Source organism: Metallococcus carri, assembly GCF_011440275.1.
Classification (GTDB): Bacteria; Actinomycetota; Actinomycetes; order Actinomycetales; family Dermatophilaceae; genus Metallococcus; species Metallococcus carri.
This window is the reverse complement of record NZ_JAAOIV010000012.1, coordinates 55,893-110,924: the sequence shown is the minus strand read 5'-3', so window position 1 is coordinate 110,924 and position 55,032 is coordinate 55,893. Positions and strand designations below refer to the sequence as shown.

Genomic DNA, 55,032 nt, shown 5'->3' with positions numbered 1-55,032 from the left:
GCGGGGTCGGCACGCCGTGGCGGTGGCGATGCGCCGACCCGCTCGTGCCGGACGAGGTGAGCTCTGGGCCCTGCGGCAGGCGGGGCAGCTGCAACGGCCCGGCGCGCAGCTCGTCGTCGAGCACCACCGCACCCGGTTCGACGGGTGATCCGCGCTGTCCGACGAGGACCGGACGCGAACCGGCATACATCGTGGCGAGCACCGCGGTCAGGGTGCCGCGCACGCTCGAGGTCGCGACGAAAACCTTTGTGCCCGAGGGGATTTCCGCGGCACAGTGCGCGGCGTGGGCGAGGAGTTCCCGGCGTGAGACCCCACCCGCGGCGTCGAGCAGGAAGGTCATCGCCGGCGGCGCAGCGACAGCCTCCCGACCCACGCGGGCCCGGTGCTCGGCGCCACTGCGGTGAGGATCGCGCCGGCTCGCGCCCACCCCGGCGACTGCAGCCGCCGGCCGGTCTCGATCGCGCGCACCACCTTGGCGGCGGCCCGCTCGGGCGACATGGCGCCGGCCGGGTTGTCCCCGTAGGTCGGCTCGCTCATCGCGGTGCGCACCAGCGCCAGCTCCACGATCGACACACCGATGCCGTGCGGCGCCAGCTCGGGCCGGATCGAGCGCAGCCAGATGTCGAAGGCCCCCTTGGAGGCGGCATACGAGCTCCACCCGGGGGTCGCGATGCGCGCGCCGACGGTGGTGACCGCGACGATCCGGCCGTCACCGCGGTCGAGCATCGCCGGCAGCAGGCCGAGGATCAGTCGGGTGTGACCGAGGTAGTTGACCCGGATCGAGCGCTCCATGTCGTGCGGCCGGTCGAGCTGGCGCAGCACGCGCCGAGCGATGGACAGACCGGCATTCGCCACGACCACCCCCGGTGGATCGGCCGCAACGGTGGCGAGCGCCGCGTCGATCGAGTTGTCGTCACGCAGGTCGCAGGTGACCACGCTCGCCGAGCCGCCGGCCGCTCGCACGTCGGTGGCCACGGACTCCAGCTCGGATGTGCGCCGGGCGAGCAGCCAGAGGTGACGTCCACTGGGTGCGAGGGCGCGCGCGGTGGCGGCACCGACGCCGGACGAGGCGCCGGTGATCAGGACCGGCCCGGTCGTCACCGCTGCTGTCGGTGGTCGGACTGCTCGCGCGAGCGCCACACGAGATGGACCGCCACCATGCTGACGATCGCCAGCAGGACGTAGGCCCAGCCCCACGGACTGCTCAGATGGGTGAGGCCGTAGCCGAGCTCACACACGACGCCGACCATCAACAGGCCCACCGCGGTCAGTGCGTTCCCATCCATGCGCTGACGGTACCCAGCGGCGCCGACAACCGCGGGCGGCCGGGGTGCGTGTCGGCGCCTGCGCCTACGCTGAACCCCGTGCGCATCGCGACCTGGAACTGCAACTCGATCCGCTCCCGCATCGACCGCGCGGCGGCCCTGCTGGAGCGGCACGACCTGGACGTTCTGCTGCTGCAGGAGACCAAATGCCGTGACGACCAGTTCCCGTTGCTGCCGCTGGAGGCCGCCGGTTACCAGGTCGCCCACCACGGTCTCAACCAGTGGAATGGCGTCGCGATCGTCTCGCGGGTCGGACTGGAGGAGGTGCAGGTCGGCTTCGAGCAGATGCCCGGTTTCGGCGACCCGCTCGTCTCCGAGGCACGCGCGATCGGGGCGACCTGCGGCGGCGTGCGGCTGTGGTCGCTCTACGTCCCCAACGGTCGCGAGATCGGCCATCCGCACTATGACTACAAGCTGGAGTGGCTGAAGGTGCTGCGCGATGACGCCGAGCGCTGGCTCGGCCCGGACGGCTCGGCCCAGGTGATCCTCGGCGGCGACTGGAATATCGCGCCGACCGACGAGGACGTGTGGGATCCCTCCTTCTTCGAGGGCAAGACTCACGTCACCCCGCCCGAGCGCGCGGCCTTCGCCGCGATCGTCGACACCGGGTATGCCGATCTCGTGCGGCCTTATGCTCCCGGCCCCGGCACCTACACCTATTGGGATTACACGCAATTGCGCTTCCCGAAGAAGCAGGGCATGCGCATCGACTTCCTGCTCGGCTCGCCCTCGGTCCAGGCCCGGATGGCCGACGCGTTCATCGACCGCGAGGAGCGCAAGGGCAAGGGCGCATCCGACCACGCGCCGGTTGTCATCACCCTCGACTGACGCGTCGGTCATACTCTGAACCGACCGTTCGCCAGCCGACCGTGAGGTTATCCGCCGTGTCCGACCAGAACTCGAATCACGACCGTCCCACCGAGGCGGTGCCGACGGTCGGTGGGCAGACCTACGGCCAGCAGCCGCCGCAGGACCCCTACAACCAGCCGCCGCCGCAGGACCCCTACGGCCAGCAGTACGGCCAGCAGTATGGCCAGGGATACGGCCAGCCGGGTTATCAGCAGGCCCCGGCATACCAGCAGCCGCAGCCCTATGACCCCTCCTATGGCTATGGCACTCCCTACCAGGCCAAGAAGCAGAATGTCGTCGCGATCGTCGGGCTGGTGCTGTCGGTGCTCGGTCTGTGCTGCGGCTTCCTCAGCATCGGCGGCATCGTCTGCGGTGTCGTCGGGCTGAACCAGTCCAAGGAGACCGGTGAGGGGCGCGGACTGTCGATCGCCGCGATCGTCGTGGGCTCCATCACGATCGTGCTGAGCCTGGGCTACGTGATCTTCTCCTACGCACGCGGCGGCAGCGGCTACTAAGGGCCTCAGTCATGGAGCGCCTTGACACCGACGTCGTCGTCATCGGCAGCGGCTTCTCCGGCATCGCGATGGGCATCGCGTTGCGGGCCGCGGGCCGGGACTTCGTCATCCTGGAGAAGGCCGCCGACATCGGCGGCACCTGGCGGGACAACCGCTATCCCGGGGTGGCCTGCGATGTGCCGAGCCATCTCTACAGCTACAGCTTCGAGCTCAACCCGCTGTGGTCGCGCGCCTACGCGCCGGGCGACGAGATCCAGGACTACCTGCTGTATGTCGTGGAGAAATACCGCCTCCGACCGCACGTCCGCTTCCGGCATACCGTCCAGCACGCCTGGTATGACGAGAAGTTCGGCGTCTGGGAGGTCGTGAGCGCCACCCCGGACGGCCTGCTGACGACCCTGCGCTGCCGCGATCTGGTCGTGGCGGTCGGCCAGCTGCACAGCCCGGCGATCCCCGACCTGCCGGGCCTGGCCGACTTCCGCGGCGAGGTCATGCACACCTCCTCGTGGGAGCCCGGCACCACCGTGCACGGCAAGCGGGTCGGTGTCATCGGCACCGGGGCGACCGCCGTGCAGATCATCCCCGAGCTGGCGCAGGACGCCGCGCGGCTCAGCGTCTTCCAGCGCACGCCGACCTGGGTGATGCCCAAGATCGACCCCGAATATTCCGACTCCCTCGCCCAGACCTACGAGAAGCGGCCCTGGCTGATGCGCGCCCACCGGGCGAAGCTCAAGACCTTCGCCGAGACGCGCTCGCTGGGGTTCACCAAACAGCCGCTGCTCATGCAGGCCGCCTCTCTGGTCGCCCGCCAGCACCTGCACTCGGCGGTGTCCGACGCGAACCTGCGCGACCGGCTGACCCCGGCATACGTCATGGGGTGCAAGCGGATCCCGCTGTCCGACGACTACTACCCGGCCTTCGCGCGCGACAACGTCGAGCTGGTGACCGACGCGATCACCCAGCTGGACGCAACCGGCGTGCGCACCGCGGACGGGGCGCATCACGAGCTCGACCTGCTCGTGCTGGCCACCGGCTTCGATCCGCGTGGCGCCTACCGGGCGCTCGGCGTGGTCGGGGCACGCGGCGCGTCGCTGAGCCATGACATCGACGCGGGCCTGGGCACCTACTACGGCGTGACCGCGGCCGACTATCCCAACCTGTTCTTCCTGCTCGGGCCCAACACCCTGCTCGGTCACACCTCGGTGCTGCTGATGATGGAGGCCCAGGTCGAACTGGTGATGAAGCTGCTCGCCGAGCGCGACCGCCGCGGCGCTGCCGTGGTGGCAGTGCGGCCCGAAGTGGTCGCGCCGTTCACCGCCGAGATGCAGCAGCGCTCACACGGGTCGGTGTGGGAAACCGGTTGTCGCAGTTGGTATCTCAACACCAACGGCGACAACTACGTGCTCTGGCCGGGGTCGGTGCCGGAATACGAGCGGCGGGTGCGTCGGCCCGAGATGGTCGACTACGAGTTCACCACACCACCGGGCGGGTAGTTTCCGAATCCGCGGTATGCCGCAGTGGTCGCCGGCCGAGGAAGACCGCCACCACCGCTGCGACCGCCGCAGCCAGTGCCGCCCCGAGCAGCACCGTGGTCACCTGGGTGACCCCTGCCGCGGTGTATTGCGCCGGGGTGGGATTGCTGAGCGAGCCGATCTCGGCATAGAAGCGGTGCAGCCCGATCGCGGTCAGCAACGCCAGCCCGACGACCATGCCGATCATCCGGGCGACGACGATGAGCGCCGAGGTGACGCCATGGTGTTCCTCGTCGGCGTCGTGCAACGCGGCGTCGTTCACCGGCGCGATCGCCAGGCCGACACCGAGCCCGACGAGGATGAGCAGCACGGTGGCCATCGGGGTTTCGAGCGCCTTGCCGGTCCAGCGCGACATCCCGAAGAGGCCGATCGCGGCGAGGCCGAGACCGGGCCCGGCGACCAGACCGGGACCGACCCGGCGCAGCAGCCAGCCGCCGAGCAAAGCTCCGACCGGCACCGCCAGCAGGAAGCGCACCAGGATGATCGCCGCCTCGGTCTGGGAGTCGGTGACGGTGAGCCGGGCGAGCACCGGGATGTCCACCACCACGGCGACGATCGCGGTGCCGACCAGCAGCGAGACAGCCAGCCCAGGCCGCACCCGGCCGACCACCGAGCCACGAGCGATGAGCGGCGTCGCGGCCCGCCGGTGCCACCACAGGTAGACCACGACCGCGAGGATGCCGATCGGCAGCAGCCACAGCCCCCACGGGCCGACGACCTGGGTCTCGGGGTTGGCCGAGGCGAAGGTCAGCACCAGCGCACCGAGCGCCACCGCGATCAGCAGCGCGCCGAAGAGGTCGGCCCGGCGCAGCACCGGCCACCAATAGCGGGCGGACAGCACGAGCAGCACCGCCAACGCACCCAGACCCCACAGGCCGATGGGCGTCGCGAGCCGGGCCGTGTGACCGGCATACGGGACGAAGGGGTCGCCATACTGGACCGAGGTCGTGAGCGCCTCCGGCGCGATCAGCGCGAGCCCGAGCAGCACGACGGTGACGACGACGGCGAGCGCCGTGAGCGCATGCCACCAGCGCGGAATCGTTGGCGCGTATGCCGATTGCTCGCCGCGGCCGCCCATGAGCCGGATCATGATCGCGAGCACGATGCCGGCGATCGCGTTGATCCAGAAGATCCAGTGCCAGGAGGCGTGCGCGAGGATCAGCGCGCCGAAGAGCGGACCGAGCACCGAGCCGACCTCTTGGACCGCGCCCACCACCCCGAAGGCCGTGCCGCGCTGCCCCGCCGGCCAGAGCGCCGCGACCAGCGCGAGCGTGGCCGGCACCAGACCGCCGCCTCCCACGCCCTGCAGCACCCGACCGGCGACCAGCACTGGCAGCTCGGCGGCAACCGCGGTGATCGACGAGCCGAGCACGAAGATCGCCAGGCACCACAGCAGAATCCGTTGCCGCGCAACGAGATCCGCCAACCGGCCGATGAGCGGCAGCACCGCGATATAACCGAGCAGGAAGCCCGACACGATGGGCGTGGCCTTCTGCAGGGCGTCGACGCCGACCCCGACGCCGGTCATCATGTCCGGCAACGCGAGCACGACGACATAGGTGTCGGCCGCGGCGAGCGCGACCGCCACCGACGCGGTGGCGAGCAGGCCCTTAGGGCGCTGTGATCTCAACCTGAGTGCCGTACTTGGTGAGCTGGATGGTGTAAGACGTGTTGGTCGCGCCCTTGAAGAACGGCCCGGTGAGGGTCATCGTGCGGGCCTCGTTGTTGTCGGTGATGCCGTAGTCGGCCTGGTAGCTGCCGGTGCCGTCGCCCATCAGCAACAGCTGCTTGACGTCGGCGCCGGAGACCGTGCCCTTGATGCTCTGGACGATGTCGGCGCCGCTGCGCTTCTTGGCGGCGAAGCGGGGGCCCGTCACCTTCACCAGCAGGCTGGACAGCCCGTTGGTGGTGGAGAACAGCTGCGCCGGGTCGGGAGCGCCGTAGTCCTTGGGGTTGATCGCCTTGTACGTCTTTTGGAACGGCAGGATCGCGTAGGTCTTGCCGCCGGTCGCGATGATCGGCACGTCCGCCGACAGGCCGCCGACCTGGGCCTTGATGGAGCCCTTGAAGGCGGGAGCGTGGGTGCCGGCGCCGTCGGCGCTCAGCAGACCGGAGGCGGTCTTGGGGACATTGGCCGAGGTCACCTTGATGGTGAAGCCGGAGGTGCTGTCGACGACCTTCTTGGCCGCGGCGAGGCGAGCCTGCGGGGTGTTGGCGACCGATGTGGAGCCGGTGCCGCCGCCCTTCTTCCCCGATGTGCTGCTGCATCCGGTGAGGGCGAGGCTGGCGACGATGAGCGTGGTGGCGGGAATGGCCAGGACGCGGGAGTGCATGCAGACAACCTAACGTCGGAAGGAGCGGGCTTCGTGCGCAACGGTGGATACGCGCCCTATTCGACGCCTGAGTGGCCTGCCTGGTTGCCCGTGCGAGACTGCCCCGCGATGAAGAAGGTCTCGATCGTCGGTGGCGGCATCGCGGGGCTGACGCTGGCCGCGGCGCTCGATCCGGCGCGGTTCGCGGTCACCCTGATCGAGGCGGAGCCGGAGCGCGAGGCGGTCGGCGCGGGCATCGGCCTGTGGCCGTCGGCGCGGCGGGCGCTGGCTCGGATCGGCGTGACCGGGCTGCCCGAGGCCGATGGGCGGACGGTCGGCGCGCTGCATACCCTCACCGGCCGGCGGCTGGTCCCACTGCGCGGACCCGACCTGCAGATCATTCGCCGGCCGCAGCTCATGGCGGCGCTCGCCGCTGCCGTGCCGGAGTCGGTCGAGCGGCGGACCCTCGCCGTCACCGATCCGGCGGTGCTCGACGGCGCCCTGGTCATCGGCGCAGACGGGGTGCGCAGCCGGGTGCGCGGGCTGGTCCATCCACCCGCCGCGGAGCGCGTCGAGACCCCGTGGGTCACCTTGCGCGGCATCCTGCCCACCGTCGACCCGGCCGCCGTCGGCGAATACTGGGGTCGCGGCCGCCTCTTCGGCCTGGCACCGCTGGTCGGCGGAGGCGGGTATTGGTTCACCGCGCATCGCAGCACCCTCGGCCCCGAGCCGCTCTCGCCCTCCGCGGTCCTGGCCGAGGCGAGCGAGAGGTATGCCGACGCTAGCCCCGGCATACGGCGGATCCTGGCGTCCCCCGGTGCCGACACGTTGGCGACCCGGCTGTGGACGGTGCGCACGATGCCGCGCTATATCCGCGGAAGGTATGCCGTGCTCGGCGACGCGGCGCATGCCTCGCTGCCCAACCTCGGGCGGGGCGGGTGCGACGCGATCCTGGACGCGGTGTCGCTGGCCACGACGCTGAACTCCGGCCGGTCGCTCGCCACCTGGCAGGCACGCCGACTGCCCGTCACCCAGGCCGCGCGGCTCGGCGCGGCAGGGCTGATGAACGTCGCGACCCTGGCCGCGGTCAGTCGCCGGTGAGATCGAGCGCAGCGCGTGCTGTGGCGACCCAGGCCGGCTGCTTGCCGTAGCGCTGGCTCGGGATCAACCGCCCGTGCCGGCTGTCGTCGATGAGCTGCTCGAGTCGCTTCTCCCGGGTGGCTTCCTGCTTGGCCGACAGCACCCAGTGGGTGCAGATCCGGCGATAGCCGGGGGTCGCGGCCGACCAGAAGGCCGAGGCGACGGGATCGGCCAGGAGGCGGGCGGCATACGGCTCGGGCAGCTCGCGGACCGGCTGCTCGAAGGAGTAGACGCCGGTGCGATCCGGGCGGCGCTGCTCGAACGCGGCGAGCCCGGCCGGTGTCATCGCGCCCTCGGCGATCAGTCGCTCGACGTGGGCGACGTTGACCGCACTCCAGGTGCTGCCCGGCTTGCGCGGCGTCCAGCGCTGGCGCACCGAGTCGTCGTCGATGGTCTGGACCTGGCTGTCGATCCAGCCGAAACACAACGCGACCGGCACGGCGTCGGCCCAGGTGAGGCCGCGATCGACGACATGCTTCTTGTGCAGCCCCATCCAGAGCTCGGTGCGGTCGGCGTGATGCAGCTCGAGCCAGCTGCGCCACTGCGCCGCGTCGGTGAAGAAGCGGGCCGGGCGCTCCGCGGAGCCACCGGGGCGACCTGGCTCACGTTCTGGCCGATTCATCTCCGCAGCGTGACACGGATCTGCGAAGCTGCCCACCATGCCCGACCCGATTCGCCGCACTGTGCGGACCTCCGACGGTGCCCGCCTCGCCACCTTCGTCCGGGAGGGCGAGGGCCCGACCATCGTGCTCGCGCACGGCTGGACCAACAGCCACCAGGTGTGGCACCGCGTGCTCGACGCGCTCGGCCCGGACGCGCGGGTCGTCACCTACGACCAGCGCGGACACGGCCGGTCCACGCTCGCCGGGGGCACGCACCGCTCGCGCGGGGAGTCGATCAAGCGGCTCGGCCGCGATCTGGCCGAGGTCATCGCCGCGACCGCTCCGGAGGGACGGCTGGTGCTCGGCGGCCATTCGATGGGTGGCATGACGGTCATGGCGTATGCCGGGCTGGCCGGCCCCGAGGCTTTGGCGCGCATCGATCGGGTCTCGCTCATCGGGACGGCGGCCGGTGAACTGCGCGGTGCGGGACTACCCGCAGAGGCGCAGATCATGCGGGCGATGTCGCTGCTGCCGACCCGAACCAAGCTCGGCCGGCTGGTCAGCACCAAGCGGACCCGCAGCTACACCTTCGGCGAGGACCCGCGCGAGGAGGACGTGCGACTCGCGCGGCAACTGTCGGCACGCACGACGATGGTGACCTATGGGTCGTTCTACGGAGCACTCATGCAGCACGACGAACGCGAGGCGCTGCAGCATCTCGCCCCGATCCCGACGACGATCCTGGTCGGTGAGCTCGACAAGCTCACGCCTAAGGGGCTGGCCCGTCGAATGGCCGAGCGGATGCCGGAGGCGCACCTGGAGATCGTGCCGCGGGCGGGCCACATGCTTCCCCTCGAACGCCCCGAGCTCGTCGCCGCCACCCTCACCGACCCCGCGAAACGTCAGTAAATCCCCGCGAAACGTCAGTAATGCCTCGCGAAACGTCACCAAATCCTCGCGAAACGTCACCAAATCCGCGCGAGCCGGCACCCGTGACGTTGCTGGGGGTGGCCGTGGTGAGTTTCGGGCTGGGGATCGCCGCGACGGTGCGCTGGGGACACGCCATCCTCACGAGCATCGGGACGAGCGGGCTCAGCGACGCGATGCGGACAATGCTGGGGTGGCTGCCGATCGGTGGATTCGTGATCCTGATCGGAGCGATCATCCTGTGGCGCGCCTCCGGCGGGGGTCGCGCGCTCACCGCGTCGGTGCTGCAGATCGCGGCCGGCACGTTCTGGGCTGGCGCCGCCTTCTGGTTCCTGCCGGCACGCGGGAGCGGTTACCAGAGTTTCAGCGCCCGACTCGAACCCGCCGGGCCGGCCTTCGTCCGAGCTGCCACCTGGATGACTTACCTGGGACTGCCGCTGCTGCTGATGACGATCGCCGGGGGCGTAATGCTCCGGGCGGGGGCCGGGCGGCGCTGGATCCCCGTCCTGGCGCTCGCCCCGCCGCTGCTCGCGCTCGCCGCGCTCCTGCTGCTGAGGTGACGTCTCGCGAGGATTTGGTGACGTCTCGCGAGGCACTACTGACGTTTCGCGAGGCATTACTGACGTTTCGCGCGGAGGAGTGGCTCTAGTTGGCGGTCTTGACCTCCAGCCCGTTGTCGTCAGCGTTCATCTCGACCGTGACGTCCTCGCCGTCGCGGACCTTGCCGCCGAGCAGCGCCATCGCCAGCCGGTCACCGATCTCCTTCTGCACCAGGCGGCGCAGCGGACGGGCGCCGTATGCCGGGTCGTAACCGGTGTCGGCCAGCCACTTGCGGGCGGGCTCGGTGACGGTGAGGGTGATCCGCCGGTCGGCGAGTCGCCGCGAGACCGCCGAGACGGCCAGGTCGACGATGCGGCCGAGCTCGTCCCTGGTCAGCGGGTCGAAGATCACGATCTCGTCCAGCCGGTTGAGGAACTCCGGCTTGAAGGACGCGCGCACCGCGCTCATCACCGAGTCCTTCTTCTGCTCCGGCGACAGCGAGGGGTCGATGAGGAACTGCGAGCCGAGGTTGCTGGTCATGATCAAGATGACGTTGCGGAAGTCGACCGTGCGGCCCTGACCATCGGTGAGCCGGCCGTCGTCGAGCACCTGCAACAGGATGTCGAAGGTCTCCGGGTGGGCCTTCTCGACCTCATCGAGCAGCACGACGCAGTAGGGCCGGCGCCGCACCGCCTCGGTCAGCTGGCCGCCCTCCTCGTAGCCGACATAGCCGGGAGGCGAACCGATCAGCCGCGCGACGGCGTGCCGCTCGGAGTACTCCGACATGTCGATGCGCACGATCGCGCGGTCGTCGTCGAAGAGGAAGTCCGCGAGCGACTTGGCGAGCTCGGTCTTGCCGACACCCGTGGGACCGAGGAAGAGGAACGAACCGGTCGGCCGGTCGGGGTCGGCGATGCCGGCCCGCGAGCGCCGCGTCGCGTCCGAAACCGCTTGCACCGCAAGGCGTTGGCCGATGAGCCGCTCGCCGATGACGTCCTCCATGCGCAGCAGCTTCTCGGTCTCGCCCTCCAGCAGGCGGCCGGCCGGGATGCCGGTCCACGACGAGATGACATCGGCGATGTCGTCCGGGCCGACCTCCTCCTTGACCATCGGACCCTCGCCACCGGCGGTCGAGGCGGTCGCCTCAGCCTCCTGGGCGGCGGTGAGCTCCTTTTCGAGCGCGGGCAGATCGCCATACCGGATCTTGGCCGAACCACCCAGATCGCCTTCTCGCTCAAGGCGATCGGCCTGGGTGCGCAGTTCGTCGATGCGCGCCTTGATGTCACCGACCTTGTTGAGCGAGCTCTTCTCGGCCTCCCACCGCGCGGTCAGCGCGGACAGTTGCTCCTGCTTGTCGGCGAGGTCGGCGTTGAGCCGCTCCAGCCGGTCCTTGGAGGCGTCGTCGGTCTCGTTCTCCAGGTGCAGCTGCTCCATCTTCAGCCGGTCGACCGAGCGGCGCAGCTCGTCGATCTCGACGGGCGAGGAGTCGATCTCCATCCGCAGTCGCGAGGCGGCCTCGTCGATCAGGTCGATCGCCTTGTCCGGCAGCTGCCGCGAGGTGATGTAGCGGTCCGACAATGCGGCCGCCGCGACGAGCGCCGAGTCGGCGATCGCCACCTTGTGGTGCGCCTCGTAGCGCTCCTTCAGGCCGCGCAGGATGGCGATGGTGTCCTCGACACTCGGCTCGCCGACATACACCTGCTGGAAGCGGCGCTCCAGCGCCGGGTCCTTCTCGATGTGCTCGCGGTATTCGTCCAGCGTGGTCGCGCCGACCAGCCGCAGTTCGCCGCGGGCCAGCATCGGCTTGAGCATGTTGCCGGCGTCCATCGCGGAGTCGCCGGTCGCACCGGCGCCGACCACGGTGTGCAGCTCGTCGATGAAGGTGATGACCTGGCCACCGGAGCCCTTGATCTCCTCCAGCACGGCCTTCAGCCGCTCCTCGAACTCACCACGGAACTTCGCGCCGGCCACCATCGCGCCGAGGTCGAGGGAGACAAGTCGCTTGTCCCGCAACGATTCTGGGACGTCGCCGGCCACGATGCGCTGGGCCAGCCCCTCGACGACGGCGGTCTTGCCGACGCCGGGCTCACCGATCAACACCGGGTTGTTCTTGGTGCGCCGCGAGAGCACCTGCACGACCCGCCGGATCTCCGAGTCACGACCGATGACCGGGTCGAGCTTGCCCTCGCGGGCCTCGGCGGTCAGGTCGGTGCCGTACTTCTCCAGCGCGTCGAAGGTCCCCTCGGGCTCCGCGGAGGTCACCTTCGCACCCCCACGCGTCTGCGGTATGGCGGCCTCGATCGCCTCGGCGTTCAGCCCGAACTCTCCTGTGCGCGCTAGAGCGAGCAACAGGTGATCGGTGGAGGTGAAGGTGTCGCCCATCGCGCTCATCGCCTGACGCGCCTGCTCCAGCACGTTGACCAGGGCGCGGGACATTTGCGGCTGCGCGACCGAGCTGCCGGCCGCGGACGGCAGGGCGTCGACCTTCTGCTGCGCGAGCGTGGCGACGGCCTGGGCGGAGGTGCCGCACGCTTCCAGCAGCGGCGCAGTCGTGGTGTCGGTCTGGCGGGCGAGGGCCAGCAACAGGTGCGCCGGCTCCACGGTCGGGTTGCCGGCCTGCGTGGCCGCGCGAACGGCATCGGACAGCGCCTCTTGCGCCTTCGTCGTCAGCTGAAGATCCACCGGTCTGTGCTCCTTAGGTCAGGTCTCAAGATGGGACGGAATGCGCGTGGCGGGCGACGCCGGCATACGACATTCCTACTGGTTACGACAACGACACGGAAGTTGAGTCTATTCCGCTCAACTTCCGTGTCGTGCGCTTCGCGGCCGGTTACTTCAGCGCGACCTTCGTCCCGCCGGAGAACGCCGAGTCGTGCAACTCGATCGAGACCGGCACCGCGCCCTTGGGCATGTCGTAGACCAGCACGCCCGTCAACTGATTGCCGGGGTTGATCTCCTTGAAGATGATGTTGTCGTCGCCCATGTAGATCGCCGCTTCGGACGACGGCGCGAACTGCCGCCCCTGGTTGTCGGTGACCTTCTGGTTGGAGTCGAACATCGACTGCGGCACGTCACCGATGTTCTTGACGGTCACGGTGATCAGCACGAACTGGCCCTGCGCCTTGGTGCCGAAGCTCGAGTCGCCGACCGACGCGACGCCGGTGCGCACCTTGGTGACGGTGAACTCGAACTTGCCGTCCCGCACCGGGGTGCCAATGCCCGGACCCTTCGGCGCCGCCGGCGCGGCCTTGGTGGTGGACGCGCTCGGCGCCGACGAGGCGCCGCTCGCGTCGGACGAGCCCGCGTCGGACGAGTTCGCGACCGGCTCGGAGGCCGACGAGCTGTCGTCGCTGCTCGAGTTCGATCCGCCGCCACCACTCACCGCGGTGGCAAAGCCGCCCAGCAGGAGGATGGCGATCAGCCCGGTCAGGATCTTGTGCCGCACGAACCAGTTCTTCTTCTTGACCGGCGGGGTGGGCGGCATGCCCGGGCGCCAGCCCTGCGGAGCGCTCGGCCCATAGCCGGGCGGCTGACCGTGCCAGGGCTGCTGCGGCTGCTGCGAGTTCTGCTCGTTCATGGTGAATCTTCCTCCAGGACAACGGGATTGGTGAACGACACCAGTTGACCGCTGCAGCCTCGTCCCACACTTCCGCCGACCGGCTCGACCCGCTCATCCGATCGGATGAAGACCGGGCTGCCCGACCTATCCGAAGAGTGGAGGTATGCCGGGGCCGATCGCCCTAGATTGAGGCGTCATGACCGCCATCGCCTCGCCCCGCATGCCTCGCATGCCTCGCTGGGTGATGTCCCCGCGGGCGCGGACCATCGCGCTGGTCGTGGCAGCGGTCTTCAGCCTCACCCTCGCGATCTCGCAGTTCGCCCTGCGCAACGACCAGCCGGGCAACATCCAAAACAGCCTGTCGGTGCTGTGGTGGCTGCTCGGTCTCGGGCTGGTCGCGCTGATCCCCTGGCGGCACCGCTGGCCGGTGCAGATCGCCACCGCCTTCGGCGTCGGCACCCTGGCGCTGCCGATCGACGGCCTGCTGCCGCTCATCGGGCTGTATGTCGTGTGGTTGCGTCGCCGGGGCCGCGAGACCTGGGCGATCCTCGCCCTCTCGGCAGCGGCGGTCGCGATGTCGGTATGGCGCGACTCCGGTGGCGATCCACCCGCCAAGGACGGCACCGGAGGTTCGTCGTTCTGGCGCACACTGTTCCCGTTCCCGGCCGGGCAGTCCTTCCCGTGGTGGTTGCAGGTCGTCATCGTCGCCATTCTCATCGCCGCCACGGCCGCGCTCGCTCAGCTCGGCCGAAGCCGAATCGCGTTGCAGCACAGCGAAGCTCGCGTCGATGCCGCAACGGCCAAGCTGGACCGCATGGGTGAGCAGATGGCCCGGCAGCAGGAGCGCGAGCGCCTCGCTCAGGAGGTGCACGACGTCCTCGGCCACCGGTTGTCCCTGCTGTCGATCCACGCCGGTGCGCTCGAGGTCGCCGCCAGCCAGACCGACCCGCGCCTCGCCGAGAGTGCCGCCCTGGTGCGCGAGAGCGCCAAGCAGTCGATGGGCGATCTGCGCTCGCTGCTCAGTGTGTTGCGCGAGCCCTCGGACGACCTGCGCCGACCCGTGCTCACCCTGCGCGATCTGCCCGCCCTGATCGACGAGAGCCTCGCAGCGGGCAGCCCGGTGTCGTCCTCCATCTATGTCGACGAATCGGCGCCGCTCGACGAATTGCTGAGCCACTCGGCATACCGGATCACCCAGGAGTTGCTCACCAACGCACGCCGGCACGCCCCCGGCGTCGGCATCCGGTTGCACATCGACGCCCGCCCGAGCTCGGGCATCGAGATCTCGACCACGAACTTCCTGCCCGACCGCCGACGCGCACCGTTCAGCCCGGGCAACGGGCTGACCGGCCTGCACGAGCGGGCCCAGCAGTGTGGCGGTCAGTCCTGGGTGTGGGTCGACGAGCAGGGCGCGTTTCGCTCGCTCGTGCGCATCCCCTGGGCCGGGCCCGGCGAAGGTGTCCACCCAGGAGGTCCACGATGATTAAGGTCCTGCTCGTCGACGACGACCCGCTGTTGTGCGCCGGGCTGCGCCTGATGCTCGGTGCCTATGCCGACCTGGAGGTGGTCGGCGAGGCACATGACGGCGACGAGGCGGCCGCCGCGGTGCGCACGACGAGGCCCGACGTGGTGTTGCTCGACGTGCGGATGCCGCGCCAGGACGGCATCGAGACCACCCGCCAGCTGCGCCGGCTGCCGGGGCCGCCGCGGATCATCATGCTGACCACCTGGGACACCGACGAACTGGTCGTGGAGGCGATCAATGCCGGTGCGGACGGCTTCCTGCTCAAGGCGGATGACCCCGACCGGATCGCCCAGGCGATCCGCGATGTGTATGCCGGTCGTGGCGTGCTCACGCCCGCCAAGGTGCCGGCCGTCTTCGACTCGGTCGCCCGGGCGCAAGCCGAGCGGAGCACCGCCGCCGGGCAGCTCGCAGCGCTGTCGCCGCGCGAGCGCGAGGTGGTCATCGAGCTGGCCCGCGGTGGCAACAACGCCGAGATCGGCGGCCGGCTCTTCCTGTCCGAGGCGACGGTGAAGACACACCTGCAGTCGGCGCAGCGCAAACTCGGCGTCACCGGCCGGGTCGAGCTGGCGGTGCTCGTCGCGAAGGCCGGCCTGGTCTGACCGACCCGTCAGCCGCCGTGCGCCCCGGCCGGGCTGACGTGGACGGTCGCGGTGGCCAGCCGCGGCAACCGATCGCGCAGCTGGTGCTCGACCCGGTGGGCGATGTCGTGACCGGCGATGATCGGCAGGGTGCGATCGACCGTGACATCCGCCTCGGCGACGAGGGTGTGGCCGATCCAGCGCAAGCGCACCGATCGCACCTCGTCGACGCCGTCGGTGTCGGCGATCGCTCCGCGCGCCCGCGTGACGAGTTCGGGGTTGACCGCGTCCATCAGTCGGGCACCGACCTGGGCGACCGCCGAGCGCAGCACCCCGAGGATCGCCAGGGCGATGAGCAGGCCGATGACCGGATCGGCCCAGGGCAGACCGGCCGCGACGCCCGCCGCACCGACGACGACGGCGAGTGAGGTGAAGCCGTCGGTGCGGGCGTGCAGCCCGTCGGCGACGAGCGCCGCCGAGCCGATCTGGTGACCGACCCGGATGCGGTAGCGCGCGACAAACTCGTTGCCCGCGAAGCCGATCAGCCCGGCGAGAGCGACCGCCCACAGGTGGTTGACGGCGCGCGGGTTGAGCAGCCGGTCGATTGCCTCCCAGCCGGCGAGCAGACTCGACAACGCGATCATCGCGACGACGAACAGGCCCGCCAGATCCTCGGCGCGGCCGTAGCCATAGGTGTATTTGTCATTGGCCGGCCGACGCGCCAGCCAGAAGGCGATCAGCAGCGGGATCGCCGTCGCCGCGTCGGCCACGTTGTGCATGGTGTCACCGAGCAGCGCGACCGAGCCGGTGAAGACAACCACCACGCCCTGCAGCAGGGCGGTGACGGCGAGCGCGGCGAGGCTGAGCCACAACGCGCGCCGGCCGCGCGCGTCGGCTTCGAGGGCCTCGTCGACCTGGTCGGCGGTGTCGTGTGAGTGGCCGCCGAAAAGGTCGCCGAGGACATGCCGGAGACGGGCGAGCGGACCGCCGTGGTCGTGCTCGTGGTGATCGTGGTGGTCGTGGTCGTGGCCGGTCACGAGACGACTCCCTTCAGCCGGTGGTGCGCGGGGACATCGTCGAGCAGGTGCTCGACGTGTCCGACGGCGTCGATGACGAGCTGGCGGACATGACCGTTCTCCACCCGGTAGAGCACCGAGGTGCCGACCTTGCGGGTGGTGACCAGCCGTGCCATCCGCATCTTGGCAAGATGCTGGGAGACCGCGGGCGTCGGCTTGCCGAGCGTCGCTGCCAGCTCGGACACCGACTTCTCCTCATCCAGCACCAGACCGGCGAGCTGCAGTCGGGTCGGGTCGGCGAGCACCCGCAGCACCTCGACCGCGAGCGTCACGACATCGTCACCCCACACCGGGGGATGCGTACTTGCATGCATGCGCAAATAGTAGCGTTGCTGGTTGTCGGTGCCGCGTGCCACGGTGACTGCATGACCGACAAGGAGTTCGTCGAGGCCGACCTGAGCGGTGCCCGGTTCACCCGCTGCAACCTGTCCCAGGCCGTGCTGCGCGGAGTCGAGATCTCGGGCGCCGACATCGACGCGCCGTGGTTGCTTGAGGGCGGAAACAGCCTGTGGGTCAACGGGATCGACGTCGTGCCGTATGCCGAGGACGGCTATGACCTGTCGGTGTTCACGAGCGGCACCCCGGCATACGCCGATGTGCTCGAGGCCTTCGCCGGCCGGCAGGCGATGGTGCGCGACTATCTGGCCTCGGTCACCCCGCAGGACCTCACGGTGGAGCGGGTTCACCCCTGGTCGCCGCAACACACCGAGACCACCCTGCACTGCCTGCACACCATCCTCGAGGAGGAATGGGAGCATCACCGCTACGCCGTCCGCGACCTCGACCGCATCGCCGCCGGCGGCAGCGCCCCGGAATGACCGCGTCGGCGGAAGCGTTCACCCGCTCGTGAAGGTAGACATCTGGTCCGACATCGCCTGCCCTTGGTGCTATATCGGCAAGCGCCGTTTCGAAGCCGGTCTGCGCGCGTTCGCCCACGCCAACGACGTGGAGATCGCCTGGCACAGCTATCAACTCGACCCGACACTGCCCGAGCACTACGACGGCACCGAGGTCGACTATCTGTCCGAGCGCAAGGGCATGCCACGCGCCGCGGTCGAGCGGATGACCGCCCACGTCACGCAGCAGGCCGCCGAGGTCGGGCTCGACTATGACTTCGACAACCTCGTCGTCGCCAACAGCCTGCGCGCCCACCGGCTGCTGCACCTCGCCGCCCGCCACGGGGTCGCGGACGCGGTCAAGGAGGACCTGCTGTCCGCACACTTCGAGCGCGGCGTCGACATCGGTGACCCGGACGCGCTGGTCGCGATCGGCGCCGCCCACGGGCTGGACGCCGACGAGGCCCATGCCGCCCTCGACGACCCGGAACTGGCCGCCGAGGTCGAGGCCGACTTCGCCAAGGCCCGCGCCTACGGCATCCAGGGTGTGCCCTTCTTCGTCATCGACGAGAAGTTCGGGGTCTCCGGCGCCCAGCCGGCCGAGGCGTTCACCTCCGCGCTCGAGCATGCCTGGGCCGACGCCCATCCGCTCGTGATGCCGGTCGCCGAGGGTGCAGTCTGCGGCCCGGACGGCTGCGACCCGGCCTGAACACCCAACAGTGCTGCCCCGGCCGAGATCGGCCGGGGCAGCACTGTCACTGCGGTGTTACGGGTTGACCGTCACCAGGGTGCGGCCGATCTCGCCCGAGCCGTCGCTGTACGACAGCAGGCCGAGATAACGCTGCCCTGCGGTGAGTCCCGACCAGGCGGCCGTGACGGTGGCCTTCTGACCCATCGTCACCGGCTGGCTGGCCGGCGTGGCGGTCAGGTTGCCCGCCGCCGTGCTGCCCACCGCAAAACCGTGCACCTTCACGGCCAGGCTCGGCGGCCCGGCATACAGGTCGACGACCACGGTGTAGGTGCCGGCGGGCGGATTGTTCAGCGTCACCTGCTCCTCGGAGGTGCCGCCGCCGCTGGTGCCGACCACGCGACCGTTGTAGAGGACCGTGAGGTCGACGTCCGTGCCGGCCGGCACGTCCGCGTCATAGGTGGCGAACCGGGCCACCTTGGTCCCGGCCGGCACGGTGTAGGTCACCGAACCGTCCTGGTCGGTGGTCGAGTTCGCGACCTTCACCTGCGAGGCGACCAGGCCCGCAGGCGTGGTCGTCAGCGTGCCGGTGAAGCCCGGGGTCACGGTGACCGCCTGCGAACCGGAGGTGCCGGTGCCGACGATCTCCTTCGGCGCCGCCAGGGCGACCGCCCGCACCGCGATCGGGCTGCGGACCTCCTGGCCGCGGTTGCCGACCCAGGTCAGCGCACCGAACGACCATGAGCCGTATGCCGCCGTCGTGCGGGTCAGCGTCACCGTGAAGGTGCGCGACTGGCCCGGCGGGACGGTGATCTTGCTCGGCGACACCGTGGCGGTGAAACCGGCCGGAGCCTGGACGCGAGCCTGGTACTGCGTGGCGCGCTTCTCGACATTGGTCACCGTGCGGGTCACCGTCTGCTGGCCGGCGAGGTCACCCACCGCGATGCTCGGGTAGTTGAGATCGCTCGGGTCGGTCGAGCCGATCCGGTCGCAGGTGCCCTCGGCCGCGACCAGCTGCAGCTGGCCGATGCCGCAGGCGTACTTCAACCAGTCGGTGTAACCGGCGTCGTAGACCAGGCCGGGCTCGAAGGCCGGGGCCGGGCGGACGTGGCCCGCACCGTAGTCGAGCGGGGTAGCGTCCTTGCCGCCGCGCTGGATCGGCTTGCCCTGGTTGTCCAGCGTCGTCGCCGTCGTCATCATCGCCGACTTGACCGCCGCGGGCGACCAGTCCGGGTGCTTCTGCTTGATCAGCAGCGCGATGCCGGCGATATGCGGCGCCGACATCGAGGTGCCGGAGTAGGCCGAGAAGTTGTTGCCCTCGTTGCCCGGAGGCGCGACGGCCGCGATGATGCTGACGCCCGGAGCGGTGATATCCGGCTTGAGCAGGTCACCACCACCGGCGAGCGCCGGACCGTAGGACGAGAACGCCGCCATCTGCGGCGCCCGCGCGGGACTGGTGTCCACCGCGGAGATCGTCGCCGTCGGGTTGGTCGTCGCGGCATACGCCTTGATCGCGGTGTAGGCGACATTGTCGACGTGGATCGACGGCACGTAGTGGTAGTCCGCGTCGAGCGACTGCCCGGCCGACGGGTTGCCGAGGATCATGCCCGCGCCGCCGGCGTTCTTGACCGCGAGGCTCTTGTCGAGCCGGGCGTTCGTGCCGCGCGTGCACAGGACGATCTTGTCCTTGACCTTCGCCGGGTCGAGCGCCGGCTGGGTGCCATTGGCGGAGTTCTGGTCGGCGTCGCTGAAGCACCGCTCGGCGGCCTGCGCGGAAACGCCCGGCAGCGCCGCGGTCGCCGCGTCGATCAGCGGCTTCGGGCCGACGCCCGGGCCGACGCCGACACCGGTGTACTTCTGGCCGTTGCCGAGGGTGACCGTCTTGGCCATGCCGCGCGCCTGAGTGCTGGCCGCGACCGTCATGGTCCACGGCGAGTTGTGCGCGACGCTGGAGGTGCCGATCGTGTCACCGGAGTTGCCCGCCGAGGTCGCGACGAAGACACCAGCGTCGGCCGCGCTCAGGAAGGCCAGCTCGTCAGGGGTCACGACATACGTCGAGGAACCCGAGATCGAGTAGTTGATGACGTCGACCCCGTCACCGACCGCGTCGTCGATCGCAGCGACCAGGTCGCTCGTCGAGCCGCTCGCGCTGCCGTCGGGGGTCGCCCACAGGGCCTTGTATGCCGCGATCCGCGCGGCCGGCGCCATACCGCTGGCCTTGCCGACCTCGGCACCGTTGATGACCGCGGTGACATTGTTGTTGCCAGCGGCGGTCGAGGCGGTGTGCGTGCCGTGCCCGTTGTAGTCCCGCGGGCTGCGGAACTCGAAGGGGTAGACATTGGCATTCGCGTCGTAGTACCGCGCACCGATCAGCTTGTCGTTGCAGCGGACCGGCGTGCCCGAGGTGCCGGCGTCACACCGGCCCTTCCACTTGGCGTTGACCGTCGCCTGGGCGGCGGCGCTCAGCGGGTTGGAGGCGAAGGACTGGCTCTCCGGCCAGATGCCCGAGTCGATGTCACCGATGATCATGCCGGCGCCCGCGTTGGGGATGCCGCCGAACTGCTTCTGCCAGACGCCGTTCGAGCCGGACAGCCCGAGGAAGTCGGGGCTGGTGATCGTGTCGGCCTTGCGGGTCTCGTCCTTCCAGACGTTCATGACCGAGCCGTCGGACTTCAGCTTGGCGACCTGCGCGGCCGACAAGGTGGCCGCGAAGCCGTTGAAGGTGAGGGTGTAGCTGCGCACGACGGCACTGCTGGACGACCCGGCGCGGGTGAGCGCCTGCGTCTGCTGCGACTTCAGCCGAGCGGACAACTGCTTGGCCGCCGCGCTGTCGCGGTTGACCTTCTTGCCCTTGGCGGGCTTGGTCGCCGGGATCCCCGCGACGCCACCGGTGTAGCTCGCCACGGGTGCGCCGGTGAGCTGCACGATGTAGCGGCCGTTCTGCTGCTTGGCTGGTGCGGAGGACGCGGGCGTAGCAGCGACGACGCCGCCGCCGGCGAGCGCGACGACGGCTGCCGTCACGAGCGTGCTCCTCCACCTCCGCCCTCTGATCGGGATGTCGGGCACGTGTTTCCTCCGTGTCGTGGCCGGGCAGGGTTCGCCGACCGTGCGAGAACTATAGAAGTGACGTGCGTCACTTTAAAGTTACTCCAAGGTAGACATGCTAAGGGGTGGAAACTTTCAGCCGAGCCGCGCTGCGAGGAAAGCGATCTGCTCCGGCAATCGGGCGGTGAAGAAGTCGTTGTCGTGCCCGCCGGGCGAGATGCCGCCGGCCGGTGTGGGCCGGAGCTTGGCGCGCAACGCGGTCGTCGCCTTGACGAAGGGGTCGACGTCGCCGCAATCGATCCGCAGCGGCACGCGTTGCAGCTGCGGCACCATCGTGAACAGGTTGTGAGCCTGGAAGTCCTGCGGCGAATCGAAGGCCACGACGGGTGCCTCGCTCGCGCGCAGCCAGATCGCCGGCGCCGACACCGCGACGCCACGGGCCAGCCCCCGGTTGGTCGCGGCCAGCAGGAGGGCGCCATACCCGCCCATCGAAATCCCTTGCAGGCCAAGGCGACTGGTGTCGAAACCGGAGGATTTCAGCCGCGGCAGCAACTCCTTCACGATCATCGCCGCGGCGTCAGTGCCGTCCTTGCGGCGGTGGTAGTACGAGCCCTGCCCCCCGTCGACGGTGACGAAACCGACCGGGCGCCCCCGCTGCTTGCCGGAGACGAAGGCGTCGATGAGCTTCGGCACGCCGAGCTCCATGATCTGGCGCGCATCGCCGCCGAAGCCGTGCAGCCCGAGGATCAACGGCAGGCCCTTGGGCGAGGTGTGGCCGGGCGGCAGGCAGACCTGATATTTCACCGCGACCTTGCGATAGGTCGAGGAGAACTGGCCCTCGTAGACCGAGCTGTGCGCTGGCGGCGCGGTGGACTTGGTCGTCGGGTAGTCGGGCGTGCCGGAGGTCCCCGGAGTGGTGGGCCGCGCCCCGATGCCGCACCCGGTCAGCGCTGCGAGCGACCCGGCGATCAGGGCGCGCCGGCTGATGCCCTCAACCCGCCGCGGACGGGTCGGCATCCAGCCAGCCTCCGCGCTCGGTGGCCATCGCCTCGAACCGGTCGGACAGTGCGCGCGCCGGCGCGCTCGAGGGATCCTCGATGGTGTCGACCCGCACGTGCACGGCCCAGTCGTGGTCTTCGGAGTCGTCCTCACCGGCCAGCGCGTCCCGCACGACCCGCACCTGAGCGAGGTCGTCCTCGCGCAGTTCGTCGGCCACCGCTTCGGCGTCGTCTCGCTGGGGGAAGACCATGAGGTACTCGATCACGCTCTTAGCGTGCCAAACCCACCCGGGGGTATGCCGGGAGCCCCGCCCAAGTCACACGAACCGGTGGCCCCGTGTTCACCCGGCGGACGATTTGCGCCCTTACTGTCAGCGCCGATGGCCGGACGATTCGTGGCGGTCGGGGACTCCTTCACCGAAGGCGTGGGCGACCCGAACCTGCTCTACCCCAACGGAGTTCGCGGTTGGGCCTGCCGAATGGCGCGGCAGATGGGGCGCGCCGACGAGCGCTGGGAGTACGCCAACCTCGCCATCCGCAGCAAGCTGCTGGACGAGGTCGTCGCCGAGCAACTCGAGCCGGCGCTGGCACTGCGGCCCACCCTGGTGAGCTTCTATGCCGGCGGCAACGACATCCTGTCGCTGCGCGTCGACATGCGAGGGCTGATGCAGCGCTATGAGGATGCGCTGCGCCGGCTCACCGCGGGCGCCGACCAGGTGGTGGTGTTCACCGCCTTCGACCTGACGACCTCGGTGCTGCTGGAGCCGATCCGGCGGCGACTGATGTTCTACAACCGCACCGTGCAGGACCTCGCCGCTTCCTATGGTGCGCTCGTCGTCGACCACAGCTCGATCCCCGATTTCGCCGACCCCCGGATGTGGAGCACCGACCGCATCCACATGTCCCGCGCAGGGCACAAGACGCTCGCGGGCGTGGTGCTGCGCAACCTCGGCATACCGCACACGCTGAAGATCCCCGAGCTGCCTCCCTTCGAGCCGCGGCACTGGCGCACCGCGGTCCGGGAGGAGTCGCTGTGGGTCCGCGACGAGGTCTTCCCGCTCCTGCGACGCCGTATGACGGGGGCGCGCGAGGGTGACGCCCTCGCTCCGAAGTGGCCCGACCCGATCCGGCCGGCGGACGGCATGAAGCGCCTCGCCCGCGAGCGCGCCGGTGATGCCCAGCAGGTGCACGCCGAAGCACTCAGCAACCGCTAACCCCCACCGGCGACCCCGATCAGCGTTTGGATGGACCCATGAGCAACAACGATGACAAGAAGCTGGTTGCACACCGCACGATCGAGGCGCCCGCCGACGCCATCTTCGATGTGCTCACCAATCCCAAGCGGCACAAGGAATTCGACGGCTCGGGCTTCATCCGCTCCGAGGACCAGGGCGACCGGGTCAAGGAGGTGGGCGAGGTGTTCACGATGAACATGGACGGCCCGCACATGGGTGGCGAATACAAGACCGACAACCACGTCACCGGCTACGCCAAGGACCGCTTGGTGGCCTGGAAGACCGCGCCGGCCGGCACCGAGCCGCCCGGGTGGGAGTGGGTCTGGGAGCTCGAGCCGAAGGGTCAGCGTGAGACCGAGGTGACGCTGACCTACGACTGGAGCAAGGTCACCGACAAGGAGTTGCTGAAGAAGGTGAAGTTCCCGCTCGTCGACCAGGACGGGCTGGACGACAGCCTGCAGCGCCTCTCGGCGCTGTTCTGAGGGGCAGCCCCCGGCATACGGGAAAATCAGCGCTTGGGGCGCCAGGCGACCAGCGCGGTGCCGCGGCCGGCCCGGGCGACGCGTTCGCCCGGGCGCAGCGCGACGATCTGGCCGTCTGGCCCGGCGGCGAAGATGCGGCTGCCCTGCCGGGACCGGTCGAGCTGGTCGGTGAGCTCGCGCACCTTCGCCTGCAGCCCCTCGACCTGGCTCTCCAGCTCGAGGATGCGCGCAACGCCGGCGAGGCTGACGCCCTCCTGCTGGGACAGGCGCTGCACCTCGCGCAGCAGGGCGACATCCCGCTGGCTGTAGCGGCGGCCGCCACCGGTGGTGCGTGACGGCTTGACGAGCCCGAGCCGGTCGTACTGCCGCAGCGTCTGGGCGTGCATGCCTGCCAGCTCAGCGGCGACCGAGATGACGTAGACGGGTGCCTCGTCATCATGCGGAGTCATCGCGCAGCCTCTGTGTAGAGCTCACCTCGCGGATCCGAATCGTCCTGGGCCGCAATGGTTTCCACGGCCTGCTTGGCTTCATCGGACAGCTTCTTCGGCACGACGATCTCGACCTTGGCGAGCAGGTCGCCCGTGCCCGACTTGGCCTTGATGCCGCGGCCCTTGATGCGCAGCACCCGCCCGGAGGGGGTGCCGGGTGCGATCTTCACCTTGACCCGGCCGCCGTCGAGCGTCGGCACGGCCACGGTCGCCCCGAGGGCGGCCTCGGCGAAGGTCACCGGCAGGTCGACGGTGAGGTTCTTGCCCTCCCGGCCGAAGACCGGGTGCGGTTGGACGTGCACCTCGAGCAGCATGTCCCCCGCGCCGCCGGGACCGGGATGGCCCTTGCCGCGCAGGCGGATCGTCTGCCCGTCCTTCACGCCGGCCGGGATGCGCGTCTTGATCGTGGAACCGTCGGCCGACTGCAGCGAGACGGTCTCACCATCCGCCGCCGCCCGGAAGGACAGCGACGTGCGCGCGTGCAGGTCCTGGCCCTTCGGGGGCGCAGAGCGGAAGCCGCCCTGGCCGCCATACCCGGAGAACCCGCCGCCGGCACCGAACTGGCCGAGCAGATCGTCGAGGTTGATCGACTGGCCGTTGCCGTAGCCGCCGGTGGAGTAGCCGCCGGTCGAATACTCGCGGGGTCCGCCGGCCGCGCCACCGAACATCGAGAACAGGTCCTCGAAGCCGCCGGCCGTGCCGGCGCCACCGGGACCGCCCGCGGTGAAGCGGGCGCCACCCCCGACCATGGCGCGCAGCTGGTCGTATTCGGCCCGCTTGTCCTTGTCGGACAGCACCGAGTTGGCCTCGCCGATGTCCTTGAACTTCTGCTCGGCGGCCGCGTCGCCCGGGTTCTTGTCCGGGTGATACTGCCGCGCGAGCTTGCGGTAGGCCTTCTTGATGTCCGCGTCCGAGGCGTCCGAGGGGACGCCGAGGATCGCGTAAAAGTCCTTCTCCAACCAGTCTTGACTGGCCATTCAGCGTCTCCTTCCCAGCCGTAATGCGTTGTGGTTACTTGGGATCGGCCACCGCCACGCGGGCGGGACGGACGACCTTGTCGCCGACCTTGTAGCCGGGCTGCATCACCTGGACGACGGTCGGCCCCTCGGCGTCCTCGGGCACCTCGCCCTCGACGTGCATGAGGGCTTCGTGGTGCTGCGGGTCGAAGGCGTCGCCCGCGTCGCCGAACCGCTCCAGCCCGTAGCGGGCGAGGATCGCGTCGAGCTTGTCGGCGATCTTGGCGAAGGGCGTGCCTTCCCCCAGGTCGCCGTGCTCGCGGGCGAGGTGGATCTCGTCGAGCACCGGCAGCAGCGACTCGACGAACCCGCCGAGCGTGCGCGCGTGCGCCTGCTCACGGTCGCGGTCGACCCGCCGCTTGTAGTTGACATATTCGGCCTGCAGCCGTTGCAGGTCGTCCAGCCGCTGCTGGGCGAGCGCCGTGTCGGGATGCGGCTCGTTGCTCTGCCCGGCCGGCTGCTGGGGGTCGTCGTTGACCGCCTCGGTCGTCTGCTCGGGCTGGTTGTTGTCGTTGCTCATCGGGGCATTCCCTTCAGGGACACCGGCATTGCGCACTTCGCCAGTCTCCGGGTCGAGACGCCGCTTGTCACGTATGACGGGCCCGGTGGGCTCCTCCTCGCGGGAGGAGCCCACCGGCTCTTGGGCGTCGGTCACTTGGCGTCGTCCTCGTCGTCCACGACCTCGGCGTCAACGACATCGTCGTCGCCACCGGCGGACGAGCCGGCACCCGCGGCGCTGTCACCAGCACCGGTGCCACCGGCCGCTCCGGCGTCAGCACCGGCCGCGTCTGCGTCGGCGCCTTCGGCCTGGTTGGCGGCATACATCGCGGCGCCCATCTTCTGGGAGTCCTCCGAGAGCTTCTTGCTCTTGGCCTCGATGTCGGCGGCGGGGGTGTTCGCGTCCTTGAGGGCCTCGCGCAGTTCGTTCAGCGAGGTCTCGACCTCCGACTTGGTGTCGGCGGGCACCTTGTCGCCGTTGTCGGCGAGGAACTTCTCGGTGGAGTAGACCAGCTGCTCCGCGGTGTTGCGAGCCTCGGTCTCCTCACGCCGCTTCTTGTCCTCGGCCGCGTGCTCCTCGGCCTCCTTCACCATCCGCTCGATGTCCTCCTTGGGGAGGGCCGAGCCGCCGGTGATCTGGATGGAGGCTTCCTTGCCGGTGCCGCGGTCCTTGGCCGACACGTGCACGATGCCGTTGGCGTCGATGTCGAAGGTGACCTCGATCTGCGGCACGCCACGCGGGGCGGGGGCGATGCCGGACAGCTCGAAGTTGCCGAGCGGCTTGTTCATCTTGGCCATCTCACGCTCACCCTGGAAGACCTGGATGTCGACGCTCGGCTGGTTGTCCTCAGCGGTCGAGAAGACCTCGGTCCGCTTGGTCGGGATCGCCGAGTTGCGCTCGATCAGCTTGGTGAACAGCCCACCCTTGGTCTCGATGCCGAGGGACAGCGGCGTCACGTCGATCAGCAGGACGTCCTTGCGGTCGCCCTTCAGCACGCCGGCCTGCAGGGCGGCGCCGACGGCGACGACCTCGTCCGGGTTGACACCCTTGTTGGGCTCCTTGCCGGTGAGTTCCTTGACGACCTCGGCCACGGCCGGCATACGGGTGGATCCACCCACGAGCACGACGTGGTCGATGTCGCCGACCTTGATGCCGGCGTCCTTGATGACCTGGTTGAACGGCGCCTTGGTGCGCTCGAGCAGGTCCTTGGTCATCTGCTCGAACTGGGCGCGGGTGATGGTCTCGTCCAGGTGGATCGGGCCGTTCTCACCCATCGACAGGTACTGCAGGCTGATGTTGGTGCTGGTCCCGGAGGACAGCTCCTTCTTGGCCTGCTCGGCCGCGTCGCGCAGCCGCTGCATGGCGATCTTGTCCTTGGACAGGTCGACACCGGTCTGGTTCTTCACCGTGGTGAGCAGGTGCTCGACGATGCGCTGGTCCCAGTCGTCACCACCGAGCTTGTTGTCACCGCTGGTCGCGCGGACCTGGATGGTGGAGAAGCCGTCCTCGGGGTCCTTGCCGACCTCGAGGAGGGACACATCGAAGGTGCCGCCACCGAGGTCGAAGACCAGGATGAGCTCGTCCTCCTTGCCCTTGTCCAGGCCGTAGGCGAGCGCCGCGGCGGTCGGCTCGTTGATGATGCGCAGCACGTTGAGGCCCGCGATCTCACCGGCCTCCTTGGTGGCCTGGCGCTCGGCGTCGTCGAAGTAGGCCGGCACGGTGATGACCGCGTCGGTGACCTCGTCGCCCAGGAAGGCCTCGGCGTCGCGCTTGAGCTTCTGCAGGATGCGGGCGCTGATCTCCTGCGGCGTGTACTTCTTGCCGTCGATCTCGGTGGACCAGTCGGTGCCCATGTGGCGCTTGACCGATCGGATGGTGCGGTCGACGTTGGTCACGGCCTGGCGCTTGGCGATCTCGCCGACCAGCACGTCACCGTTCTTGGCGAACGCCACGACGGACGGCGTGGTGCGGCCGCCCTCGGCGTTGGCGATGATTTCGGGGTCATTGCCCTCGAGGAAGGCAACGGCAGAGTTGGTGGTGCCGAGGTCGATACCTACCGCACGTCCCATGTGGTGATCTCCTTCATGTCGTATGGCGGCGCGACTCACCTGGCGAGCCGCGCGGGTTGACTGCCTCTGACTCAACTCCCGGGTCACCGCATCTGTCAAGACGGGGCTCCGCAAAGTTGCGTTCACTAGACTCAACTCACGGCATACGGTGATCATTCCCCGTTCGAGCGAAAATTTCGGTGCCCTGTTTCCGGGAACGGCGGGCCCGCCATCAGCGTCCGCACCCAGGAGAGTGCACTCGATCGGGAGCCGGAGTCAGGGGTGAGTCGCGTGAGCGAGACGACGGGCCGCGCAAGCGGCCGGGAGAAGCTGCAGGCGTTGAAGGCCGCTCAGGCGCGCCAGCAGCGACAGCGCAAGATGCTCGGGCTGATCGCCGCGCTGGTCGCGGTCGTGATCGCCACGGTCGGGATCATGTGGGGCGTCAGCAGCCACCAGAAGAGCGAAAGCGATCGCAAGGCGCAGGAGGCAGCCAAGGCCACCGGTTTCATCACCTCGGTCACCTCCGTCCCCACAGCGTCCTTCGACCAGGTCGGGGTAGGCGCCGCCAACGCCTTCCCGAAACCGATGTCCGGCTCCCAGCCGATGACCCAGGACGGCAAGCCGCGGGTGCTCTATATCGGCGCCGAGTTCTGCCCGTACTGTGCGATGGAGCGCTGGGCGCTCGTCGCTGCGCTCTCCCGCTTCGGCACGTTCACCGGCCTCAAGCCGGCCGTGTCCAGCCCCGACGAAGGCCCGCTGTCCAACATCCAGACGATGTCCTTCCTCGACGCGAAATACACCAGCAAATACCTCGTCTTCACCTCCTACGAAACGCAGGACCGACTTGGGAAGCCGCTGCAACAGCCGGCTGCGGCGGACGCCGCGCTGATGCAGCGGTTCGGCAACGGAGGCATCCCCTGGGTCGACTGGGGCGGTGTCGCCACCAGCGGCGTCGGGTACGACGGCAACATGCTCGTCGGCAAAACCAACACCCAGATCGCCAAGGCTCTATCGGATCCCAAATCCGACATCGCCCAGGGTGTCCTCGGCGAGGCCAACGTGGTGAGCGCCCAGTTGTGCGTCCTCACCAAGGGCGCACCGGCAAATGTGTGCAGTTCCCCCGGCGTCAAGGCCGCTGCGGCCAAACTGCCCCAGTGACAGCGAACTCGGGCATCGTGCGGCGCCGCCCACGCTGGCTCGCCCCGGCTAGCCTGGCCCTCGCGGTGCTGGGGCTGCTCGTGTCGGCATACCTGACGTTCGAGCACTTCACCGGGTCGACGACGCTCGCGTGCTCCGACTCCGGCGCGGTCAACTGCGCCAAGGTCACGACCAGCGACTGGTCCCGTTTCCTCGGTATGCCGGTGGCGGTGCTCGGGCTGGCCTTCTTCGTCGCGATGGTCGTGCTCTGCCTCCCGGTCGTCTGGCGCCGCGCCCCGCGCTGGGTGGACTACCTGCGGCTGGCCGCGGCCGGCGTCGGCATGGTCATGGTGCTCTACCTGGTGTGGGCGGAGTTCTTCAAGATCAACGCGATCTGCTTGTGGTGCACCGGAGTTCACGTGATCACGTTCGTCCTGCTCATCGTCCTCCTCTGCGGCGAAGTCCTGGGCAGCGTCGAACCCGTGCGGTGACGTGCCGGGATGGGACGCGTGTTGAACGCCTGCGTGCCAGGCGCGGACGATCACCGATGCGGTCACTCATTCGACGGCGCCTGACAGTCCTCAAGGCTGATTCGCAACGAATTGAACGCCGTTAGGTCCGACGGGACAAGGAAGAGGTCGCCGTCCACCTGACTGTCGGGAGTGAAGGTGACGGTGGCGCCGGTCGTGCCATCGCCGGGTGTCTCGACGAGCTCGGCCGCAGGTATGCCGTGGTGATAGGTCTGCCGCCAGCAGCCGTCCACTCGCCGGTTCTCGTGCACCAAGGTGGTGCTCAGAGCGGCCACGACCGACATCCCCCACCGCGGCAGTCCGTCGGCAAGCACCTGCCGGCTGGCATGGTCGAAGAAGCGGACGTCTTTGGTCGCCATGACCGGCTTGCGGACGATCTCTCCTCCCGAGGTTCGTCGGGTGTCGGTCCCCCGGCCATCGTCACGCACCGACACCGATCCGTCGGATCCGGTGGCGACCACGACGGTCCCAGGCCGCCCAGCGGCGGCGGCTTCGTCGTCGGCGTAGGCCAGCACCTCCAACACGAGGTGCCGCAACCCACCCTGCGCGTAGACGGCCGCCCGCTCCCGGATCTGTGCCAGGTGCGAGGCATCGACCGAACGGGTCCAGTCGTGGGTTGTGACCGTCCATGAGTACACCTCGTCCGGCATCACGACTGCCCCGTCGCCGCGATTGTGCGGTGTTCCGTCCATGCGTCCACCCTGCACCTCCACACCGACGGTGGATAGCGTGCGGGCATGACCGAGGCGGAGTGGCCGAGCCCACCGGCCCGCTCCGTGCGCCCGGTCTTCGATCCGTATGCCGACCCGGGCGAACCTCCGCGGGACAGCCCGCGGCGCTATCTGTGGTGGCTAGTCCGGTCTCAGCCGGGGCGCATCCTGCGCGGCGCGCTCTTCGGCAGCCTGTGGATGGTCGGGCTCGTCCTGCCACCGCCACTGCTGGCCGAAGCGGTGGACCGTGGTCTGGCGCGGAACGACTTCGGCGCGCTGGCGTGGTGGGCGGCGGCGCTCTTCGCGGTCGGCCTGTTCACCGCGTGGGTCTCGATCATGCGGCACCGCACGATGACCCAGGTGCGCTGGGACGCGCAGTTCCGCACCGTCCAGGTGGTCACCCGCCAGGCAGTCCGACTCGGAGCAGCGTTGCAGCACAAGGCTTCTGCCCACGAAGCCGTCACGATCGGCGTCGGCGATGTGCGCACCATCGGCCAGACCCTGACGATGACCGGCCCGGGCGTCGGCGGACTGCTCGCGTATGCCGTCGTCGCCGTCCTGCTGCTGCAGATCTCGGCCGTCCTGGCCCTCGTCGTGCTGCTCGGCGTCCCGCTACTGCTGCTCATCGTCGGGCCGCTGCTGGTGCGACTGCAACGCGCCCAAGGCAGCTACCGCGAGGTGCAGGCCGACCTCACCGCGCGGCTCGGCGATGTCGTCGGCGGCCTCGGCGTGCTGGCCGCACTCGGCGGCAAAGAGCCTGTCGCGCAACGATTCCGGCGCCGTTCGGCGGATCTCGTGGCGGAGGGCTACCGCGTCGGACGGGTGAGTTCGTGGGTCGAGGCGCTCGCGCTCGGCCTTCCTGGCCTTTTCGCTGCCATCGTCGTCTGGCTGACTGCCCGGATGGCCGCCGACGGCTCACTCACGATCGGCCAGCTGGTCGCGGTCTACGGCTACACGGCGGTGCTCGCCGTCCCGGTGGCGTCCTTCCTCGAAGCGGCCTACGACCTCACCGGCGGTCTCGTCGCGGCCCGCCGGGTGACCGACTTCCTCGCGCTCGACCCAGAGGGTGAGGCGGGCGGCATACGGCAGGGTCCGGACGGGCAGGCGACCCTGCACGATCCTGTGTCCGGGGTGCGGTTGACCGCTGGCGGGTTGACCGCGTTGGTCTCAGCCCGGCCGGCCGACGCCGCCGCAGTCGCCGAGCGGTTGGCCGGCTTCGCCCCCGGCGGCAGGTGGGGCGAAACACCGCTTGAGCAGCTCGACAAGGCGATCGTGCGGCGGCGAATCCTGTTGGCCGACAACGACGCTCACATCTTCGGTGGGACGTTGCGCGAGGTGCTCTCCGGAGCCCACAAGCCGGCCGACGACCGTCTCGGTGAGGCGCTGCACATCGCTGCGGCCGAGGATGTCGCCACCGCCCTGCGCGGCCTCGATGCTCCCATCGACGCCCATGGCCGCATCCTGTCCGGCGGTCAACGGCAGCGGGTCCGGCTGGCCCGGGCACTCGCCGCCGACCCGGAGGTGTTGATCGCGGTCGAGCCCACCTCCGCCCTGGATTCACACACCGAGGCTCGGGTGGTCGAGCGGCTGCGGACCGCGCGGGCCGGTCGCAGCACCCTGCTCGTCGGCACCTCGGCCCTCCTGCTCGACCGGGCCGACGCGGTGATCTTCCTCGTCGACGGTCAGGTCGTCGCCCAGGGCAGCCACCGCGAACTGCTCGACGGCAACCCCGCCTATCGCGCGCTCGTCTCCCGCGAGACCGCAGGTGATCTCGAATGACCACTCCCCTGCCCGTGGCCGACCGACGGCAGGTCCGCGCCGCAGCCCGACGCCTGGTGGGCCAGGACCGGCGGGCCTTCGTCGCGCTGATCCTGCTCAACGCCGCCGCGGCGGCCGCCGGCCTGGCGGCACCGTGGTTCATCGGCCGGATCATCGACGCGGTGCGTGCGCACGACGGTGCCGGCACCGTTGACCGCCTCGCAGTCGCCGTGCTTGCCTTCTCGATCGCGCAGATCTTGTTGTCCCGCTGGGCGAATCACGTCGGCTACCGCTTCGGCGAACGCACCCTGGCGCGCGTGCGCGAGCAGTTGGTCGATCGCGCGCTCGCGCTGCCCGCCAGCCGGGTCGAACGCGCCGGCATCGGCGACCTCACGGCCCGCGGGACCACCGACGTCGCGGCGGTCGGGGTCAGCCTGCGCGACACCGGTCCCGAGGTGCTGATCAGTGCCGTGCAATCCGTGCTCATCCTCATCGCCGTGCTCGTGCTCTCGCCCGTCCTCGGGCTCGTCGGCCTGGTCGGACTCGTCGGCATCTGGTGGGCCGGTCGTTGGTATCTCGCCCGCGCCCGTGAGGCGTATCTTGCTGAGGGAGAGGCGAATTCGCAGCTCGCCGAGGAGTTGTCGGCGACCGCTTCCGGTGCGCGCACGGTGGACGCCCTGCGCCTCGAGCAACGCCGACTGACGGCCGCCGCGTCATCGATCGACCGCGCGGTCGCCACCAGGACGCGCACCCTGCGGCTGCGCACCGTGCTCTTCCCGATCATCGACGTCTCGTATGTCGTGCCGGTCGTCGCCGTGCTGCTGGTCGGTAGTCTGCTGCTGCGTGGTGGCCACGTCACGCTCGGCGTGGTCGTGGCGGCGACGCTCTACCTGCGGCAACTGTCCCAACCGCTGGATGTCGTGCTGATGCGGCTGGAGGAGCTGCAGTCGGCGCTCGCATCCTTCGCCCGCGTGGAGGGGCTGGCCGCAGCGGAAGGCGACCAGCGGGCGGCATACGGCGAACCGGCGGACGCCGAGCTTGCGGTCGACGGTGTCAGCTACGCCTACCGCCCGGACTTCCCCGATGTGCTGCACGAGGTGTCACTGCGGATCCGCCCGGGCGAGCGGCTCGCCGTCGTCGGCCCGTCCGGAGCGGGCAAGACCACCCTCGGTCGGCTGCTCGCGGGGGTCGAGCGCCCGCGCACGGGCTCGGTCACAGTCGGTGGTGTGCCGGTCGCCGACCTGCCGCCCGAACGCCTCCGCCGGGAGGTCGTGATGGTCACGCAGGACTCGTTCGTCTTCTCAGATTCGTTGCGGGACAACGTGATTCTCGCCTCTCCGACCGCATCGGACGAGGAGGTATGGCGTGCGCTGGCCGCGGTGGATGCCGACGCCTGGGCGCGTGACCTGCCCGGCGAGTTGGACGCGCAACTCGGCGCGGGCGGCATACGGCTGGATCCCGCTCAGGCCCAACAACTGGCGTTGGCGAGGGTCGTGCTCGCCGACCCGCACACGGTCGTGCTCGACGAGGCGACCGCGATGCTCGACCCGACGAGCGCGCGCGACACCGAACGCTCCCTCGCCGCGGTGCTGCGCGGGCGCACCGTGATCGCCATCGCGCACCGGCTGCACACCGCGCACGACGCCGACCGGGTTGCGGTGATGGAGGACGGTCGGCTCACCGAAGTGGGATCGCACGACGAGCTCGTCGCCCGCGCTGGGAGTTACGCCGCGCTGTGGCACTCCTGGCACGGAGACACCCCGCCTCGGTAGATCAACGCAAGATCGTCCTGGGACCACCGCGGTGGGCCCGCGGCCCGCGGGCACACGAAAGTCGGCTCTGGCCCGGCGTGGCCTGGCCGCGCAACGCTTGAACGACGTCACCCACGGCCGTAGGGCACCCTTTGCTCGCCCTGGTGTGAGTGCGGTGAAAGGAACGCCCCGGCTCCCCGCACAGAGGGGGCGCCGAGGCGTTCTTGGCATGCAGCCTGCGAAGTCGAATCGGATCTCCTCGCTCGACTTGTTCTCCAACGAGGGACAGCCGACGCCGAGCCGGTCACCGGGATGCCCGACGTCCCGCCACGGAACGTTGATGATGACCCCCGACTGCGGCGAGACGCTGACGTCGATGACGTCCTCGGCTGGGCGGTCGGAGGCATCCATAGTGCCGCAGGCTGAAGTCAACCCCGTCAATACGAGGCCGAGCGCGAGCAGCAATCTCGTGTGGGTGGGCCGAGCGGAGATCCGCACCAGTTGTGCATTGTGGTGCCAGTCGTGCACGAGCGTGCCAGCTGTACGGCAGCGGCCCGACGCGGGGCCGAGCCCGAGCTGCTGGTTCACGCGGCGAAGCTGGCGAGTGCCCGGCGGATGGCCTCGGACCGCGTCAGGTGCTCCCGTTCTGCCAGCGCATCCAGGGCAGCGATCTCATCTGCGGTCAGGCGCACGGCGACAACCTGCATCGGCTCGCTGCCTCGACCTGGCCGACCGCGACCACGACGCTTCAGTGCCTCCACGTCGTAACCGGCGTCGGCTTCATCCGCCCATTGCGTGATCTGCTTCTCGCTGATCGCACCCTCACTCATACCAATATCGTAAACGAAAATGAACAACCGGGGCTCCCTGCCGAGCTCACGAGCCGAAGGGTCGCGGCTTGCCGTCCAGTCGCACGCGCGGCAGGCAGCACCGGCCGTGAGACCGCTTTCCTAAGCGGGCACCTTGTCAAGGAAGCCGAGCACCTGCTCGATACGGCCGTCGGCGTCGAGAGTGAGGACGTCGAAGCCGATGACCACCGGCTCGGCGCCATCGGGGCCGAGCCCCCACTGGAAGCGGACCTGATTGTGATGGGCGTCCGGCTGCCCAACGGGGGTGAACACGAAACCCGGGAACTGCTGGTGCACCCCGTCGACGAGTGCGTTGATCTGCTCGTGTCCGACGACCTCGGCCATCGGGTCGGTGTAGCGGGCGGCGCTCGACCAGTGCTGGCGCAACAGTTCGCCGCGCTGAGCCGCGTCCGTCGTGTTCCAGGTGTCGAGGTAGCTCGTGGTGATGTCGTCCATCGGATCCTCCGAAGTGGTGGTTGTCGCTGACCCCACCGACTCTGGGCCCGCACGACTCGCCACGCGATTACCTCGCAGGTCATGGGAGCGGCTACTTCGGCTGGTTATCGTCGCCACCATGACCACCGCGGCGACCGGCGACGTGGGCCGGCTGCTGCGATCCTGGCGGCAGCGCCGCCGACTCAGCCAACTCGAGCTGGCGTCCCGCGCCGAGGTCAGCAGCCGGCATCTGAGTTTCGTCGAAACCGGCCGCGCGCAGCCGAGCTCGGAGATGATCGTGCGACTCGCCGACCAGCTCGAAGTCCCTCTGCGAGAACGCAATTCGCTGCTGCTCGCAGGCGGCTACGCACCGCAGTATGCCGCGGCCGAGCCGGCCGATCTGGCCCCCGTGCTCGCGTCCTTCCGCCAGTTGCTCGACGCGCACGCTCCCTACCCGGCGCTGCTGCTCGACCGCTATTGGGACCTGATCGACTCCAATGCCCCCGTCTCGGGGCTGCTCGAGGGCGTCGCGCCGCACCTGCTCGAGCCGCCGGTGAACGTCATCCGACTGTCCCTCCACCCGGACGGGCTCGCGCCGCGGATCGGCAACCTCGCGCAGTGGCGCGCGCACCTGCTGCACCAGTTGGACGCCCGGGCAGAGCGCACCGGCGACCCACGGTTGGCGCAGCTGCACGATGAGGTGGCGGCATACCCCGTCCCGACGACGGGGGGCGAGCGCTCGGCGCCGGTCAGCCCGGTGATTCCGTTGGTGTTGTTGCCGCTGGGCGCCGGGCCGGCGCTGCGGTTCTTCAGTGTGGCGAGCGTGGTCGAGGCACCGAGCGACGTCACGATCGACGAGCTCCACCTGGAGACCTTCCTGCCCGCCGACCAGGAGACCGCCGAGATCTTGCGCGCCTAAGGGGCAGCCGAGACTCACGTGCGGCGCGGATCGCCCAACTGGGCACTTTGTGCGGCAGCCGAGACTCACGTGCGGCGCGGATCGCCCAACTGGGCACTTTGTGCGGCAGCCGAGACTCAGGTGCAGCGCGGATCGCCCAACTGGGCACTTTGTGCGGCAGCCGAGACTCAGGTGCAGCGCGGATCGCCCATTTGGGCGTTGTGCTTACTCCACCAGCGAGCGCGACGGACGCTCTTGAAAAAGTTTCGGCGGTGCTGTCGTATCGGGTCGTCCGCGTTCGTAGAGGTGGTGAGGCGACCGACCGGACGCCTCGGCCAGAAGAGAAACAAGGAGACGGGCGTGAGCGAATATCTGATCGCGTTCAACGACGAGTGGGTGCCCGAGCACACACTCGAGCAGCTGCAGGCCAAGGCCGTCGCCGGCTGGGCGGTGATCGATGAGATGAAGGCCGCCGGGGTGTTCGTGTTCACCAACGGGGGCATCGACGCCGACACGGTGGTGTGCAGTGTCGTCGGGAAGGACGGCCAGCCGGTCTTCTCCGACGGGCCCTACGCCGAGACCAAGGAACACCTCGGCGGGTTCTGCGTCGTGGACGTGCCGGATGACGAAACCGCCCGCTACTGGGCCGGCCGTCTCGCCGTCGCCCTCGACTGGCCCCAGGAAGTGCACCGGTTCCCACGATCGGTGTCCGAAGGAAGGAACTAAGAAGATGCCTCGCTACCTGATGTCGGTCTTCGGACCGGCCGAACGCACCGACTACGGCAACTACGGCACCAAGGAGGACATGCTGCAGGCCTTCGCCGACACCGGCGCGTTCAACGACAAGCTGCAGCGTGACGGCCACTTCGTCTTCGCCGACGGACTGGAGCCGGCGAGCACCGCCACCACCGTCGACGGCCAGGGCGACCAGCCGGTCTTCACCGACGGCCCCTACCTCGAAGCCAAGGAATACCTCGGCGGCTTCTGGGTGATCGAGGCCGCCGACCTCGACGAGGCGCTCGCGCTCGCGGCGGAGGGCTCCAAGGCCTGCCGCGGCAAGGTCGAGGTGCGACCGTTCAACACCGAGGAATCCCTCAAGGCGATGCTCGAGTCGTGACCGACTCGGTCGAGCTGGCGATCACCCGCGCGCACCACGAGGAGTGGGCGCGGGTGGTCGCGGGTCTCGCCCGCCGTTTCGGCGACCTCGACATCGCCGAGGACGCCGCCGCCGAAGCCTTCGCCGCCGCCGTGGAGCGGTGGCCGAGCGACGGCATACCTGCTAATCCCGGCGGCTGGCTTACCACCACGGCCACCCGCAAGGCGATCGACCGGTTGCGCCGCGAGTCCCAGCGCGACGCGAAATATCAGGCGGCCCAGATGCTGTATGACGAAGCTCCACCCGAGCCACGTGGTCCGCTCGAGGATGACCGCCTCCGGCTCGTCTTCACCTGCTGCCACCCAGCCCTTGCCATGGAGGCGCGAATTGCGTTGACGCTCAGGCTGATTGGCGGGCTCACGGTGGACGAGATCGCTCGCGCGTTCTTGGTGCAGGAGACCACCATGGCCCAGCGCATCACCCGCGCGAAGGTCAAGATCAAGGCCGCGCATATCCCCTATCGGGTGCCTTCGGAGGCCGATATCCGCGACCGCCTGGCCGGCGTGCTCGCGGTGATCTATCTCGTCTTCAACGAGGGCTATCTCGCCGGCGGCGACGACCCGCTGCGCGTTGACCTCACCGAGGAAGCAATCCGCCTCGGCCGGCTGCTGCACAACCTGCTGCCCGACGACGGCGAGGTCACCGGCCTGCTCGCGCTGATGATCCTCGCCGATGCCCGGCGCGCCGCCCGGGTCTCACGCGCGGGCGAGCTCGTCACCCTCGCCGAGCAGGACCGCGGCGCGTGGGATCGCGCGCTCATCGCCGAAGGTCACGCCCTCGTGCGCGAGCGCATCGCTGCCGTCGCCGCAGGCGGTCCGCCGCCCGGTCGCTATCAGTTGCAGGCGGCGATCAACGCGGTGCACACCGCGGCGCCCTCGCTCGCCGACACCGACTGGTCGCAGATCGTCTCCCTCTATGACCGTATGGCGGCCGTCGACCCCTCGCCGATCGTGCGCCTCAACCGGGCGGTAGCGGTCGCCGAACTCGACGGTGCCGCAGTCGGATTGGCCGAGGTCGACCGGTTGGGCGACGCGCTGGACGGGTACCACGCCTTCCACGCGACCCGGGCCGACCTGCTGCGGCGCCTTCAGCGCAGTGGCGAGTCGCGGGCGGCATACGACCGGGCGATCGAGCTCACCGGCAACTCGGCGGAGCGGGCCTATCTCACCCGGCGCCGCGACCAACTCGGTGACTAAGGAAGTGGGCGTAGGGTCAGGCGACATGAGCGGCGAAGGTGCGCGGACGACATACGTGCTGGTGGACGGCGAGAACATCGACGCCACCCTCGGCACGTCCATCCTGGGCCGGCGCCCGCTGCCCGAAGAGCGGCCGCGGTGGGACCGGGTGCTGAAGTTCGCGACCGACGAATGGCGCCAGCCGGCGAAAGGGTTGTTCTTCCTCGCGGCCGGTGCCGAGTTGCCGATGTCCTTCATCCAAGCGCTGACCGCGCTCGGTTATACGCCAATCCCGTTGTCCGGTGGGCCGAATGACAAGGTCGTCGACATCGCGATCCAGCGCACGCTCGCGGCCATCCGTGAGCGGGCGGCCGACGTGATGCTGCTCAGCCACGATGGCGACTTCCTGCCGCAACTCGCCGACCTGTGTGATGGGCGCCGGGTCGGTCTGGTCGGCTTCCGCGAGTTCCGCAATGCGGGGTTCACCGCGCTCGCCGAACGCGGGCTGGAGTTCTTCGACCTGGAGTATGACGTGGGCGCGTTCAAGACGAGTCTCAAGCGGATCCGGGTCATCCCGATCCAGGAGTTCGAGCCGGCCGACTTCCTGTGAGCGTCGCACCCACGTGCTGCCCCGCCACTCGCGTGCCGCGCCGCCACTCGCATGCGCCGAACCGACCTGCATGCGGTGACCAGGGTCTGCGAGTGAGCCCGACGCATGCAGGTGGACCGGACGCATGCAGGTGCTTCGCCTGACACTGCCGTGACACCCGGTGTCAATGCAAAGTTGACGCCGGGTGAATGTCAACGCATCCTTGACACGTGCAGGTTCGCGCCTCGGCCCTTAAGCATGGGGTGGATCCAGCTGACATCTCACACGCCTGGGCCAACGCGATCCGTCTCGTCGAGTACGAGTACGACGGCGAGGAGCGGCTCCTCGTGATTGGCCGGACAGAGGAGGGCGACTACTCGAGTTGGTCGCTGTGCCGGTCGATGATCCTGCGCGCATCATTCACGCGGCCCCACTGCGTGCTCGCTTCTACGCATTTCTGAGATGAGGTGAACTTGATGACTTCGACTCGAACGACGCGCGACACGACCGGACTCGATCGTCTCGACGTTGACACTCATCCCGCACGCGATGCGGCAGCCTTCCGGCGGATTGTTGCCGCGCGCAACACCCTTGCAAACGCGGAGGACGAACTGCGAGCTGCAGTTCGCGCGGCCCGTGACGCGGGCGACTCCTGGACCATCATTGGTGCCGCTCTCGACATCTCTCGGCAGGCTGCCCAGCAGCGCTTTGGCCGTTGACCAGCGCTCCACTCGCGTGCTGCGCCGCCACTCACATGCGGCGAACCGACCTGCATGCGGTGATCAGGGTCTGCAGGTGGGCCAGACGCATGCAGGTGGACCAGACGCATGCAAGTGCTCTCGCCTGAGACACTGCAGATATGGCGGGTCGTGACCTGGCAGTGATCGCGGTGCCCTATGACTCCGGGGTGCTCGATCGTCGGATGGGCGCGGGGCCGCGGGCGCTGCTGCGGGCGGGTCTGGCGCACCGGCTGCAGGCTGCCGGGCATCGCGTCGATGTCACTGAGGTGCACCCGGCCGACGAATGGCGCAGCGAGTTGCAGACGGCGTTCGAGCTGCAACGGCTGGTCGCCGACCAGGTGGAGCAGGTCCGCGGTTTCCCGGTGGTGCTGGGTGGCAACTGCAACACCACCGTCGGCGTCGTCGCTGGGCTGATGCGCTCGACCGGCCGCGTCGGCGTGCTGTGGCTCGACGCCCACGGAGACTTCAACACTCCGGCAAGTGATCGCACGGGGTTCCTCGACGGGCAGGCGCTCGCGATCATGGTCGGCCGCTGCTGGCAGGAGGTGTCGCGCTGGCGGGCGACCGTGCCCGAGGAGCGGGTGATGCTGATCGGTGCGCGCGACCTCGGCCGGGCCGAGGAGCGGTCGCTGGCCGAGTCCGGCGTCTTGCACCTGAGGCCCGCGCAAGTGCGCGACCGTGCCGGCCTCGCGGCCGCCGTCTCGGGCTGGATGGCCGAGCTCGAGGGCGTGCACCTGCATCTCGACCTCGACGTTTTCGATCCATCGATCGCACCGGCCAATGCGTGGGCGGTGACCGACGGGCTGGTGCCGGACGATGTGCGCGCGCTGGTCGATGGGCTCACCGTGCCACTCACGTCGATGACGGTCGCGTCATACGACCCGTCCTTCGACCCGGCCGGGCACCTGAGCGAGGCGGTGCTGTCGTTGCTCGTCGATCTCCTTGAGACTTCGCCAGGCTCCCGGACATGACGTATTCGACTGCGCGACAACGGAAAGGGGCCACATGACATCCGGTGAGGACCGCGCGCGCCAGGCGTTAGAGAGCAGCGGGATCGAGCACACCATCACCCGGCACGGCCCGGTGAAGTCCCTGGAGGAGGCCGCCGCCGCCCGCGGCGTCGCGCCGGATCGGATCGTGAAGACGATGGTCGTGCGGCGCGGCGAGGACGACTATCTGTTCGTGCTCGTCCCTGGCGACAGGCAGATCTCGTGGCCGAAGCTTCGCGCCCTCCTTGGGGTGTCGCGGTTGTCGATGCCGGACGCCGCGACCGCGAAGGACGTGACCGGCTACGAGCGGGGCACGATCACGCCGTTCGGAGCCGAACGTGCCTGGCCGGTCGTCGCGGATGCGGCGGTCACCGGCACGATCTCGATCGGCGCGGGAGCGCATGGCGTCGCGGCAACCGTCGAGGCCGACGACGCCCTGCGGGTGCTCGACGCCACGGTCGCCGACGTGACCGAGCCGAGCGCTTCCAGTCAGTAAGGTCCTGACCTTCGCCGCACTGACGCGCTGCTGAAGCTGTGTCTGCGGGCCGACGAAATGTCCCCGCTCGAGCAGCAAATTGTGCCCGCTCGATCAGGCTTGCAGGTGGTGCTCGAGGTCGTCCATCGTGCGGGCGAACGCCGCGGCAAGGTCCACGTCGTACGCGTCGGCCAGCACCATCACCGACCACAGGCAGTCGGCGAGCTCGTGGGCCAGCGCCTCGCCGAGGTTCGCCCGGGCACGCACACCCGCCTTGCCCTGCACCAGCTTGGCCAGGTCGCCGACGTCACCGACGAAACCCAGGGCGATCTCCTCCGGCGTCCAACTGCGGCCATACCGCTCGGCCTCGACGCCGGCATACATTTCACGCACTCGGCGCGCCCGCGCGACCATCTGCTCGAAGTCACTCACCCGCCACACGCTAGCCCGACCGAGGTATGGCGGTCGTGGGCGCAACAGGTTTCAGGCTCTGCCGAGGATCCGGCCAGCGATCGGTTGACTTCGAGCGTGCTCTAACTTCTAGTTTGCTGTGCATGACAGCCGACGAAGAGCGCATCACCGTCGCGCAGATGAGCGCGGAGACCGGGGTGACAGCCCACACCCTGCGCTACTACGAGCGCGCCGGCCTGATCCGCCCCGTCGCACGCAACTCCGGCGGCCATCGTCGCTATTCGCGGGCGGATGTTGCGTGGGTGAGCTTTCTCCTGCGCCTTCGGGAAACGGGGATGCCGATCGCACAGATGCGCGAATATGCCGCACTTCGCGAGCGCGGACCGATCACCATCCAGCCGCGGCTGGAACTGCTGGAGGAGCATCAGGCGAGGCTTCGCGAGCAACTGGCCCGCATGCGCGCGCACGACAAGGCGCTGAGCGCCAAGATCGCGCTCTACCGCGACGACCGGGGCCAGGCGCAAACCCACGACGAGGAACAGGACCGTTGATCACCATGACCGAACGACAGCGACAGTTCGACAGCGGCATGGCCGTGCTCGACTCCATCGACGGGAAGGCGGGCACGGCGGTCATCGACGCGCTGGCGGACATTTCCCCCGAGCTCGCCCACCAGGTCGTCGCCTGGGGGTTCGGCGAAATCTACTCGCGCTCCGGCCTCACACCCCGCGACCGCCAACTCGTCACCCTCGGGATGCTGACCGCGCTCGGCGGCTGCGAGCCGCAACTCGACGTTCACGTCAACGCGGCGCTCAACGTCGGACTCACGCCGCACCAGATCGTCGAAGCGCTCCTGCACACGGCTGTCTACTGCGGGTTCCCGCGCGCCGTCTACTGCGGGTTCCCGCGCGCCCTCAACGCGACCTTCGCCGCGAAGCAGGTCTTCGCAGACCGCGAACTGCTGCCGATCAGCTAGCCCGACCGAGGTATGGCGGTCACGGGCGCGTCAGGTGCTGGGCCGGTGAAAAGCCCCCGCTCACGCGACGACAACTACTTAGTGGATGAGTTCGCGCCAGTTGTCCGGCACGCGGCCGGCTGGCGCGGGCACCGGCTGGTCGGTCGGGCGGCTGGAGGGCGGCGCGAGCTGCGGACCGCGCGCCATCTCGCCCGTGCCGTAGTCGTAGAACCAGTCCTCGCCCGGCTCGAAGCTGGTCATGATGCGGTGCCCGGTGTCCTTCGCGTGCGCGGTGGCGTGCTGCGAGGGTGAGGTGTCGCAGCAGCCGATGTGACCGCAGGCCGCGCACCGGCGCAGGTGCACCCACCAGCCGTCCGGGCTGGCCAGGCACTCCGCGCACCCGGTCCCGGACGGCGGGATCGAAGGGTCGATCTGGGCTGATTCGTTGTCCATAGCTGGCAGGTTACGCGCGGCTCCGCTTCACGACCGGGGTGCCGTATGCCGCCCGCCTCGGCCGAATGGCCGATGCCCTGACCGCAGAATCGGCCGCTCGACCGATTCGCGGGCACCCCCGCGATTCCTAGCGTCGAGGACATGACATCGACGCACTTTCATCCACATCCCAGCACGGCCCCGCACCGGGCATCCCGTGCCGTGCTGCAGGCCCGCGGCCTGCGCCACGCCTACGCCGACCGGCTCGTCCTGCACGGCATCGACTGTGACATTCCGGCCGGGCAGGCGATTGCCTTGATGGGCCCCTCCGGCTCCGGCAAGACCACCCTGCTGCACGCGCTCGCCGGCATCCTGCAAGCCGACGCCGGCTCGGTGACCTATCTCGCTGACCGGCCGGTGGAGGTCAACCGGCTCGGCACCGAGGCACGAGCAGCGTTGCGGCGCAAGGATTTTGGCCTGGTCTTCCAGTCCGGCCAGCTGCTCGGCGAACTCACCGCCGTCGAAAACGCCGCCCTCCCGCTCCTGCTCGCCGGCGTTGCGCCACGACAGGCCGAGGCGCAGGCGGCCGCCGTGCTGGGGTCCCTCGGTCTCGGCGGCCTCGAGCAGCGCCGCCCGGGTGAACTGTCCGGCGGCCAGCAGCAGCGCGTGGCCATCGCCCGCGCCCTGACCCCGCGCCCGGCGGTGATCTTCGCCGACGAGCCCACCGGCGCCCTCGACCGGCGCACCGGCCACGAGGTGATGACCGTGCTGCGCGACGCCCACCGCCAGATCGGCGCGGCCCTGGTGCTCGTCACCCACGACCCGGAGATGTCCGCTCGCTGCGACCAGGTGCTGCACCTGCGCGACGGCCGCATCGTCGGCGCGGAACTGGGAGCGGGCCGATGAGCGCCTCACTGCTCGCCCGCTCCCTCGCCCGCGGCGGCGGGCGACGTGACCGGCATACCGGATTGCTCGCCGTCCTCGCTGTCGGGATCGGTGTCGCCGTCCTGCTGCTCACCCTCGGCGCGAACGTCGCCCTGCTCGAACGCTCGGACCGCACGGCATGGACCCGTCCGGTCGCTGCAGCGAATCCGGTTGCGGTGCAAGCGACGTCGACCGCCTACCTGGCCGGTCAACCGGTCACGGTGGTGCGGCTCGCTGCCACGAGCACGGGTGCCACGCCGGCCCCGCCGGGACTGTCGGCCTTCCCGTCGCCCGGCTCGGTCTGGCTGTCGCCCGCGCTGGCGGCCGACCTCGCCGACCGGCCCGAGGCCAATCCGTTCGGCCCGGCCACCGGCCGCCTCGGCGGCGCCGGCCTGACCGGTCCCGACCAACGGGTCGCGGTGCTCGGCGTCCGCGCCGGCGACCCGTCGCTGCGCACCCCGGTCTGGCAGAACCAGCTCGCCGAGGCCGACTTCTCCGGCGCGGTCCCGATCCGGGATTTCACCGGTCGGCCCGCCGCGTCGAGTGACGCACTGCGGCAATACCTGACCCTCGGGCAGATCGCGGCCGTGCTCATCGTCGTGCCGATCCTCACCCTGCTCGGCGCGGCGGCCCGGCTGGGCGCCGGCCGTCGGGCCCAGCGGTTGGCCCGCCTGCGGCTGGCTGGGGGCTCGCGCCGCACCGTGCTCGGTGTCGCCGCCGTCGAGGCGGTCACTCTCGGTGTCACCGGCAGCGCTCTGGGTGCCCTGCTGTATGCCGCCGCGACGCCCGCGGTCGCTCACCTGCCCGTCGGCGGTTCGTCCTTCTTCGCCGGCCAGTTGTGGGTCGGTGTGGTCCCGCTCGTCGCGGTGCTCCTCGGCGCCACCGCGCTGTTCGCGGTCAGCATGGTCCTGCCCCTGCGGCGGGTGCTCGCCGATCCGCTCGGCGTGACCGAGCAGCAGCGCGACCGGATGCCGGTGTGGTGGCGGTTGCTCGCCGGGATTGCGGCCTTCGCCGGGTTCGCCTTGGTGACGCGTCGCAACGGCACCGAGTCGATGGCGGTCATTTTCGGCCTGGCGGCGGTCTTCGCCGTGATCGCCGCGCTCGGACCGGTGGTGGTGCACCTCCTCGGCTCCATCACCGTGCGGCGCGCCAAGCGTCGCGCCGACGCTGCCCGGCTGATCGCCGGACGACGGCTGTTGGACGACCCTCGCTCGTCCTTCCGAGCGGTGTCCGGCGTGGTGATGGCGAGCTTCATCGCCGGATTCTTCGCGCTCTTCGCGATCGGCAGCGGCGGGACCGTCTGGGGATCTGCCGACCGGCTGGAGGTCGCGGTCCCGGCGGCGACCGCGCAACACGACCTGCAGCGCGCCAGCGCGGCATTGCGGTCCGCCGGCCTGCCCGCCACGCTGCACGAGGTCGACGCGGGCTCGCTGCTGTTCGTCGACCAGGCGCGCGGAGACACGGCATACCTCGCGACGACCCTGCCCGCCGACCGGAAGGCGGCCAACCGGGTGCGGGCGACGCTCGCCGCGGCCCTGCCCGGCGCACCCGCCGCGACCGGTTCGGATGTCGGCGACCGGGAGGACCGGTTTGCCCGCGACTTCACCCGGGCCACCGCGGTCGTCCTGATCGTCGGGCTGCTCGTCGCCGCCGCCTCGGCCGGCATCACCGCGGCCGCGGGCGTCCTCGATCGGCGCGAGACCTACCGGCGGCTGTGGCACGCCGGCGTGCCCGTGCGGGTCCTGGACCGCAGCCGCGTCCTCGAGCACACCGCTCCCCTGGTCGGTTGCGCGGGCCTGGCGGCGCTGGCGGGGATCTTCGCCGCCGCACCGGTGACCGCGCAGCAGTCCTCGATCGGCTTCGGCGGCATCGCGTTGCTCACCGGGGCGCTCGCCGGGGGCTATCTCGCCAGCCGGATCGCGCTGGCGGCCAGCCGTCGCTTGCTCGCCAACGCGGCAACTCACTGAAAACCATTGGAAAACAAGGAGATTGATCATGAAAATGCGCCACCTGCTCATCCCACTGGCCGTCCCAGCGATCGCCGTCGGCGGTGCCCTCGGTGCCGAGAGCTACGCCAAGAGTTCGCTCACGACCGACCTGCGCAGCGAGCTCGCCCGAGTCGCGCCGGACGCGAAGGTGTCCAGCGTCGACCTGCGCGGCCGGCCCTATCTCGTCAGCCGCGCCGACAACACCGTGTCGACCGCGTATGTCGACGTGACCCCGACCGGCCGGATCGCCGAACGGACGCTGCTGGTGCAGAACCTGCGCCTCGAGGGCGGCCGGATCGAGCGCCTCACCAATCTGGTCACCGTGCCGTATGCCGATGGTGCGCGGGCCACGCCGGTGCTCACCGCCGAGGGCGCCTACACCGACCGCGGCACCGTCGACGGGCGGACGGTGACCTATGCCGCTCGCTGGGAGGGTGGCCGGCTCACCGTGTCGGCGAATCGCGGGCCCGCGCCGCAGCCGGTGACCGTGCAGGCGCCCCAGGGCTCACGGGTGGTCAACGTGTCGGCGACGAAGACCGGCGTGCTCGTCGAACTCGCCGCCGACAACGTGAGCGTGCCGCGCTCGTAGGCTGAACGCCATGGCTCGCCGGCTGCTCCCGTATGTCGTCGCGCTGCCGGCTGCGCTCGCGCTGCTGCTCGACGCCTTCGGCGCCGCACCGGGCTGGTGGCACCTGATCGCCGACCTGGTGGTCGTCCTCCTCGTGCTGCTGGCCGCTCGCTCACTGGTCGCGGGCGTGGGCCCGCCGCGAGCGGCGCTCGCCGGTGTCGTCGGGGTTGCAGCCGTGGTCGTGGCGCTCGTGGCGACCGCAGGGCTGTGGTTCACCGCGATCGCCTGGGGCCTGATCGTGCTGGCCGCCGCGCTCGCCGGCCGGCTCGACGGGCGGGCCGACCAGGCCCTGCTCGCCGGCGTCACCGCGGTCGCGGTGCTGCCACCGCTGGTGGCCGTGCCGGACGAGGGGCCGTTGCTCGCCATGGCGATGGCCACCGCGGTGACCGTCGCCATCTCGATCGGGCTGCTGGTGCGCTCGCACCGGATCGGCGCCGAGCAACTGCGCCGCACGGCCGTCGCCGAGGAGCGGGCCGGGATGGCGCGGGAGCTGCACGACCTGGTCGCGCACGAGGTGACCGGCATCGTCGTGCTCGCCCAAGCGGCCACGATGGCGACCGACGAACCGCAGACCGCCGAGGTGTTGCGACGGATCGAGCGCTCCGGCCAGACCGCCCTTGGGCAGGTCCGCTCGATGGTCCGCACCCTGCGCGCCGACGCCGGCGAGCTGGAGTTGCGACCGACGGGCAGCGGGGTCGCTGGGTTGCGTTCTCTCACAACGGATTTCGCCGCACAATCGACTGCCCGCGTCGTGACCGACCTGCCGGATGAGCTGACTGTCGAACCCGCCGTCGATGCCACCGTGCAACGCGTTGTCGCCGAGGCGCTGACCAATATCCGCCGGCACGCGGCCGGCGCGCGACAGGTCGAGGTGAGCGTCCGGCATACGGGAGGGCAGGTGCGCATCCGGGTGCGCAACGACGGCACCGGCACCGGCGGGCTGGGCGACGGCAGCGGGTTCGGGCTCGTCGGCCTGCGCGAACGGCTGGCCCTCGTCGGCGGCAGCGTGCACGCCGGACCGGACGGTGACGACGGCTGGCTGCTCACCGCGCAGGTGCCGGCATGATCCGGGTGCTGCTCGCTGATGACCAGGAGATGGTCCGGATGGGGTTCGCGATGATCCTGGACCGGGCCGGCGGCATCGAGGTCGTCGCCCAGTGCAGCGACGGGGCCGAGGCGGTCGAGGCGATTCGCCGGCTGCGACCCGATGTGTCGTTGCTCGACATCCGGATGCCGAAGCTGGACGGGCTGGCCGTCACCACCCAGGTCGCCGAGCTGACCCGGGTGGTGATCGTGACGACCTTCGACCACGACGACTATGTCGACGCGGCGCTCGCGAATGGCGCCACCGGCTTCCTGCTGAAGGACTCCGGCCCGGCGCTGCTGGTGGCCGCGGTGCGCGCAGCCGCGGCCGGCGACGCGCTGATCAGTCCCGAACTCACCGTGCGGCTGCTGGAGCGCACCCGCCGCTCCGGCTCGGCGACGACGGTGCCGGGCGTGGCCGACCTCACCGATCGTGAGCTCGACGTCGCCCGCCTGGTCGCGCGCGGGCGCACCAATGCCGAGATCGCAAGCGAACTGTTCATCTCGCTCGGCACCGTCAAGACCCACCTTGGCAACATCCAGTCCCGCCTCGGAGTGCGCAATCGCGTCGAGATCGCGGCGCGCATCTGGGAGGCGGGACTGGCGGGTGAGCGCTAGGCCGGCGAGGCGACCTTCTCCTCGTCGGTCCGGGCCGGGCCATGGTCGTCGTCGAGCATCGTGGTCTCGTCGAAGGGCAACCGTCCGCCGAGCACCTCGGCCATCCGGCCCCTGTCGAGGCCTCCGGTCCAGGCACCCACGACCACCGTCGCGACGGCGTTGCCGGCGAAGTTGGTGAGCGCACGGCATTCGGACATGAACCGGTCGATGCCGACGATCAGGCCGACGCCGTCGAGCAACTCCGGACGGTGCGCCTGCAGGCCGCCGGCGAGGGTCGCCATACCGGCTCCCGTCACGCCCGCCGCGCCCTTGGACGCGATGATCATGAACAGCAGCAACGAGATCTGCGCGCCGATCGACAGCGGCTTGCCCAGCGCGTCGGCGATGAAGATCGAGGCCATCGTCAGGTAGATCGCGGTGCCGTCCAGGTTGAAGGAGTAGCCGGTCGGCACGACGACGCCCACGGTCGGCTTGTCCACACCGGCGTGCTCCATCTTGGCGATGAGGCGCGGCAGCGCCGACTCCGAGGACGAGGTCGACAGGATCAACAGGAACTCGCGGCCGAGGTATTTCAGCAGCGACCAGACGTTCACACCGGTCACGACCTTGAGCACGGTGCCGAGGACCACGAAGACGAACAGGAACGAGGTGACATAGAAGCCGATGATCAGCACCGCCAGGCTCTTCAGCGCGTCCAGCCCGGTCGCGCCGACGACCGCGGCCATCGCGCCGAACGCACCGATCGGCGCGAGCCACATGATCATCGACAGAATGCGGAAGACCAGCCGCTGCAGGTGACCGATGCCGCGCAGGATCGGCTCGCCGGAGCGGCCCATGGCCTGCACCGCGAAGCCCGCGAGCAGCGCGACCAGCAGGGCTTGGAGCACCTCGCCCGAAGTGAGGCCGGAGAAGAGCGAGTCCGGGATGATCCCGAGCAGGAAGTCGGTGGTGCTGTTGCCCTCACCCGCCTGCGCGGCGCCCTTCTTGGCCGCCTCCGCGGTCAGGTGCAGGTTGGAACCGGGCTGCAACAGGTTGCCCACGACCAGACCGATCGCGAGGGCGAAGGTCGACATGACCAGGAAGTAGCCGAGCGCGAGACCGCCGACCTTGCCGACCTTGGCGGCGCTGCGCAGGCTGCCGATGCCGAGCACGATCGTGCAGAAGATCACCGGCTGGATCATCATCTTGATCAGGTTGACGAAGCCGGTGCCGAGCGGCTTGAGCTCCTTGGCGAAATCGGGGGCGACGAGGCCCACGATGACACCGAGGATCACCGCGACGATCACGGCGATGTAGAGGAAGTGCGTGCGATCGCGGCGCGGCGCCGCGGGGGTGACTGCCGTTGCGGACATGGTCGACTTCACTTTCTGACGGGGTTGCGCCGACCACTATGGCGGCGGCGTGTGAGGTCCGTCACCGTTTCGTTCGTAGAGTTCACGCCATGGCATCGCCCGGTCCGCAGCGCTCCCTCGCCCGTCAGTTCCTGGCGGTGCAGGTGGTCATCGTCGTGCTGATGGTCGCGGCCGGGCTGACCCTGGCCGTGCTCAACGCCCGCAGCAACGCCCGGTCCCGCGCGACCGAGCGTGCGCTCGCCGTCGCGGTCAGCGTGGCCGACTCCCCGCTCACCGCCAGTGCGCTGTCGAGTTCCGATCCCAGCGCGATCCTCCAGCCGTATGCCGAACGCGTGCGGCGTGACACCCACGTCGACTTCGTCGTGGTGATGGACCTGCAACACAAGCGCTTCACGCATCCGGACCCCGCTCAGATCGGCGGCCGGTTCCTCGGCGACGTGGGCAGCGCCCCGCAGGGCCGCGCCTTCGCCCAGGAATACACCGGCACCCTTGGCCCGTCGATGCGCGCGGTGGTGCCGGTCTTCGCCGGGGGCAAGGTCGTCGCGATGGTCGCGGTCGGCATCACCATCGAGGCAATCGACCGGCAGATCTGGCCGAGCGTGCTTGGCATCCTCGCCGCGGGTGCGATCGTGCTCGCGCTCGGCGTGACCGCGACGATCCTGGCGGCCCGGCGGTTGCGCCGGCAGACGCACGGCCTGAGCCGGGGTGAGCTGAGCCAGATGTATGAATTCCACCAGGCCGTGCTGCACGCGGTGCGCGAGGGCCTGCTGCTCGTCGACCCCCAGCACCGCGTGCAGCTCGCCAACGACGAGGCCCGCAAGCTGCTCGCCCTGCCCGAGGATGTGGTCGGCCGCCCGGTCGCCGAGCTCGGCCTGCCTCCCGCGCTGGTCCAGGCGGTCATCGGCGGCCAGACCGGGGAGGACGATGTCTACGTGCTCGGCGGCGCGGCCCTGGTCGTGTCCTCGAGTCCCGCGCACTGGCAAGGAGAGGAGGTGGGCTCGGTGGTCACCTTGCGCGATCGCACCGAACTGCAGACGGTCAGCGGGGAGCTCGACGTCGTGCGCAGCCTCACCGACGCCCTGCGCGCCCGCAACCACGAGTCCGCCAACCGGTTGCACACCGTGGTGTCGCTGATCGAGATGGGCCGGCCGCAGGACGCGGTCGACCTCGCCACCGAGGACTTGCAGGCCGCCCAGTTGCTCGCCGACGAGATGGTCGACGCGGTGCAGGACCCGGTGCTCGGGGCGCTGCTGCTGGGCAAGTCGGCCGAGGCCGCCGAACGCGGGCTCATGCTGGACCTCGACGCCGATGTCACCAGCGACCGGTGCGCCATCGACAGTCGCGATCTCATCACCGTCGCGGGCAATCTCATCGACAATGCCTTCGATGCCGCTCGCACCCAGGTGGCAGCCCAAATCGACTGGGACGCAACGGATCTCACGATCACGGTCGAGGACGACGGCCCCGGCATACCTGCGCAGGATGTGCAGCGGGTGCTACAGCGCGGCTGGTCGACCAAGGCCGGCCCGCCCGGCAGCCGCGGCATCGGGCTGGCGCTCGTCGCGCAGGTGGCGACCCGGCATGACGGCGAGGTGGCGATCGAGCGATCCGCGCTGGGTGGCGTCCGGCTCGTGGTGACACTGCGAGGTGGGCGATGACGGTTGCCGTGCTCGTCGTCGAGGACGACGAGCTCGCCGCGCAAGCACACGCGTCGCATGTCGGCCGCGTGCCCGGCTTCTCGTTGCACGGCGTCGCGCGCACGGCGAGCGAGGCGTTGCGGTTGCTGCCTGGTGCCGACCTGATTCTGCTCGACATGAACCTGCCCGACGAGCACGGATTGACTGTGCTGCAACGGATTCGGGCCTCCGGCTCGCAATGCGACGTCATCGCGGTGACGGCCGCCAGAGAGGCCTCGGTGGTGCGCTCGGCGGTGAGCCAGGGCGTCGTGGGTTATCTGCTCAAACCGTTCACCTTCGCCAGCTTCCGGGCCAAGCTCGAGCAGTATGCCGACTACCACCGCCAGCTGGCCGGCGTATCCGACAGCATCGGCCAGGGTGACGTGGACCGGTTGCTCGGCGCGCTGCGGCCGACCACCGCTCCGCCACCGAAAGGCATGAGCACCGAGACATTGCAGGAGGTTTCGGCGGCGCTCGAGGCGAGTGATGGGCCGCGTTCGGCGGCCGAGGTCGCCGAGCTCATCGGCGCTTCCCGGGTCACCGCGCGGCGCTATCTCGAATATCTCGCCGACAGCGGGGTGCTCGTGCGCAGTGCTCGGTATGGCGGCCCCGGCCGCCCCGAGATCCGCTACCGGCCGGCGGAGTCCTAGCCCTTGCACGTTTCGTCCTGAATACCCCCTAGGGGTATGGTTGACAGCATGACCACCACGCACGACGTCGAGTTGGACCTCACCGGCATGACCTGCGCCTCCTGCGCCAACCGGATCCAGCGCAAGCTCAACAAGGTCGACGGCGTCACCGCGACGGTCAACTACGCGACCGAGCGGGCGAGCGTGTCGTATGCCGCGCCGGTCACCACCGACCAACTCATCGAGGTGGTGCGGTCGGCCGGTTACGACGCCGCGCTGCCCGACACCTCGACCGAGGACGACACCGACCATGTCACCGGCCTGCGCCGCCGGTTCGTCGTCAGCGCCGCGCTCACCGTGCCGGTCGTGCTGATGGGGATGGTCATGGCGCTGCAGTTCCCCGGCTGGGGGTGGGTGTCGCTGGCCCTCACCGCGCCCGTCGTCTTTTGGGGCGGGTTGCCGTTCCACCGCGCGACCCTGGTCAACCTGCGCCACGGCGCGACCACGATGGACACCCTCGTCTCCCTCGGCACCGTCGCGGCCTTCGCCTGGTCGGTGTGGGCGCTCATCGGCGGCGGCCATCTCTACTTCGAGTCGGCCGCGGTGATCACCACCTTCCTGCTCGCCGGCCGCTGGTTCGAGGCCCGCGCCAAAAAGCGCGCCGGGTCCGCGCTGCACGCGCTGCTCGACCTGGGCGCCAAGGACGTCGCGGTCCTGCGCGACGGTGCCGAGGTCCGTATGCCGGTCGCCTCGCTGGCCGTCGGCGACCGGTTCGTCGTGCGGCCGGGCGAGAAGATCGCGACCGACGGCCGGGTCGTCGACGGGGCGTCGGCCGTCGACGCATCCCTGCTGACCGGCGAATCGGTGCCGGTCGACGTCGGTCCTGGTGACAGCGTCACCGGCGCCACGCTCAACACCGACGGCCGGCTGGTCGTCGAGGCCACCCGGGTCGGTGCGGACACCCAGCTGGCCCGCATCGCCCGCCTCGTGCAGGACGCCCAGAACGGCACCGCGCCGGTGCAACGGCTGGCCGACCGGACCTCGGGCATCTTCGTGCCCGTCGTGCTGGTCATCGCCGCGCTCACCCTGATCACCTGGCTGCTGCTCGGCCACGGCGCGTCCGCCGCCTTCACCGCCGCCGTCGCGGTGCTCATCGTCGCCTGCCCGTGCGCGCTCGGCCTCGCCACGCCGACCGCGCTCATGGTCGGCACCGGGCGTGGCGCGCAACTCGGCATCCTGATCGGCGGCCCTCAGGTGCTGGAGTCGACCCGCAAGGTCGACACCATCGTGCTCGACAAGACCGGCACGGTGACGACCGGCACGATGGCGCTGGCCGCCGCCCAACCGGCCGCCGGCGTCACCCGCGAAGAACTCCTGCGCCTGGCCGGAGCCGTTGAGGACGCCTCGGAACACCCTGTCGCACAAGCGATCTCGGCCGCTGCTCGCGAGCTCGGCGCGCTCCCACCGGTCACGGACTTCCGCAACACCCGCGGCGTCGGCGTCAGTGGCGAGGTCGAGGGTCACCAAATCACCGTCGGCCGGTCCCGGGGCACGGCCACGTCCAGCACCCCCGGCACCACCGTGACCGTCACCCGTGACGGCAGCACGATCGGCACCCTCACCGTCGCCGACGCGGTCAAGCCCACCAGCGCGGCAGCGATCGGCGAGCTCAAGACCCTTGGCCTCGACCCGATCCTGCTCACCGGAGACCAGCGGCAGGTCGCCGAGACGGTCGCCGAGCAGGTCGGCATACCTCAGGTGATCGCGGAGGTGATGCCCGAGGACAAGGTCGCCGCAGTGCGCGACCTGCAGGCGAAGGGCAAGGTCGTCGCGATGGTCGGCGACGGCGTCAACGACGCCGCAGCACTCGCGCAGGCCGACCTCGGCATCGCGATGGGCACCGGCACCGATGCCGCGATCGAGGCCTCCGATCTCACCCTTGTGCGTGGAGACCTGAGGGTGGCCGCCGATGCGATTTCGTTGTCCCGCAAGGTGTTACGCATCATCAAGAGCAATCTCTTCTGGGCCTTCGCCTACAACATCGCGGCGATCCCGCTCGCCGCTCTGGGGCTGCTCGACCCGATGATCGCCGGCGCCGCGATGGCGTTCTCGTCGGTTTTCGTGGTCGGCAACAGCCTGCGACTGCGCCGCTTCGACCCGACCGCACACAGGGCCTGAACCCGAGGCGTAGCGTGAAGGAGTGACGACTTCCCCCACTCCCCGCACCGTCGGCGAGCTGCGTGCGTCCGGGCACGAGCAGAAGCACCTGCCCGCCGAGATTCGTGACAACCTGCTGGCCGCCCTCTCCGAAGGGCGCGACCCCTGGCCGGGCCTGCACGGCTTCGACGACACCGTCATCCCGCAGCTGGAGCGGGCGCTGCTCGCCGGCCACGACATCGTCCTTCTCGGCGAGCGCGGCCAGGGCAAGACCCGCATCCTGCGCACCCTGGTGGGTCTGCTGGACGAATGGACGCCGATCATCGAGGGCTCCGAGATCGGCGAGCACCCCTATGACCCGGTCACCCACGCCAGCCAGCGCCGGGCCGCCGAACTCGGCGACGACCTGCCGATCACCTGGCGGCACCGTGACGAGCGGTATGCCGAGAAGCTCGCCACCCCGGACACCTCGGTGGCCGACCTCGTCGGCGATGTCGACCCGATGAAGGTCGCCGAGGGCCGCAGCCTGGGCGACCCGGAGACCATCCACTTCGGCCTGATTCCGCGCTCGCACCGCGGCATCGTGGCCATCAACGAGCTGCCCGACCTGGCCGAACGCATCCAGGTCGCGATGCTCAACGTGATGGAGGAGCGCGACATCCAGATTCGCGGCTACGTGCTGCGGCTGCCGCTCGACGTGCTGGTTGTGGCGAGCGCCAACCCGGAGGATTACACCAACCGTGGGCGCATCATCACCCCGCTGAAGGACCGCTTCGGCGCGGAGATCCGCACCCACTACCCGGTCGAACTCGACGACGAGGTCGCGGTCATCCGCCAGGAGGCCGACCTGGTCGCCGAGGTGCCCGACCCGATCGTGCAGATCCTGGCCCGGTTCACCCGTGGACTGCGCGAGTCCAACTCGGTCGACCAGCGCTCGGGCGTGTCCGCGCGGTTCTCGATCGCCGGCGCCGAGACGGTGGCCGCTGCCGCGCTGCACCGCGCGACCCGGGAGCACGAGCCCGAGGCCGTCGCCCGGGTCGTCGACCTCGAGACGGCCGTCGACGTGCTCGGCGGCAAGATCGAGTTCGAGGTCGGCGAGGAGGGCCGCGAGCGGGCGGTGCTGGAGCACCTGCTGCGCACCGCGACCGCCGACACCGTGCGCGAGCTCTTCCG

At 69.9% G+C, this 55,032-nt stretch carries 59 protein-coding genes (2 of these 59 running past the window's edge); 36 read left to right on the top strand and 23 right to left on the bottom strand.

What is annotated here, in order from left to right; all coding sequences use genetic code 11:
* The 3 genes in view from G9U51_RS17925 to G9U51_RS15235 are tightly spaced (each overlapping or abutting the next) and all read right to left on the bottom strand, a layout consistent with a single transcriptional unit that may run on beyond the window.
* Positions 1-373: the 5' portion of an AMP-binding protein gene (locus G9U51_RS17925; RefSeq protein WP_166198059.1), read on the bottom strand. 761 nt of this gene lie to the left of the window's left edge; only the first 373 of its 1,134 coding nucleotides appear in the window; it begins with the start codon at positions 371-373; the stop codon falls past the left edge of the window.
* Positions 337-1,101 carry an SDR family NAD(P)-dependent oxidoreductase gene (locus G9U51_RS15240; RefSeq protein WP_166198057.1) on the bottom strand — a complete coding sequence of 255 codons (765 nt, stop codon included), beginning with the start codon at positions 1,099-1,101 and terminating at the stop codon, positions 337-339. Before G9U51_RS15240 ends, G9U51_RS17925 begins: the two co-directional genes overlap by 37 nt.
* Positions 1,098-1,286: a hypothetical protein gene (locus G9U51_RS15235; protein WP_166198055.1), complete on the bottom strand. Its 189-nt coding sequence runs from the start codon at positions 1,284-1,286 to the stop codon at positions 1,098-1,100. The genes G9U51_RS15240 and G9U51_RS15235 overlap by 4 nt, the downstream gene beginning before the upstream one ends.
* Before the next feature lie 78 nt (positions 1,287-1,364).
* On the opposite strand from G9U51_RS15235, the gene G9U51_RS15230 reads away from it, so the two are divergent.
* Genes G9U51_RS15230 through G9U51_RS15220 form a run of 3 tightly spaced genes read left to right on the top strand, consistent with a single transcriptional unit; the run spans position 1,365 to position 4,182 of the window.
* A complete protein-coding gene (locus G9U51_RS15230) occupies positions 1,365-2,153 on the top strand; it encodes an exodeoxyribonuclease III (protein WP_166198053.1) in 789 nt (262 codons plus the stop codon).
* A gap of 56 nt (positions 2,154-2,209) precedes the next feature.
* Positions 2,210-2,689, top strand: coding sequence for a DUF4190 domain-containing protein (locus G9U51_RS15225; protein ID WP_166198051.1), 480 nt, complete (start codon positions 2,210-2,212; stop codon positions 2,687-2,689).
* A gap of 11 nt (positions 2,690-2,700) precedes the next feature.
* On the top strand, positions 2,701-4,182 hold the full coding sequence (locus tag G9U51_RS15220) for a flavin-containing monooxygenase (RefSeq protein ID WP_166198049.1): 1,482 nt from the start codon (positions 2,701-2,703) through the stop codon (positions 4,180-4,182).
* Here G9U51_RS15220 and G9U51_RS15215 read toward each other — a convergent pair.
* Entirely contained in the window at positions 4,160-5,851 is a 1,692-nt protein-coding gene (locus G9U51_RS15215) for an MFS transporter (protein WP_166198047.1), read from the bottom strand. The genes G9U51_RS15220 and G9U51_RS15215 overlap by 23 nt on opposite strands.
* A complete protein-coding gene (locus G9U51_RS15210; protein ID WP_166198045.1) occupies positions 5,832-6,554 on the bottom strand; it encodes an LppX_LprAFG lipoprotein in 723 nt (240 codons plus the stop codon). The genes G9U51_RS15215 and G9U51_RS15210 overlap by 20 nt, the downstream gene beginning before the upstream one ends.
* A gap of 108 nt (positions 6,555-6,662) precedes the next feature.
* Here G9U51_RS15210 and G9U51_RS15205 point away from each other — a divergent pair, with 108 nt between their 5' ends.
* The gene (locus tag G9U51_RS15205; protein WP_166198127.1) at positions 6,663-7,634 is read left to right on the top strand and encodes an FAD-dependent monooxygenase; all 972 of its coding nucleotides are present in this window, start codon (positions 6,663-6,665) and stop codon (positions 7,632-7,634) included.
* Here the strand turns inward: G9U51_RS15205 and G9U51_RS15200 are convergent.
* Positions 7,621-8,295 carry a YdeI/OmpD-associated family protein gene (locus G9U51_RS15200; protein WP_166198043.1) on the bottom strand — a complete coding sequence of 225 codons (675 nt, stop codon included), beginning with the start codon at positions 8,293-8,295 and terminating at the stop codon, positions 7,621-7,623. The two genes, G9U51_RS15205 and G9U51_RS15200, sit on opposite strands and share 14 nt — an antisense overlap.
* Positions 8,296-8,332: 37 nt before the next feature.
* On the opposite strand from G9U51_RS15200, the gene G9U51_RS15195 reads away from it, so the two are divergent.
* The gene (locus G9U51_RS15195) at positions 8,333-9,184 is read left to right on the top strand and encodes an alpha/beta fold hydrolase (RefSeq protein ID WP_166198042.1); all 852 of its coding nucleotides are present in this window, start codon (positions 8,333-8,335) and stop codon (positions 9,182-9,184) included.
* 83 nt (positions 9,185-9,267) lie between these two features.
* The gene (locus G9U51_RS15190; protein WP_166198041.1) at positions 9,268-9,762 is read left to right on the top strand and encodes a hypothetical protein; all 495 of its coding nucleotides are present in this window, start codon (positions 9,268-9,270) and stop codon (positions 9,760-9,762) included.
* A gap of 85 nt (positions 9,763-9,847) precedes the next feature.
* On the opposite strand, the gene clpB is transcribed toward G9U51_RS15190, so the two are convergent.
* Positions 9,848-12,424 carry an ATP-dependent chaperone ClpB gene (clpB, locus tag G9U51_RS15185; RefSeq protein WP_166198040.1) on the bottom strand — a complete coding sequence of 859 codons (2,577 nt, stop codon included), beginning with the start codon at positions 12,422-12,424 and terminating at the stop codon, positions 9,848-9,850.
* 148 nt (positions 12,425-12,572) lie between these two features.
* Entirely contained in the window at positions 12,573-13,319 is a 747-nt protein-coding gene (locus tag G9U51_RS15180) for a DUF4352 domain-containing protein (RefSeq protein ID WP_166198039.1), read from the bottom strand.
* Positions 13,320-13,521: 202 nt separating this feature from the next.
* Between G9U51_RS15180 and G9U51_RS15175 the strand changes: the two genes are divergently transcribed.
* Positions 13,522-14,784: a sensor histidine kinase gene (locus G9U51_RS15175; protein ID WP_166198038.1), complete on the top strand. Its 1,263-nt coding sequence runs from the start codon at positions 13,522-13,524 to the stop codon at positions 14,782-14,784.
* On the top strand, positions 14,781-15,425 hold the full coding sequence (locus tag G9U51_RS15170; RefSeq protein ID WP_166198037.1) for a response regulator: 645 nt from the start codon (positions 14,781-14,783) through the stop codon (positions 15,423-15,425). Before G9U51_RS15175 ends, G9U51_RS15170 begins: the two co-directional genes overlap by 4 nt.
* Positions 15,426-15,433: 8 nt before the next feature.
* On the opposite strand, the gene G9U51_RS15165 is transcribed toward G9U51_RS15170, so the two are convergent.
* Positions 15,434-16,441, bottom strand: coding sequence for a cation diffusion facilitator family transporter (locus G9U51_RS15165; protein ID WP_166198036.1), 1,008 nt, complete (start codon positions 16,439-16,441; stop codon positions 15,434-15,436).
* Positions 16,438-16,794, bottom strand: coding sequence for an ArsR/SmtB family transcription factor (locus G9U51_RS15160; protein WP_166198035.1), 357 nt, complete (start codon positions 16,792-16,794; stop codon positions 16,438-16,440). The genes G9U51_RS15165 and G9U51_RS15160 overlap by 4 nt, the downstream gene beginning before the upstream one ends.
* A 51-nt stretch (positions 16,795-16,845) precedes the next feature.
* Between G9U51_RS15160 and G9U51_RS15155 the strand changes: the two genes are divergently transcribed.
* Complete coding sequence (locus G9U51_RS15155) at positions 16,846-17,298, top strand: pentapeptide repeat-containing protein (protein ID WP_166198034.1); 453 nt, start codon at positions 16,846-16,848, stop codon at positions 17,296-17,298.
* Positions 17,237-18,025 carry a DsbA family oxidoreductase gene (locus G9U51_RS15150; RefSeq protein ID WP_166198125.1) on the top strand — a complete coding sequence of 263 codons (789 nt, stop codon included), beginning with the start codon at positions 17,237-17,239 and terminating at the stop codon, positions 18,023-18,025. The genes G9U51_RS15155 and G9U51_RS15150 overlap by 62 nt, the downstream gene beginning before the upstream one ends.
* A gap of 57 nt (positions 18,026-18,082) precedes the next feature.
* Here G9U51_RS15150 and G9U51_RS17920 read toward each other — a convergent pair whose 3' ends face one another.
* The 3 genes from G9U51_RS17920 to G9U51_RS15135 all read right to left on the bottom strand — a co-directional run bounded on the left by G9U51_RS17920 (position 18,083) and on the right by G9U51_RS15135 (position 22,313).
* On the bottom strand, positions 18,083-21,025 hold the full coding sequence (locus tag G9U51_RS17920; protein ID WP_207948369.1) for a S8 family peptidase: 2,943 nt from the start codon (positions 21,023-21,025) through the stop codon (positions 18,083-18,085).
* Positions 21,026-21,184: 159 nt separating this feature from the next.
* Positions 21,185-22,066: an alpha/beta hydrolase gene (locus tag G9U51_RS15140; protein ID WP_166198032.1), complete on the bottom strand. Its 882-nt coding sequence runs from the start codon at positions 22,064-22,066 to the stop codon at positions 21,185-21,187.
* Positions 22,041-22,313: a ribonuclease E inhibitor RraB gene (locus tag G9U51_RS15135; RefSeq protein WP_166198030.1), complete on the bottom strand. Its 273-nt coding sequence runs from the start codon at positions 22,311-22,313 to the stop codon at positions 22,041-22,043. Before G9U51_RS15135 ends, G9U51_RS15140 begins: the two co-directional genes overlap by 26 nt.
* Positions 22,314-22,427: 114 nt before the next feature.
* Between G9U51_RS15135 and G9U51_RS15130 the strand changes: the two genes are divergently transcribed.
* Positions 22,428-23,261 carry an SGNH/GDSL hydrolase family protein gene (locus G9U51_RS15130; protein WP_166198028.1) on the top strand — a complete coding sequence of 278 codons (834 nt, stop codon included), beginning with the start codon at positions 22,428-22,430 and terminating at the stop codon, positions 23,259-23,261.
* Positions 23,262-23,299: 38 nt separating this feature from the next.
* Positions 23,300-23,764 (top strand): SRPBCC family protein, encoded by a 465-nt coding sequence (locus tag G9U51_RS15125; protein ID WP_166198026.1) that lies wholly within the window; start codon positions 23,300-23,302, stop codon positions 23,762-23,764.
* Between the two features lie 26 nt (positions 23,765-23,790).
* On the opposite strand, the gene G9U51_RS15120 is transcribed toward G9U51_RS15125, so the two are convergent.
* Genes G9U51_RS15120 through dnaK form a run of 4 tightly spaced genes read right to left on the bottom strand, consistent with a single transcriptional unit; the run spans position 23,791 to position 27,836 of the window.
* Positions 23,791-24,213, bottom strand: coding sequence for a heat shock protein transcriptional repressor HspR (locus tag G9U51_RS15120; protein WP_166198024.1), 423 nt, complete (start codon positions 24,211-24,213; stop codon positions 23,791-23,793).
* Positions 24,210-25,229, bottom strand: a complete 1,020-nt coding sequence (locus tag G9U51_RS15115) for a DnaJ C-terminal domain-containing protein (protein WP_166198022.1) — start codon at positions 25,227-25,229, stop codon at positions 24,210-24,212. Before G9U51_RS15115 ends, G9U51_RS15120 begins: the two co-directional genes overlap by 4 nt.
* A gap of 34 nt (positions 25,230-25,263) precedes the next feature.
* Entirely contained in the window at positions 25,264-25,923 is a 660-nt protein-coding gene (locus G9U51_RS17915; protein WP_328823505.1) for a nucleotide exchange factor GrpE, read from the bottom strand.
* Complete coding sequence (gene dnaK, locus G9U51_RS15105) at positions 25,920-27,836, bottom strand: molecular chaperone DnaK (protein WP_166198020.1); 1,917 nt, start codon at positions 27,834-27,836, stop codon at positions 25,920-25,922. Before dnaK ends, G9U51_RS17915 begins: the two co-directional genes overlap by 4 nt.
* Before the next feature lie 270 nt (positions 27,837-28,106).
* Here dnaK and G9U51_RS15100 point away from each other — a divergent pair, with 270 nt between their 5' ends.
* Both G9U51_RS15100 and G9U51_RS15095 read left to right on the top strand, forming a co-directional pair.
* Positions 28,107-28,973, top strand: coding sequence for a DUF929 family protein (locus tag G9U51_RS15100; protein ID WP_166198018.1), 867 nt, complete (start codon positions 28,107-28,109; stop codon positions 28,971-28,973).
* Complete coding sequence (locus G9U51_RS15095) at positions 28,970-29,443, top strand: vitamin K epoxide reductase family protein (RefSeq protein ID WP_166198016.1); 474 nt, start codon at positions 28,970-28,972, stop codon at positions 29,441-29,443. Before G9U51_RS15100 ends, G9U51_RS15095 begins: the two co-directional genes overlap by 4 nt.
* A 62-nt stretch (positions 29,444-29,505) precedes the next feature.
* Here G9U51_RS15095 and G9U51_RS15090 read toward each other — a convergent pair whose 3' ends face one another.
* Positions 29,506-30,174 carry an ATP-binding protein gene (locus tag G9U51_RS15090; protein ID WP_207948368.1) on the bottom strand — a complete coding sequence of 223 codons (669 nt, stop codon included), beginning with the start codon at positions 30,172-30,174 and terminating at the stop codon, positions 29,506-29,508.
* 45 nt (positions 30,175-30,219) lie between these two features.
* Between G9U51_RS15090 and G9U51_RS15085 the strand changes: the two genes are divergently transcribed.
* Together G9U51_RS15085 and G9U51_RS15080 are read left to right on the top strand one after the other, a co-directional pair.
* Complete coding sequence (locus G9U51_RS15085; protein ID WP_166198014.1) at positions 30,220-31,971, top strand: ABC transporter transmembrane domain-containing protein; 1,752 nt, start codon at positions 30,220-30,222, stop codon at positions 31,969-31,971.
* Positions 31,968-33,722 carry an ABC transporter ATP-binding protein gene (locus tag G9U51_RS15080; protein ID WP_166198012.1) on the top strand — a complete coding sequence of 585 codons (1,755 nt, stop codon included), beginning with the start codon at positions 31,968-31,970 and terminating at the stop codon, positions 33,720-33,722. The genes G9U51_RS15085 and G9U51_RS15080 overlap by 4 nt, the downstream gene beginning before the upstream one ends.
* Before the next feature lie 563 nt (positions 33,723-34,285).
* Here the strand turns inward: G9U51_RS15080 and G9U51_RS15075 are convergent.
* Both G9U51_RS15075 and G9U51_RS15070 read right to left on the bottom strand, forming a co-directional pair.
* The gene (locus G9U51_RS15075; protein WP_166198010.1) at positions 34,286-34,531 is read right to left on the bottom strand and encodes a ribbon-helix-helix domain-containing protein; all 246 of its coding nucleotides are present in this window, start codon (positions 34,529-34,531) and stop codon (positions 34,286-34,288) included.
* Between the two features lie 120 nt (positions 34,532-34,651).
* Positions 34,652-35,005 (bottom strand): nuclear transport factor 2 family protein, encoded by a 354-nt coding sequence (locus G9U51_RS15070; RefSeq protein ID WP_166198008.1) that lies wholly within the window; start codon positions 35,003-35,005, stop codon positions 34,652-34,654.
* Between the two features lie 118 nt (positions 35,006-35,123).
* Here G9U51_RS15070 and G9U51_RS15065 point away from each other — a divergent pair, with 118 nt between their 5' ends.
* The 9 genes from G9U51_RS15065 to G9U51_RS15025 all read left to right on the top strand — a co-directional run bounded on the left by G9U51_RS15065 (position 35,124) and on the right by G9U51_RS15025 (position 41,027).
* Positions 35,124-35,903 (top strand): helix-turn-helix domain-containing protein, encoded by a 780-nt coding sequence (locus tag G9U51_RS15065; RefSeq protein ID WP_166198007.1) that lies wholly within the window; start codon positions 35,124-35,126, stop codon positions 35,901-35,903.
* A gap of 339 nt (positions 35,904-36,242) precedes the next feature.
* Positions 36,243-36,608 (top strand): YciI family protein, encoded by a 366-nt coding sequence (locus tag G9U51_RS15060; protein WP_166198005.1) that lies wholly within the window; start codon positions 36,243-36,245, stop codon positions 36,606-36,608.
* Between the two features lie 4 nt (positions 36,609-36,612).
* Entirely contained in the window at positions 36,613-36,999 is a 387-nt protein-coding gene (locus G9U51_RS15055; RefSeq protein WP_166198003.1) for a YciI family protein, read from the top strand.
* A complete protein-coding gene (locus G9U51_RS15050; protein ID WP_166198001.1) occupies positions 36,996-38,234 on the top strand; it encodes an RNA polymerase sigma factor in 1,239 nt (412 codons plus the stop codon). The genes G9U51_RS15055 and G9U51_RS15050 overlap by 4 nt, the downstream gene beginning before the upstream one ends.
* Before the next feature lie 25 nt (positions 38,235-38,259).
* Entirely contained in the window at positions 38,260-38,823 is a 564-nt protein-coding gene (locus G9U51_RS15045; RefSeq protein ID WP_166197998.1) for an NYN domain-containing protein, read from the top strand.
* Between the two features lie 209 nt (positions 38,824-39,032).
* The gene (locus G9U51_RS15040; protein WP_207948367.1) at positions 39,033-39,263 is read left to right on the top strand and encodes a BrnT family toxin; all 231 of its coding nucleotides are present in this window, start codon (positions 39,033-39,035) and stop codon (positions 39,261-39,263) included.
* Positions 39,264-39,278: 15 nt separating this feature from the next.
* Positions 39,279-39,521, top strand: a complete 243-nt coding sequence (locus G9U51_RS15035) for a hypothetical protein (protein ID WP_166197996.1) — start codon at positions 39,279-39,281, stop codon at positions 39,519-39,521.
* Between the two features lie 140 nt (positions 39,522-39,661).
* Entirely contained in the window at positions 39,662-40,513 is an 852-nt protein-coding gene (locus G9U51_RS15030; RefSeq protein WP_166197994.1) for an arginase family protein, read from the top strand.
* Positions 40,514-40,547: 34 nt separating this feature from the next.
* Positions 40,548-41,027 carry an aminoacyl-tRNA deacylase gene (locus tag G9U51_RS15025; RefSeq protein WP_166197992.1) on the top strand — a complete coding sequence of 160 codons (480 nt, stop codon included), beginning with the start codon at positions 40,548-40,550 and terminating at the stop codon, positions 41,025-41,027.
* A 93-nt stretch (positions 41,028-41,120) separates the two neighbouring features.
* On the opposite strand, the gene G9U51_RS15020 is transcribed toward G9U51_RS15025, so the two are convergent.
* A complete protein-coding gene (locus G9U51_RS15020; protein ID WP_328823504.1) occupies positions 41,121-41,438 on the bottom strand; it encodes a nucleoside triphosphate pyrophosphohydrolase family protein in 318 nt (105 codons plus the stop codon).
* 122 nt (positions 41,439-41,560) lie between these two features.
* Between G9U51_RS15020 and G9U51_RS15015 the strand changes: the two genes are divergently transcribed.
* Both G9U51_RS15015 and G9U51_RS15010 read left to right on the top strand, forming a co-directional pair.
* Complete coding sequence (locus tag G9U51_RS15015) at positions 41,561-41,968, top strand: MerR family transcriptional regulator (RefSeq protein WP_166197990.1); 408 nt, start codon at positions 41,561-41,563, stop codon at positions 41,966-41,968.
* Positions 41,969-41,973: 5 nt separating this feature from the next.
* Positions 41,974-42,393 carry a carboxymuconolactone decarboxylase family protein gene (locus G9U51_RS15010; protein WP_166197988.1) on the top strand — a complete coding sequence of 140 codons (420 nt, stop codon included), beginning with the start codon at positions 41,974-41,976 and terminating at the stop codon, positions 42,391-42,393.
* A gap of 78 nt (positions 42,394-42,471) precedes the next feature.
* Here G9U51_RS15010 and G9U51_RS15005 read toward each other — a convergent pair whose 3' ends face one another.
* Positions 42,472-42,825: a UBP-type zinc finger domain-containing protein gene (locus G9U51_RS15005; protein ID WP_166197986.1), complete on the bottom strand. Its 354-nt coding sequence runs from the start codon at positions 42,823-42,825 to the stop codon at positions 42,472-42,474.
* 141 nt (positions 42,826-42,966) lie between these two features.
* On the opposite strand from G9U51_RS15005, the gene G9U51_RS15000 reads away from it, so the two are divergent.
* Genes G9U51_RS15000 through G9U51_RS14980 form a run of 5 tightly spaced genes read left to right on the top strand, consistent with a single transcriptional unit; the run spans position 42,967 to position 48,045 of the window.
* Positions 42,967-43,710 (top strand): ABC transporter ATP-binding protein, encoded by a 744-nt coding sequence (locus G9U51_RS15000; RefSeq protein ID WP_166197984.1) that lies wholly within the window; start codon positions 42,967-42,969, stop codon positions 43,708-43,710.
* Complete coding sequence (locus G9U51_RS14995) at positions 43,707-45,695, top strand: ABC transporter permease (RefSeq protein WP_166197982.1); 1,989 nt, start codon at positions 43,707-43,709, stop codon at positions 45,693-45,695. The genes G9U51_RS15000 and G9U51_RS14995 overlap by 4 nt, the downstream gene beginning before the upstream one ends.
* 28 nt (positions 45,696-45,723) lie before the next feature.
* A complete protein-coding gene (locus G9U51_RS14990; protein WP_166197980.1) occupies positions 45,724-46,305 on the top strand; it encodes a hypothetical protein in 582 nt (193 codons plus the stop codon).
* Positions 46,306-46,315: 10 nt separating this feature from the next.
* Positions 46,316-47,410: a sensor histidine kinase gene (locus G9U51_RS14985; RefSeq protein ID WP_166197978.1), complete on the top strand. Its 1,095-nt coding sequence runs from the start codon at positions 46,316-46,318 to the stop codon at positions 47,408-47,410.
* Complete coding sequence (locus G9U51_RS14980; protein ID WP_166197976.1) at positions 47,407-48,045, top strand: response regulator; 639 nt, start codon at positions 47,407-47,409, stop codon at positions 48,043-48,045. The genes G9U51_RS14985 and G9U51_RS14980 overlap by 4 nt, the downstream gene beginning before the upstream one ends.
* On the opposite strand, the gene G9U51_RS14975 is transcribed toward G9U51_RS14980, so the two are convergent.
* On the bottom strand, positions 48,042-49,397 hold the full coding sequence (locus tag G9U51_RS14975; protein ID WP_166197974.1) for a cation:dicarboxylate symporter family transporter: 1,356 nt from the start codon (positions 49,395-49,397) through the stop codon (positions 48,042-48,044). The genes G9U51_RS14980 and G9U51_RS14975 overlap by 4 nt on opposite strands.
* A gap of 89 nt (positions 49,398-49,486) precedes the next feature.
* On the opposite strand from G9U51_RS14975, the gene G9U51_RS14970 reads away from it, so the two are divergent.
* The 4 genes in view from G9U51_RS14970 to G9U51_RS14955 are tightly spaced (at most 48 nt apart) and all read left to right on the top strand, a layout consistent with a single transcriptional unit that may run on beyond the window.
* Positions 49,487-51,055, top strand: a complete 1,569-nt coding sequence (locus G9U51_RS14970; protein WP_166197972.1) for an ATP-binding protein — start codon at positions 49,487-49,489, stop codon at positions 51,053-51,055.
* Entirely contained in the window at positions 51,052-51,723 is a 672-nt protein-coding gene (locus G9U51_RS14965; protein ID WP_166197970.1) for a response regulator, read from the top strand. Before G9U51_RS14970 ends, G9U51_RS14965 begins: the two co-directional genes overlap by 4 nt.
* A gap of 48 nt (positions 51,724-51,771) precedes the next feature.
* Positions 51,772-53,880, top strand: a complete 2,109-nt coding sequence (locus G9U51_RS14960) for a heavy metal translocating P-type ATPase (RefSeq protein ID WP_235946195.1) — start codon at positions 51,772-51,774, stop codon at positions 53,878-53,880.
* A gap of 22 nt (positions 53,881-53,902) precedes the next feature.
* Positions 53,903-55,032: the 5' portion of a magnesium chelatase gene (locus G9U51_RS14955; RefSeq protein WP_166197966.1), read on the top strand. It continues 259 nt past the right edge of the window; the window shows 1,130 of its 1,389 coding nt (coding positions 1-1,130); its start codon is at positions 53,903-53,905; the stop codon falls past the right edge of the window.

Coding starts and splice junctions, on each gene's coding strand:
- G9U51_RS15120 (WP_166198024.1), bottom strand. CDS start 24,213: ATGACTCCGCATGATGACGAGGCACCCGTCTACGTCATCTCGGTCGCC.
- G9U51_RS15160 (WP_166198035.1), bottom strand. CDS start 16,794: ATGCATGCAAGTACGCATCCCCCGGTGTGGGGTGACGATGTCGTGACG.
- G9U51_RS14965 (WP_166197970.1), top strand. CDS start 51,052: ATGACGGTTGCCGTGCTCGTCGTCGAGGACGACGAGCTCGCCGCGCAA.
- G9U51_RS15200 (WP_166198043.1), bottom strand. CDS start 8,295: ATGAATCGGCCAGAACGTGAGCCAGGTCGCCCCGGTGGCTCCGCGGAG.
- G9U51_RS15035 (WP_166197996.1), top strand. CDS start 39,279: ATGACTTCGACTCGAACGACGCGCGACACGACCGGACTCGATCGTCTC.
- G9U51_RS15000 (WP_166197984.1), top strand. CDS start 42,967: ATGACATCGACGCACTTTCATCCACATCCCAGCACGGCCCCGCACCGG.
- G9U51_RS15045 (WP_166197998.1), top strand. CDS start 38,260: ATGAGCGGCGAAGGTGCGCGGACGACATACGTGCTGGTGGACGGCGAG.
- G9U51_RS14985 (WP_166197978.1), top strand. CDS start 46,316: ATGGCTCGCCGGCTGCTCCCGTATGTCGTCGCGCTGCCGGCTGCGCTC.
- G9U51_RS15090 (WP_207948368.1), bottom strand. CDS start 30,174: ATGGACGGAACACCGCACAATCGCGGCGACGGGGCAGTCGTGATGCCG.
- G9U51_RS14995 (WP_166197982.1), top strand. CDS start 43,707: ATGAGCGCCTCACTGCTCGCCCGCTCCCTCGCCCGCGGCGGCGGGCGA.
- G9U51_RS15210 (WP_166198045.1), bottom strand. CDS start 6,554: ATGCACTCCCGCGTCCTGGCCATTCCCGCCACCACGCTCATCGTCGCC.
- G9U51_RS15115 (WP_166198022.1), bottom strand. CDS start 25,229: ATGGCCAGTCAAGACTGGTTGGAGAAGGACTTTTACGCGATCCTCGGC.
- G9U51_RS15170 (WP_166198037.1), top strand. CDS start 14,781: ATGATTAAGGTCCTGCTCGTCGACGACGACCCGCTGTTGTGCGCCGGG.
- dnaK (WP_166198020.1), bottom strand. CDS start 27,836: ATGGGACGTGCGGTAGGTATCGACCTCGGCACCACCAACTCTGCCGTT.
- G9U51_RS14975 (WP_166197974.1), bottom strand. CDS start 49,397: ATGTCCGCAACGGCAGTCACCCCCGCGGCGCCGCGCCGCGATCGCACG.
- G9U51_RS15140 (WP_166198032.1), bottom strand. CDS start 22,066: ATGCCGACCCGTCCGCGGCGGGTTGAGGGCATCAGCCGGCGCGCCCTG.
- G9U51_RS15080 (WP_166198012.1), top strand. CDS start 31,968: ATGACCACTCCCCTGCCCGTGGCCGACCGACGGCAGGTCCGCGCCGCA.
- G9U51_RS15070 (WP_166198008.1), bottom strand. CDS start 35,005: ATGGACGACATCACCACGAGCTACCTCGACACCTGGAACACGACGGAC.
- G9U51_RS15025 (WP_166197992.1), top strand. CDS start 40,548: ATGACATCCGGTGAGGACCGCGCGCGCCAGGCGTTAGAGAGCAGCGGG.
- G9U51_RS15195 (WP_166198042.1), top strand. CDS start 8,333: ATGCCCGACCCGATTCGCCGCACTGTGCGGACCTCCGACGGTGCCCGC.
- G9U51_RS15125 (WP_166198026.1), top strand. CDS start 23,300: ATGAGCAACAACGATGACAAGAAGCTGGTTGCACACCGCACGATCGAG.
- G9U51_RS15065 (WP_166198007.1), top strand. CDS start 35,124: ATGACCACCGCGGCGACCGGCGACGTGGGCCGGCTGCTGCGATCCTGG.
- G9U51_RS15175 (WP_166198038.1), top strand. CDS start 13,522: ATGCCTCGCATGCCTCGCTGGGTGATGTCCCCGCGGGCGCGGACCATC.
- G9U51_RS15030 (WP_166197994.1), top strand. CDS start 39,662: ATGGCGGGTCGTGACCTGGCAGTGATCGCGGTGCCCTATGACTCCGGG.
- G9U51_RS15075 (WP_166198010.1), bottom strand. CDS start 34,531: ATGAGTGAGGGTGCGATCAGCGAGAAGCAGATCACGCAATGGGCGGAT.
- G9U51_RS14960 (WP_235946195.1), top strand. CDS start 51,772: ATGACCACCACGCACGACGTCGAGTTGGACCTCACCGGCATGACCTGC.
- G9U51_RS15155 (WP_166198034.1), top strand. CDS start 16,846: ATGACCGACAAGGAGTTCGTCGAGGCCGACCTGAGCGGTGCCCGGTTC.
- G9U51_RS15085 (WP_166198014.1), top strand. CDS start 30,220: ATGACCGAGGCGGAGTGGCCGAGCCCACCGGCCCGCTCCGTGCGCCCG.
- G9U51_RS14980 (WP_166197976.1), top strand. CDS start 47,407: ATGATCCGGGTGCTGCTCGCTGATGACCAGGAGATGGTCCGGATGGGG.
- G9U51_RS15180 (WP_166198039.1), bottom strand. CDS start 13,319: ATGAACGAGCAGAACTCGCAGCAGCCGCAGCAGCCCTGGCACGGTCAG.
- G9U51_RS15235 (WP_166198055.1), bottom strand. CDS start 1,286: ATGGATGGGAACGCACTGACCGCGGTGGGCCTGTTGATGGTCGGCGTC.
- G9U51_RS15205 (WP_166198127.1), top strand. CDS start 6,663: ATGAAGAAGGTCTCGATCGTCGGTGGCGGCATCGCGGGGCTGACGCTG.
- G9U51_RS14990 (WP_166197980.1), top strand. CDS start 45,724: ATGAAAATGCGCCACCTGCTCATCCCACTGGCCGTCCCAGCGATCGCC.
- G9U51_RS15130 (WP_166198028.1), top strand. CDS start 22,428: ATGGCCGGACGATTCGTGGCGGTCGGGGACTCCTTCACCGAAGGCGTG.
- G9U51_RS15055 (WP_166198003.1), top strand. CDS start 36,613: ATGCCTCGCTACCTGATGTCGGTCTTCGGACCGGCCGAACGCACCGAC.
- G9U51_RS15005 (WP_166197986.1), bottom strand. CDS start 42,825: ATGGACAACGAATCAGCCCAGATCGACCCTTCGATCCCGCCGTCCGGG.
- G9U51_RS14970 (WP_166197972.1), top strand. CDS start 49,487: ATGGCATCGCCCGGTCCGCAGCGCTCCCTCGCCCGTCAGTTCCTGGCG.
- G9U51_RS15220 (WP_166198049.1), top strand. CDS start 2,701: ATGGAGCGCCTTGACACCGACGTCGTCGTCATCGGCAGCGGCTTCTCC.
- G9U51_RS15010 (WP_166197988.1), top strand. CDS start 41,974: ATGACCGAACGACAGCGACAGTTCGACAGCGGCATGGCCGTGCTCGAC.
- G9U51_RS15015 (WP_166197990.1), top strand. CDS start 41,561: ATGACAGCCGACGAAGAGCGCATCACCGTCGCGCAGATGAGCGCGGAG.